Source organism: Trichococcus ilyis, from assembly GCF_900109135.1.
Lineage (GTDB): Bacteria > Bacillota > Bacilli > Lactobacillales > Aerococcaceae > Trichococcus > Trichococcus ilyis.
Genome location: NZ_FNYT01000001.1, coordinates 57,672 through 115,342, shown reverse-complemented (window position 1 = coordinate 115,342; position 57,671 = coordinate 57,672). Strand labels below are relative to the sequence as shown.

Below are 57,671 nucleotides of genomic sequence, written 5' to 3'. Positions count from 1 at the left end.
TCGAATTCGCGTTCGATCCGCTCCTGGATGACGTCCATATGCAGCATGCCGAGGAACCCAGTACGGAAACCGAAACCGAGCGCTTGCGAAGATTCCGCTTCGAACTGCAAGGATGCATCGTTCAATTGCAGTTTTTCCAAAGCCTCGCGCAAGTCGTTGAAGTCCGAGGCATCCACTGGATAGATGCCGCAGTAAACCATTGGATTCATTTTGCGGTAACCGGCCAGCGGTTCGCTGGCGGGGTTATTGGCCAAGGTGATGGTGTCCCCTACTTGCGTGTCCTGGATCGTTTTGATGCCGGCCGTCAAATAGCCGACATCGCCGACCATCAAATAGTCGCGTTTGATCGGTTTCGGTGAGAAGATCCCCACTTCGATGACCTCATACTCTTTGCCTGTCGCCATCAATTTGATCTTGTCCCCAGGGCGCACAACGCCGTTTTTGATCCGCACGTTCAAGACGACGCCGCGGTAAGGATCATAGACCGAGTCGAAGATCAATGCCTGCAGCGGTGCTTCCAGATCGCCTTCAGGAGCCGGGATTTTTTCTACGATCTGCTCCAGCAACTCAGGGATACCCAAGCCGATTTTCGCACTCGCAAGAACCGCTTCACTGGCATCGATACCGATGACATCCTCGACTTCTTCCCTGACGCGCTCAGGATCAGCTGCCGGAAGATCGATTTTGTTGATGACGGGCACGATTTCCAAGTTGTTGTCCAAAGCCAAATAGACATTGGCAAGGGTCTGCGCCTCGACTCCTTGAGCGGCATCCACAACCAGGATGGCACCTTCACAGGCAGCCAAGCTGCGGGAAACTTCATACGTAAAGTCGACGTGCCCTGGCGTGTCGATCAAGTGGAAAATGTATTCTTCGCCATCGTCAGCCTTGTAGGTCAATTCGACGGCATTCAGTTTTATGGTGATGCCCCGTTCTCTTTCGAGGTCCATGGAATCCAGCAGTTGTTCCTGCATATCGCGATCCGCTACGGTATCGGTCTTTTGGAGGATCCTGTCCGCCAATGTGGATTTCCCGTGGTCAATATGGGCAATGATGGAAAAATTCCGTATCTTTTTTTGTCGTTGCTTCATCTCTTCTAAGTTCATTTTCGTTGCTCGCTTTCTCTAACGTCCATTCGTTCACTTGAAAATTATACCAATCTAAAGCATTTATGACAAGATGCCTACTCAGATTGCCGGGTGTATCTCGCCTCTGGTGAGGCTGTAGCCGAAAAAAGGAATCCGTTGGTTAGCCAGCGGATTCCTTTTTTGCTGATGCTCAGAGAGCGTCAATGATGTTTTGCAATGATTGGATGGCCTCATCCGGCAACGGAACGTTCGGATGGGCGGCATTGAATTCATCCAAGAAATCTTTCCGCAGTTGGATCCGTTTTTTCACCAATTCAGTGTAATCTGTGTCATCCAGTTCGGGATTGAATCCCTCGACCGGCAGATAACTGAGATGCGGCACATTCCCGAACGGCACGAACTCCGCTGTCCCTTCGACGACACTCTCGATAACGCCTAAGGAGATTTCTTTCGGTATTTTTTTGCCCATGAAAAATCCGGTGTTGATGATGTAGCAGTCCACTGTTTCATGCGCCAACAGTTCCTTGAAGCCGGCGTAATCCTCGACCAGTGGATAGACCCGGAAAGGATTTGCGAATGGTTCGATGACCAGCTTATCGGTCGACTCGCCTTTCTTCAGCGTTTCCGCGGTCGTGCGTTTCGTGGCCAACGTCGTGCCGAACGTCGCAGCCAAGACCGCTTCATCCACTTTCACCAAAGGCGGCAAAGCATCGTCCTTCATGATCCAATATACTGCATTGATCGGCTCTTCGAATTTATCCACACGGTTCGGAGTGGCATACCGGGATTTCACGGTTCGCCCGTTTCCGTTGCGGATATCCTCGGTCACCAGCACGACCTTACCGTCTACATCTTTCGTGACCCCCACATTCTGGACTGTCACGAAATAATCCTGTTCGGGATGGTCGGCGGGATAATCCTGGGTTTTGTCGAAGTAGGAAGGCTCCAAGGCAATGGAGGAACCATCCGTCAAGTCGATCAGAAAAGCATCGTCATGCAATACTTTGATTTCGTATTTATCATCATGCTTCGAATGGGTCAAGGTCGATTTGCCCGATCCCGAAAGCCCAAAGAAGGAAGCGACATAAGAACCGCCATCGTGCAGGCGGAAATGCTTTTGGCCGCCGTGGCAGGCTACGTAACCATTCCGATGGCCGGTCCCCCATGCAAGCGTCAGTGTGCCTTTTTTGAATTCACCGAAATACTGCATCCCCAGGATGCAGGCTACATTCTTATCGGGCTCGAAGACAGCCACTCCAAGCGGATAATCCGGATGTCGCCAATCGGGATCCGTATAGATGTAGATATCGCCTTCATCATACAGCTTCGAATTAGCGTACATCTCTTTGTATTCCGGGCTGTCCCACTGGAAATTCAGCAGCCAGGAGTAGAGGTTGTTTTCGTTCCCTTCCGGAAAGGCGATATGCGCCTTGATGATGAAATCTTTATCAAGGCCTACATACCCTGTCGTTTTATAATAATGGCGCAGTCGGTTTTTGTAGATGACATCCATGATGATGCCTTCGAGAAGTTCATCCTCTTCCTTGTTCTCTCCGATGATCCGTTTGGCGCGGGCAGTGCGGCCGATGATCCTCCCGCCGTTTTCGACCAGTACCTTGGCATCGTTGGGCAACCCCAATTCTTTTGTATGGAGTACTGGCAGATCGGTCACGATCACCCCTTCAGCGTTCAATGCGAGTTCATAGGCTTCCGTCATGTCTGTGACTTCCTGCATGTTGTTGCCATAAAAAGCTGTTTCGACCGTTGTCCGGAATTTCGTAAGCAATGGATTGGACTTCTTTAATTCGGATCTTTTGAACGATTCTCTAGTAGCCATTTACGTCACCTCTTTTATTTGATACTACCATTATAATCTTATTCCCCAGAAATGTAACCCCTTACAACAGGGAATTAGCGAATATTTATTAGTTTTCTATAAAAAAAGTGCCGCTCAGCCTCATGTTTGTTACAAATAATCTAACAGAATAGTATATGGACAAAAAAAAGGAACCGGTGCTTAGTTAGATTTCCTGCACCGGTCCGTTCAACTGATTTATTTTTTGTTTTTGAAGGCATCCTTGACTTTATCAAAGAAATTGGCTTCATCCTCCACAAGCGTATCGCCGCCTGCCGTTGCGAAAGCGCGGATTGCTTCCCTTTGCTTCTCGTTCAGGTTTTTCGGTGTGACGACTGTCACTTTGACGTGCTGATCGCCATTCCCTGTTCCGCGCAAGCGAGGAGCCCCTTTTCCTTTCAAGCGGAAATTCGTACCCGTTTGCGTCCCGGCAGGAATCTTCAACTTGACCTTGCCGTGAACAGTCGGCACTTCGATTTCATCACCCAAAGCCGCCTGGGCAAAGCTGATCGGCAGTGTATAGTAAATTTCCGTTCCTTCGCGATCGAAAATATCGCTCGGCTCCACCTGGAAAACCACATAAAGATCGCCGTATGGGCCACCGTTGCTGCCGACTTCCCCTTGGCCGCTCAGTCGCATCTGTTGGCCATCGTCGACTCCTGGAGGGATCGTGACGGCAACAGAATGATCGGTTTCGACATGCCCTTGACCGCGGCAAGTCGTGCATTTATCCGTGATCTCCTTGCCGGTACCGCCGCAGACGTCACAGACAGCTTGCGTCATCACGCGGCCGAAGGGTGTATTCCTTTCGACCCCGACAGCTCCGGACCCATGACATTTTGAACAGGTTTTCGGCTGTGTGCCCGGTTTTGCGCCTGAGCCGCTGCAGGTTTTGCATTCTTCATCGCGTTTGTAGCGGATCGTTTCTTTTTTCCCGAAGATGGCCTCCTCGAAAGTAAGGTGGATACGGTATTGCAGATCCGCACCTTGACGGGGGGCGTTCGGGTTCCGGCTGCGGCCGCCGCCTCCGAAGAAGGAATCGAAGATATCTTCAAAACCGCCGGAGAAGCCGCCGAAGCCGCCCCCAAAGCCACCGCCGGCGCCGAAGTTGGGATCGGTGCTGGCATGGCCATACTGATCGTAAGCAGCCCGTTTGTTGCCATCGCTCAAGACTTCGTACGCTTCAGCAAGTTCCTTGAATTTTTCTTCAGCGCCAGCCTCTTTATTGATATCCGGGTGAAATTTTTTGGAAAGTTTCCGGTAAGCTTTTTTTATTTCATCATCAGTCGCGTCCTTGGACACACCCAAGACATCGTAATAATCTCTTTTCGCCATTGTTTCGCCTCCATTGCTTGGCCTCATCAGAACATTTCAGCTCTAAACAGTGAGAGAAGCCAATGCTGTTAAGCGTTGGCTTCCTCTCCTTAGAGTTGACTATTTGTCGTCCACTTCTTCAAAATCGGCATCAACGACACCATCATCATTTGCTACGCTGTGTGCGCCTTCTTGTTGTTGCGCTTGAGCTGCTTGCTCATACAGTTTGACGGTCAAGTTTTGGACAACTTCATTCAAAGCATCACGCTTCGTTTTCATTTGTTCCAAATCATTCGCTTCGACTGCTGCTTTCAACTCATCTCTTGCTTCTTCGGCTTTCTTCACATCGTCAGCATCGACTTTGCCGTCAAGCTCTTTCAATGTTTTGTCAGTCTGGAAGATCAATTGATCCACTTCATTGCGCAATTCAACTTCTTCTTTGCGCAATTTATCCGCTTCAGCATTTGCTTCAGCATCTTTCACCATTTTTTCGATTTCTTCGTCTGTCAAACCGGAAGAAGATTTGATCGTGATCGTTTGTTCTTTTTGAGTGCCCAGGTCTTTCGCACGGACGTTGACGATACCGTTTTTGTCGATGTCGAAAGTGACTTCGATTTGAGGAACACCGCGTGGTGCGGCTGGGATATCCGTCAATTGGAAACGACCCAGTGTTTTGTTGTCGGCTGCCATCGGACGCTCCCCTTGCAGGACGTGCACATCAACAGCTGGTTGGTTGTCTGCTGCAGTCGAGAAGACTTGTGATTTGCTTGTCGGGATAGTTGTATTGCGGTCGATCAATTTAGTGAACACGCCACCCATTGTTTCGATACCTAATGACAATGGTGTTACGTCCAACAATACGATGTCTTTTACGTCACCGGAGATGACGCCGCCTTGAATGGCAGCACCCATCGCCACTACTTCATCCGGATTAACGGATTTGTTTGGTTCTTTGCCGGCTTCTTTACGGACTGCTTCAATGACAGCAGGGATACGTGTTGAACCGCCGACCAGGATGATTTCATCGATTTCGGAAGTCGACAGACCAGCATCCTTCAACGCTTGGCGGACAGGGCCTTTCGTGCGTTCAACCAAATCGTAAGTGATTTCGTCGAATTTCGCGCGGGTCAGCGTCAATTCCAAGTGCAATGGACCAGCTTCGCCGGCTGTGATGAACGGCAGGCTGATTTGAGTCGAAGTTACACCGGAAAGATCTTTTTTGGCTTTCTCAGCAGCATCCTTCAGACGCTGTTTGGCCATTTTATCGTTGGAAAGGTCGATTCCGTTCTCTTTTTTGAATTCTGCTACCAAGTAGTCGATGATCTTGTTGTCAAAGTCATCTCCGCCCAACTTGTTGTCGCCGGCAGTACTCAATACGTCGAATACGCCGTCGCCCAATTCAAGGATGGAAACGTCGAATGTACCGCCGCCCAAGTCGAATACAAGGATTTTTTCGTCTTTTTCGGTTTTGTCCAAACCATATGCCAAAGCTGCAGCAGTCGGCTCGTTGACGATACGTTCCACTTCCAGACCGGCAATTTTACCGGCATCTTTGGTGGCTTGACGCTGTGCATCGTTGAAGTAAGCTGGAACGGTAATGACCGCTTTGTCGACTTTTTCGCCTAAATAATCTTCAGCATACCCTTTCAGATATTGCAGGATCATCGCTGAAATTTCTTGCGGAGTGTAGCTTTTGCCTTCCACTTCGACTTTGTAGCCAGCGACGCCCATGTGACGTTTGATCGAGCTGATTGTGTTCGGATTGGTCACGGCTTGGCGTTTCGCAACTTCACCCACTTGGATTTCGCCGTTCTTGAAGGAGACGACTGATGGTGTTGTGCGGTTACCTTCCGGATTTGGGATGATTTTTGCTTCTCCGCCTTCTAATACTGCAACAGCTGAGTTTGTTGTTCCTAAGTCAATACCGATAATTTTGCTCATGATTGTATTCCCCTCTATTTGAAATTTTAATGTTTATCAGTGAAATTATTGTGCAACGATGACCATTGCGGGTCTCAAGACGCGTTCCTTCAATGCGTACCCTTTTTGAACAACCGCCACAACCGTGTCAGGCTCTTGGCCTTCACCAGCTGGCTGCAGTTGGATCGATTGATGGAAATTCGGATCGAAAGGCTGACCGATCGGGTCGATTGCAGTGACTCCCTCTTTGGCGAAAGCTTCCTTGAAGAGGTTCATGACCATCTCCAAACCTTTTTTCAGGTTCAGGGATTTTTCGTCTTCCACTTCAATCTCCAAAGCTCTTTCCAAGCTGTCCATTACCGGCAACAGCTCTTGCGCCAGTGACTGGGAACGGTATTTCGCCGCATCCTGTCTTTCTTTCGTATTGCGCTTCTGGATGTTGGCAAGTTCTGCCTGCAGACGCAACAAACGATCTTCCGTTTCCGCCAGAGTAGCTTTCAAGGCGTCGACTTCGCTTACTTCCGTCATTGTTTCCTCAGCAACCTCTTCGTTTGCTGATTCGACTTCCGGATCCCGCTTTTCAACTAATTCATCATTATTGTCCACTTCAAAATCTCCTTTGTCGTGCTTATTTGTTTAGATCATTCAAGTTATCAGAAAGTTCATAACGCATGAAATTCATGATGCTGATCATTTTTTGATAAGGCATGTTGGTCGGCCCCAGTAATGCGATCAGACCCTTCCCGTTGCCGGCGGTGTCATAAGTTGCCGTGATCAGGCTAAAGTTGTGCAACAGTTCGTTGTTCAATTCCGTGCCGATTTTCACGCCGACTCCGTCGTGCAGGCTGGAAAAAAGTGCGTGGATATCCGGAGACCCATTCAGCATGCTCAGGATGGCCTTCATCTTCTGTTTGTCCATCGTCGCATCCAAGTGGTTCAGCAGGTTCATGCTGCCTCCGACGTGGAAGCGGTCATGCTCCAACTTCGTGACGATGTCATTGAAGATGGCGGTGAAATCGATTTTTGCGTCGACGTACTTCCGGATGATCAGCGGGATGTCCGTTTGCAGCTTGATGAACACTTCCTGCAGCGTCCGTCCGACCAATTCCTGATTGAAGATGTTGACGATTTTTTCCATCTCAGCAGTAGAGAACCCCGGCGAAACCGGGAAAATCTGATTCTCGACGTAGCCTTTGTCTGTGACCAAGATGGCCATCACTTGGCTTTCGTTGAGCGCAACCAGCCGGAAACCGGTCAAACGGCTATCCTTCGTCTCGGGGCCGATCGCCAGAGCCGTATAATTCGTCAGATAGGATAGCATTTCTGCTGATTTTTCCACGACCTGCTGCACTTCCCGAAAAGGATTCCGGAAACCGTGCTTGATTGCCTGCTTGACATCTTCAGCCACTTCTTCGCTTTCTTTGCCTAAAATCTGATCGACATAGTAGCGATAACCTTGGATCGACGGTATCCTGCCCGATGAAGAATGCATTTTTTCCAGGAACCCCAGCTCTTCGATCCGCATCATTTCATTGCGGATCGTTGCGGAACTGAAGGCCAAAGAAGATTCCTTAAGGAGCGTCTTCGATCCGATCGGCTCCTCAAATTCGATGTAATGCCTGACGATTAAATCCAAAATTAGTAACTGTCTTTCCGTTAACAAGATTTTCACCTCACTTTAGCACTTGACCACAATGAGTGCTAACCATAAATAAATTTATCACGGGCAACAGGCTTTGTCAACGGATTACATTCATTTTTCAGAACAATGCAGGCAGGCGTCCGGCCACGGACAATATCACATCAGGAACGCGCGGAACACTTCATTTCCGAGGAAAATGCCCTTTTGAGTCAAACGCACCCTATCCCCATCAATCAGGAGCAGGCCTGCCGCAATCAGATCCGAAATCACTTCCTCGTACTGGTCCAACAGTGACGTCTGAAATTTATCGGCGAAGTGCTGTTGGCTGACGCCCGCCATTGTGCGCAAGCCCAGCATCATCTCTTCCTCCATCTTTTCATTCTTTGATAAAGTCTGCTGACGGATGATCGGCAACTGATCGTCGCGCAAGGGGGCCAGATAATGCTGGATCGGGCCATGATTGTGGTAACGGATTCCGTCAATGTAGCCGTGCGCCCCTGCCCCGAAGCCGAAATAAGCCTCATTTTTCCAATAGGTGAGATTATGCCTGGACTCATAGCCAGGCAGCGCAAAGTTTGAGATTTCGTATTGGTTCCTGCCGCTTTTTGCCATCGTCTCGATAGCCACGGCGTACATGTCGGCTTCAGTGTCTTCGGAAGGCAAGGGCAACTTCCCTTGGCGCATCAGGTTGTAGAACACGGTCTTGTTCTCGAGGATCAAGGCATAGATCGAATAATGCGGCAGATCCAGCTCCAAAGCCTTTTTCAGACTGTCTTCAAAATCGGCCATCGTTTGGTTCGGCAACCGAAAGATCAGGTCAATCGTCATATTTTCGAATCCGGCTTTGCGGGCATCGGCTACGGATGTGTAGACTTGCTCGGCAGTATGGATGCGGCCGATTTTTTTCAGGATGTCATTATTGAAAGATTGCACCCCCATGCTCAAACGGTTGACCCCATAATCATGCATGATCTTCAGTTTATCAAGCGAAACACTTTCCGGATTGGCTTCCATCGTGAATTCGGCGCCCTTCGGCAAGGAATAGATGCTGCGGATCCCGCTCAAGAGTTTGTCCAATTGGCGTTCGTTCAGCGTTGTCGGTGTGCCGCCACCGATATAGAAGGTGCTGATTTCTTCATTTGGATGGAGCTGCTTCGACAACCGCATTTCCTTTAGCAACGCCTTGACGTATTCATCGACCGGTTGGCCCTCTAGGAATACTTTATTGAAATCGCAATAGAAGCAGATATGTTCGCAGAAAGGGATGTGCAAATAAGCCGCAGTCATCTAGATGCTCACCTCATTCAATCGGTGATCCTGAAAGTAAGCGATCGTTTCCGCTTCATCTTTTTTCAGTTGGGCAATCAGCTGTTCGACACCCGAAAATTTGATTTCACTGCGGATAAAATGGTGCCACCTGACGATTACGTCCTCGCCGTAGATCATTTTGTTGAAGTCCAGAATGTAAACCTCCACCGTCTTGTCGCGATCGGCTTCGAACGTGATATTGTGCCCGATCGAGGCTGTGCCGCGATACCACGTTCCGTTCACTTTGATGCTCACGATGTAGACGCCGTTCCTTGGCAATCGTGTATGCTTTTCTGTCTGGATATTGGCGGTCGGAAAACCCAGCAGCCTGCCTCGCGCATCGCCGTGAATGACGGTGCCTTCAATCTGATAAACATAACCCAGATACGCATTCGCTTTTTCCATATTGCCTTCGGCTAAAGCTTCCCGGATGTGCGTGGAGCTGATTTTTTCGGCTGCATTCTTCAACTCCTCGACTTCTATGACTTCGAAGCGGTCCTTGGCATAATTCACCAATTGCTTCATGTCCGCTATTTCCCTTGGCCCATAGGTGTAATCGAAACCGGCCACGACAGCCGCAGCATGCAGGCCGCTGATGTACTGGTCGACAAAGTCCTGCGGCCTTAAGGAGGCGAAGGCAGATGTGAAAGCAATGACGAAGAAATAATCGACACCCAGACTCTCGAAAATTTCGGCTTTGCGTTTGACGGTAGACAAATATTGCATGGTGTCGGGGTTCATCTTTTGAAAAACGATGCTCGGGTGATGGTTGAAGCTCATGACCGCAAGTTTCAGCTGCTTTTGGTCGGCAACCTCCTTCGCTCTTTTGATCACTTCTTGATGCCCTCTATGGACGCCGTCAAAATATCCCAGCGCCAAAACTACCTGTTCGTCAGGTATTTGATTTTTATCATAGGGATGATGGATATGGATGATTTCCATTGCCTCAGCAACTCCTTGTTGATTAAGATAGAAACATTTTTTTTGGTTTGATCGAACCGGGTTTGGTCGGATGCGGTTCGTACATCGCTACAACTCTGTGCTGGTAGGTGAAGAGGAAAGGGGCGTCCATTTCTTTGAAGGGGCCCTCTTTCGGCAGAACCGCACCATTTTTGACCTTATCCCAGAGTTCATCATCAAGCGCAATCTGCTGATACGTTGCGAATACTGACTCGATTGGCTTCAGGTGGCCATCGATTTCGCCATTCGCCATTGCTTCGGCGACTTGCTGCAGGGTCAGGCAGTCCTCTTTGGTGAAGGATCCGCTCATCGTGCGCGTCAGGCTTGACATGTACGCTGGGTAGCCCAATGCCGCGCCCAGATCCACGGCCAAAGTCCTGACGTATGTCCCTTTTCCGCAGGTGACCCGAAAACGCCAGGACATCGTTTGGTCCCCCGCGTGATAGACGGGCTCAGAAATCCGTTCAAATCGCATGACCTGAATGGTTCTTTGCGGCCTTTCGACGGACAACCCTTTGCGGGCATATTCATAAAGTCTTTTCCCGTTCACCTTGACTGCGGAATACATCGGCGGAACTTGGATGCTTTCGCCTATCATGGCTTTCATAGCTGCATCGATCGTATCCGAGGACAACGCTTGATCGACCGCCGCCTTCGCAATCGTTTCGCCTTGGCTGTCCTCGGTCGTTGTCGCGACTCCGATCGTGATTTCACCTTCGTACGCCTTATCCGTATCCGTCAAAAACTCGACGACTTTCGTGGCCTTGCCGATGCAGATCGGCAACACGCCATCGACTTCCGGATCCAAAGTGCCGGTATGCCCCACTTTTTTTGTTTTCAGTATTTTTCTCAGTTTGAATACACAGTCATGACTCGTCATGCCGCGTTCTTTCCATAAAGGTAATATTCCATCCATATGTCTGTAACCTACTTTCTTTTGCAACTAATCCATTATAGCATAATCTATTTTAAACAAAAAAACATCCCGAAAGGAAGGATATGCTCACAAATCAAAAAGATAAGCGCGTTACTTTTCAGCTCAAATCTGCTATTCTTAGAGAAAACACGACTGTACTTAAGGAGAATCAATATGCCAAACTTCAAAATTGTGACCGATTCCACGACGGAATTGTCCGCAGGAGAAATTGACAAATACGGAATCACAGTGATCCCGCTTTCATCCATGATCGATAACGTACTGTATTACGACGGCATCACCATAACCAAACCCGAGTTTCTCGACAAAATGATGAACAGCAAGGAATTGCCGAAATCATCCCAGCCGGCCATGGGGACTTTTTTGGATAAATATAATGAATTGACAGCTGACGGCAGCGAAGTTTTGTCGATCCATGTGACGGAAACATTGAGCGGAACCGTGAATTCCGCTCACCAGGCAACTAAACTTGCTCACGGCAAGGTGACCGTCATCGATTCGAAGTTTTGCGCCCGGGCAGCCGCTTTCCAGGTACTGGAGGCCGCAAAATGCGCCGCTGAAGGATTAGCAGTGGCAGAAGCATTGCCCCGCATCGCTGCAGTCAGGGAGCGCACCCTTCTCTATATCTGCATCGTCAACCTGGAGAACATGGTCAAGGGAGGCCGGATCGGGAAAACGATGGGACGGATCACTACGCTGCTGAACATCAAAGCGAACCTGAAGATGAGTGACGGCGCCTTGACCACGGACATCAAAGGCCGTGGCACAAAGGCAATCGTAAAACGCTACGAAGAAATCATTGAAGAACTGAAACAAAATTACCGCGACGTTGAAGCGATCGGCATCACCCATGACGGTTTGTCGGACTATTCGAATCAAATCATCGACATGCTGAAAAGGGCATTCCCGGATGCCCAGGTGCATACATCCTATGCAAGCGCCAGCGTCATGACCCATGCCGGCCCGGATGCCGTATCTTTCCAATTCCTGGTGAAGAACAAATAAGAAAATGCCGCTATCTTCCGAATGGATAATAGCGGCATTTTTTTGTTCCCCTCAAAGAAAAAAACAGGATGCTAGCCCGCTCAAGAGCGTGCCCAAAACATAGACCAGCTTGAATCGGGGATGTTTCGTTTTATGGCGGAAATGGTGCATGCCGGACAGCCCACCCAGCCCGCCGCCGAACAATCCGAGCAGAAGCAAGTTGCGCTCGGGTATGCGCCAAGCGTTTTGGCGGGCTTTCTTTTTATCGATGCCCATCAAGATGAAAAGCAGGACATTAACCAAAACGAAGTAAATGAGCAGGGCATTTCTCATTGCTCGCCGTACCCTTGACTTTGTTTGATGATCTCCACGATGACCGCAACTGCTTTTTCCATTGATTGGACAGATACAAACTCATAGCGGCCGTGGAAGTTTTCGCCTCCAGCGAAAATATTTGGAGTAGGCAAACCCATAAACGATAATTTGGAGCCGTCGGTTCCGCCGCGGATCGGCTCGATGATCGGAGTGATCCCCAATGCCTTCATCGCTGCTTCCGCCAGATCGACCGGACGCATGTCTTCTTTCAGCACTTCGCCCATATTGTAGTACTGGTCGTGCATTTCGACAGTGATGCGTTTTTCATCCAGCTCGCTGTTCATGCGTTCCGCAAGCGAAAGCAAGGCCGTTTTCCTGTGTTCAAACAAAGTCTTATCATGATCCCTGATGATGTAGGTCATTTGGCTTTCTTCCACGTTGCCCTCGATGCCCATCAGATGGTAAAAGCCTTCGCGTTTTTCGGTCTTTTCTGGCACTTCATTTTGCGGCAATGCATTATCGTAAGCAATGGCCAATTTGATCGCATTCACCATTGTGCCCTTGGCAGTTCCTGGGTGCACATTTTTGCCATGGATCTTGACGACAGCCTGCGCAGCATTGAAGCTTTCGTATTCAAGTTCGCCCAAAGGGCCGCCATCCATCGTGTAGGCAAAGTCGCACCCGAATCCTTCAACATCAAAGAGATCCGCCCCTCGGCCGATTTCTTCGTCCGGTCCGAACGCCACTTTGATGTCTCCGTGTTCCAGGCCTTCCATTGCTTTGATTGCCTCCAAAGCCGTGATGATTTCAGCGATGCCGGCTTTGTCGTCCGCACCCAGCAATGTTTTTCCGTCGGTAGTGATCAGAGTCTGGCCGACATAGTTCTTCAAAGCCGGGAAGTCCTTGGGCGAAAGGATCACTTGTGCTTCGGCATCCAGAATCAGATCGTTGCCGGCATAATGGTCCCAAATCAGCGGATTGACGTTTGCGGCCTCGAAATCAGCTGTGTCCATGTGGGCGATGAACCCGATTGCCGGGAACGTTTTTTGGGAATTGCGCGGCAGGAGCGCTGTCACGAACCCATTGGCGGCATTGTAACGGATGTCCGAAAGTCCGATGGCTTCCAGTTCCGGAATCAAAATATTTTTGGCGAAATCCACCTGGTTTTGGGTGGAAGGCACTGCCGGACTTTTCTCGTCCGATCTTGTCTCGAATTTAACGTATTTCAAAAAACGGTCCACTAATTTTTCTTGCATGCATTGACTTCCTCTCACAATTGACTGTCGAAAATGAATGGATCTGTGTTGATTTCGGAGGCAATGACTTCCAGATCCCAATCATTTTCTTTTTTCCATTCGGTGAATAACTCCAATAGCTTCTGTTTGCAGATCTGTTCGATGTGATGGCCGGGATCGATGACGGTCAGTCCGTCAGCCTGCATATCATGGGCAGTGTGGTAGTAGACGTCGCCGGTGATGTAGACATCCGCTCCCTTTTTGATCGCCTTGCGGTAGTATTTGCCGGCATCCCCGCCGCAGATTGCGACGCGGCTGATCGTTTGGTCCAAATCGGCTGCGATGAAGCGCATGCCCTCGATCTGAAAAACATCCTTGACGTACTGGATAAAGGAACGCAACGACATCGGCAGAGCCAAATTGCCGACTCTTCCCAGACCGTATTCACGCTGGAAATTATTGATGGTATAGATTTCATAGATTGGTTCTTCGTATGGATGCGACTCGTACAGCGCCTCCAACACGTCAGCCAAGTATTTGTCTTCGACGATCATCTCGATTTTCTTCTCTTGGACTTCCTCTGGTTCATTGATATGGCCGATCGCCGGTTTTGCGCCTTCCATCGGCGTGAAGCGGCCGACTCCTTGCGCCTCATAAGAACAATGGCTGTATTCATCGGAAATGTTGCCCGCTCCCGCATCGGTCATGGCCAAGCGGACGCGGTTGCATTCCGCATTCGGCACGCAGACGGAAATTTTTTTCACGGGCACGCGCTTCGTGACGTCCATGATCTCCACATCCAACAGTCCAAGCGCTTCGGAGAGCCAGTCGTTCATCCCGTTGCTCGCATTGTCCAGATTCGTATGGGCTGCGTAGACGCTGATGTCGTGCTTCAGCAGGTCGATGTACATTTTTGTTTGTTTATCTGTTGCATCCAGATTTTTCAATGGCCGATAAATCGGAGGATGGTGGGAAAAGATAAAATCGACTTGCTTTTCGATGGCTTCCTGAACGACTTCAGGACGGACATCGAGCGTCACCAGAATGCGGCGGATTGGGCGGCTCAAGTCCCCCAGATGCAACCCGACCGGATCCCCTTCTTCCGCCAACCAAGTAGGAACATGCGATTCGAACAACTCGATGAATTCATAACCAGTAATGCTTTTCATGCCAGCACCTCTTTAATTTCATTGATTTTATTGATCACTTGCTGTTCTTTTTCGTTCAGCTTATTGCTTGCTTTTTGCATGCTGTCCAATATGTATTGGCATTTGTCGATTTCGGATAACCATTTTTTGCGGAAGGCCTCGTTTTTCTTCTGGAGCAAGAAACGGCCGAAGCTGTATTCCAAATCTGAGTAGCTTTCTGCGGTTTCTGCCTTTTCGGCTACGATGATTTCGTAGATCTTTCCGTTTTCTTCCAATATCGTTTCGTCGATTATTTTGTATTGGTGGGCGATCAGCCATTCGCGCAGTTTCTTTTCCCCGTTGTTGGGCTGAAGGATCAAGCGTTCCACCCCCGCCAATTTGTCTTTCAGTCTGCCTTTTTCCAGAATTCTGGAAATCAGATCGCCGCCCATCCCGCAGATGGTGACGACGTTGATATGATCAGCCGGATCGATCACATCCATGCCATCGCCAAGTCTGGCGCTGACGCGATCGCCGACATCCGATGTCCGGATTTGTTCCGCTGCCGATTCGAAGGGGCCTTTCACAACTTCTCCCGCCAAAGCATAAGCGACGACGCCGCGCAACGCCAAAACACAAGGCAAATATGCGTGATCCGAGCCGATATCCGCCAGTCTCGCATTTTCCGGAACAAAACCTGCGACTGTCTCTAATCTTATTGATAATTGTTGATTGTTCAACCTCATCCCTCCCTTTCCATTTTTGCTCATGACTCTATTTTAGCATAATTCCATTTCATATATCCCACTAATCCTTCCATCATCCGGAAAATGGCATAAGAAAAACCCGAGTGCAATACCTCGGGTCGGGGTGCTTCTTACTCAAGAAAATCTTTCAACTGTTTCGAGCGGCTTGGGTGACGCAGTTTGCGCAAAGCTTTCGCTTCGATCTGACGGATCCGCTCACGGGTGACTCCGAATACTTTTCCGACTTGTTCCAAAGTCCGCACATTCCCGTCATCAAGGCCGAAACGCAGGCGCAGAACGTTTTCCTCGCGGTCTGTCAAGGTATCCAACACTTCTTCGAGCTGTTCCTTCAGCAGTGTTTGGGCAGTGTGCTCAGCCGGGCTCAATACTTCCTGATCTTCGATGAAATCGCCCAAATGGGAATCATCTTCTTCCCCGATCGGCGTCTCCAGGGAAACAGGCTCTTGGGCGATTTTGAGGATCTCTCTGACTTTTTCTGTCGGCAGATCCATTTCAGCGCCGATCTCTTCCGGTGTCGGTTCGCGGCCAAGGTCCTGAAGCAGTTGCCGTTGGATGCGGACCAATTTGTTGATTGTTTCGACCATGTGTACCGGAATCCGGATCGTTCTGGCCTGATCCGCGATGGCGCGGGTGATGGCTTGGCGGATCCACCAAGTAGCATAAGTGGAGAATTTGAATCCTTTCGTGTGGTCGAATTTTTCGACGGCTTTCATCAGACCCATATTGCCTTCCTGGATCAGATCCAGGAACTGCATGCCGCGGCCGACATAGCGTTTTGCGATGGAAACGACCAAGCGCAAGTTCGCCTCAGCCAATTGTTGCTTCGCTTCCTGATCGCCTTCCTTGATGCGCAGAGCCAAATTGACCTCTTCATCCGCATTCAATAGCGGCACACGGCCGATTTCCTTCAGATACATGCGGACCGGATCGTTGATTTTGACTCCGGCAGGCACGGCCATCAAGTCTTCTTCTTCCTCATCCTTGGCGGCTGCGGCCGTTTTTTCGGGCTTTGCCGTTTCTTTGGCAAGCTGACGGGCTGTGGGACCTCCGTCCGCGTCCACGACGCTGACTCCGCCATCTTCCATTTTTTGTATCAGTTTATCCATTTCATCCGCGTCCAATTGGAAGGGTGTAGCTATCTTATCGGCCAATTCGTCATAGAAGACGGATCCCAATAATTTATTTTCGGCGATCAACTTTTTGGTTACCTGTTCTAACGTTAAACCTTGATCATTTTTTTCGATTGCCATAAAATGATTCCTCCATTCGATGCGGGCTATTTCGGTGTTGCTTTCAGTTCTTTTGAGAGCGAAACAATTTCCGACATGATCGACTTCAGACGCTCATTGTCGTTTTTTTTGCGCGCTTCCTTCATTTCTGCCTGTTTTTTGGTCAATTGTTCCTGTAAAGACGACTTATCTCGGATGATATGGACGAGATCGCGGATTTCTTGGTACGTGACTTCCGAGTCCAATTGGAACCACTCGATCTGTGTAATCAAGTTTTGAAGGGCCGGATTGTTGATGCGGTCCAAAAATTGATCGATGTTCCCTACCGCCCCATTCTGCCTGAAGAACGCTTCGTACAAAATGTAGATGGTCTGATAATCATCATGGATGAAGTTGAAATCAGCATCAATTTCCTGCAGATACGACCATACCTCTTCGAAATGAAACAGGCGGTAAAGCAATTGCTTTTCGCTTTGCTCAGCCTGCGTCGCCTTGCGATTGTTTGTTTTTGGATAGGCTGCTTGAGCCAAGGCGCTTTGCGCTTCCGACCGCCGGACAGGTGCACGGTCCGGCTGTTGCTGCAGCACGTCCTGTTGATATCCCTTCAATTGCTTCTGCAGGATGTCGATCGGAATACCGAATTCCTCCGCAATATCCTTCATGTAAAGTTCTCTTTCGATTAGGGAGTCAAGGGAAGCCAATGCCTTCAGCATGGTTTCGATATAGGTGATCCGATTTTTTTCGGAATCCAGGTTCAGATTCATTTTTAGGTAACGCGAATAGAATTGGATCACTGTTTCCCGGTTGTTCTTCAGGGCCTTGGCAAATGCTTCCGGCCCTTTCTGTTGGATGTACTCGTCGGGATCCATCCCTGCTTCCAACGGAAAAACCGAAATGTCGAAATGCTTGTTGCGTTCAAGTATTTCGATGGCGCGCTTGGTTGCCTCGACACCGGCTCGGTCGCCATCATAAGCAATGACGATTTTGTCCGCTGTCTTGGTCAAGATCCGGTTTTGCTCATCCGTCAGGCTTGTCCCCATCGAGGCGACGCCATTTTTGACACCAGCTTGCCACGCGGAGATGACGTCCATGTAACCTTCGAAAAGCACCACTTCCGAATGCCTGCGGATTTCACTGCGGGCCTTATCGAAATTGAAAAGGAAATCCCGCTTGTTGAACAGCAACGTTTCCGGGCTGTTCAGGTATTTAGCCTCATGGTACCCGGTCTCATCGTCTTGGGAAGCATGCATAATCCGACCTGAAAAAGCGGCTGTCTGGCCTTTGGCGTTCCGCAACGGAAAAATGATTCGGCCAGAGAAACGATCGAAGAGTTCATTCTGCCCTTGTCTGTCCGTGAATATGCCGCTTTCCTGAAGAAGTCCTTCATCGAATTTCTTCGCTTTGAGCATCTGGAAGAGCGCCGTCCGGTTGGAAGGGGAAAACCCGATCTGATATTCCTGCATGGTTTGCTGAGTGAAGCCGCGATTTGTCATATAATCCAATGCAGCTTGACCGGTGACAGTATTCATCAGGATCTGATGGTAAAAAGCTGCAGCTTCCTCGTGGATTTGGACCAATTTTTCTTTTTTTGACTGCATCGGATTGTCCTGAGTGTGGTGATCATAGGTGAAATCCAACGGGATGTTGCTCAACTCGGCTGTCTTGATGACGGCCTCAACAAATGAAATACCCTCGACATCCATCAAAAAAGTAAAAACATTCCCGCCTCTTCCGCAGCTGAAACAGTGGAAAATCTGTTTCTCTTCGGCAACAGAAAAAGATGGGGTCTTCTCGTCATGGAACGGGCAAAAGCCGAAATGATTCTTGCCTCTTTTTTTGAGTTGTACATATTGGCTGACTACATCAATGATATTAGTTTCGTTTCTGATTTGCGCTAATTTTTCTTCTGAAATACGTTCTGCCAAATGTCTCCCACCTTGAGAAATGTCTTCATTCTATACAAATGAGCATAAAGATGCAAACTAGATTCTAACACATCTTCGCCACACATGCAAATATTTATTCGATCGTCAAATTCTGCGATTCGCCTTGCGCGTCCGGCACTTTCACAAAGGAGAGCAGAATCCCGCCGATGCTGAACAGAACGATCAAGGCGAAAACGCCGTCCAAGGAATTCCCTGTCATTTGCGCGATGATTCCGACGAGCAGCGGTCCGATAACGGCGGCAAATTTCCCGAAAATATTGTAGAACCCAAAGAATTCGTTCGCCTGATCTTTCGGAATCAGCTGGCCGAACAAAGAGCGGCTCAATGCTTGCACGCCTCCTTGGGCTGTGCCGACCAGCAACGCCAATATGATGAAAGCGGACAAGGAATCCAACTGCAATGCATAGATGCAGATAAAAACATAGGTCAGGATCCCTGTGAATATCATATTTTTGTTTCCGTACCGCTTTGAAGCGCGGCCATAGAGGATTGAGAACGGGAAAGCAACGAATTGGACGATCAGCATGACAAGGATCAGTTCATTCGAGGAGAGACCGATATCCGACCCCACCGCGGTCGCCATTTTGAAGATGGTTCCCACCCCATCGATATAGAAGAAATAGGCCGAAAGAAACAGGAAAGCTTGCCGGTGTTCCCGGACATGCTTCAGCGTCTGCCCTAAACGGATGAAGCTCTTGCGGATTACGCGTGGTTCCTTTTCGATGTAATAGTTCTGCTTGACGTTTTTCCAATAAGGGATGGTGAAGGCAAACCACCAAAGCGCAGTCAGGATAAAGCCGCCCTTCACGATGCCGCCAGTGCCGAGGGGCAAAACGCCGGTCAATTGGAAGAAAATGAAGAGCAGAAAAGGAATTGAACTGCCGATATAGCCCCAACCGAATCCCGCCGCTGAAACGCGGTCCATGCGCTCATCAGTCGTCACATCCATCAAGGAGCCGTCATAAAAGATGTTCGCTCCCGAGAAACCGACGACAGAAAGCATATATAGTCCCAACAAAAGCAGCCAGCTCCCCGAAGGCACAAATACGAAGCCGATCGTGGCAAAGATGCCGGCCAAGGTAAAGGCCGTGAACAGCGGGTTGCGGAAACCTTTGTAATCGGCGACCGCTCCCAGCACAGGCGCCAGAAGCGACACGACCAGCGTAGCCGCTGCGTTCGCATATCCCCAATAGGCGGTCGAGTCAGCATCCGACATGCCGCCGCCTTCCGCGACCGCTTTGAAATACAGCGGAAATACTGCGGTTGTGATCATGATGGAATAGGCCGAGTTCGCCCAGTCCTGCATGATCCAACTTTTTTCTTCAGTCGTGTAACGGCTGATTTTATTAGTCCTCATATTATCCCTCCCGTGTCCGATCCCTGCGATGACAAGCGACTTGTCCATCCTATCATAACCAACGAACGCAGAATGGGCAACATCCGATAGCAGGATGTTGCCCATAGAAATTTCTTTAATTATGCGGGGTTTGTTGATGCTCCGCCAGTATTCCCTCGATCAACGTCCAGGCTTTTTCGACGCCCTCGCCCGTTTCTTTCGAGAACATGATCAAGGACTCGTCACTCGGAAGATTCAGAGCTTTCTTGATGCGGTAAAAATGTTGATTCCATTTCCCCCGCGGTATTTTGTCGCATTTGGTCGCGATGACCGAGTATGGAAGATTGTAGTACTCGATAAAATCCTTCATCTGGATGTCATCTTCGGTAGGTTCATGCCTGAAATCAACCACCAGAAAGACATGCCGCAACGTGTCCCGTTGGGTAAAATAGGTCTCCAGCATTTGCCCCCATTTTGCCCGTTCCGTTTTGGAAACTTTGGCGTAACCATAGCCCGGAACGTCCACAAAATAAAACGAATTGTTGATCAGATAAAAGTTCAAAGTCTGGGTCTTTCCCGGTTTGCTTGATGTCCGCGCCAGGGCTTTGCGATTGATCAGTTTGTTGATGAACGACGACTTGCCCACATTGGACCTTCCCGCCAATGCGATCTCGGCAAATCCGGTGGCTGGGTACTGTTTGGGATCGACCGCGCTCATTACGATTTCCGCATCTTGTACATGCATTGATTTTCACTCCTTTTCAAAGCCGCCTGCAATTGAAACGACAGTTAAAACTATTCTTGTGTTCGCTCTTCATTCCTGAAGCGAAAAAGTCCGGAAATCAGATTGGAAATTGTCTGATTCGCCGGACTTCAAACGCAAGCTCATGTTCAGTTGATCAGTTTGCCGTCTTCATCGAACAGCAACGGCGCACCAATGCCATTCACTGTGTTGTCCGTAATGACGCACTTCACGATCTCATCTCTGCTTGGGATATCGAACATGATGTCCAGCATGATGTTCTCGATGATGGAGCGCAATCCGCGGGCGCCTGTGTTTCTTTCCAGTGCTTTTTTGGCGATGGAGCGCAGTGCATCATCTTCGAATACCAATTCGACGCCATCCAACTCAAGCAATTTTTTGTATTGTTTTACCAAGGCATTTTTCGGTTGTGTCAGAATATGAACCAAATCATCTTCCGTCAATTTTTCCAAGGCAGCCATTATCGGCAGACGACCGATGAATTCCGGGATCAATCCGAACTTCAAAAGGTCTTCCGGAATGATCTGCTGCATGATGCTCTTGTCCTCCAAGTGTTTGGCTTGCGGAGAGCCGAAGCCGATGACTTTCTCGCCAAGACGCTCTTTCACGATCGTCTCGATGCCGTCAAAGGCACCCCCGACAATGAACAGAATGTTCGTCGTGTCGATTTGGATGAACTCTTGCTGCGGGTGTTTTCTGCCGCCCTGCGGTGGGACGTTCGCAACAGTGCCTTCCAAAATTTTCAGCAGCGCCTGTTGGACACCTTCCCCGCTCACATCTCTTGTGATCGATACATTTTCGCCTTTGCGGGCGATCTTGTCGATTTCGTCGATGTAGATGATTCCCCGTTCAGCCCGCTCGACATCAAACTCGGCAGCCTGAAGCAGCTTCAACAGGATATTTTCGACATCCTCTCCGACATAGCCGGCCTCCGTCAAACTTGTCGCATCAGCAATCGCAAATGGGACATCCAGGATGCGCGCCAATGTTTGGCCAAGGAACGTTTTGCCCGAACCGGTCGGGCCTATCAAACAAATGTTGCTTTTTTGTAACTCTACATTATCTTCTTCTGACATCATGCTCATTTGGCCGATGCGTTTGTAGTGATTATAGACCGCTACAGAGAGCGTCCGTTTGGCTTTTTCTTGGCCGATCACATACTCGCCCAAAATCTTTTGGATTTCCTGCGGTTTTGGTACCTCGGTGAATACCGCTTCGCTTGGTGCATAGATTTCCTCTTCGATGATCTCTTTGCAGAGATCTACACACTCATTACAAATATATACATCCGGCCCCGCAATGATCTTTTTCACTTGGTCCTGAGATTTTCCGCAGAATGAACAATGTATTGTCCCGATACTTTCATCATGGAACACAATCATTCTCCTCTCTATATACTTACTTTCCGATCCAGCACAACACGCCAGGATCCGCCGGCTGCTGCGGCGTCTATACCCTGACCGTTTCAGAACGGTTTACATCTTAACACAGAAAGGAAAAGTTGAAAAAGAATATGATTCGTTTACCTATTGGGGTTATATTCCGAATATATCCCTGAGTATAAACAGAGGGGACACTGACTATGGAAGACAATGTCCCGATCTCTGTATTCTGTTTCAACTTTTCTTATGCTTCGACCGCTGAATCAGTGATGATGCTCATCGCTTTCTTCATTTGGATGTCGTTAGTCAGCATTTCAGCGCTGACCAATCCGCGGACACGGTCTGCGTCCATGTTGTATTGTTTCGCCAACTCTTCGATTTCTGCAGCGATTTCTTCTTCAGAAACGACGATGTTTTCGTCTTTGATGATTTGCTCCAACACAAGTGATGTCTTTGTGCGGACATCAGCATCTGCTTCCATTTGGACATGCAGATCGTGTTCAGTAGTACCAGTGATTTGGTAGTACAATTCAGGCGAGATGCCTTGACGTTGCATGTCGTTCAGGAACAGATCCATTTGGCGGTGCACTTCATCATGGACCATCACGTGCGGCAATTCTACGATTTCAGCGTTGTCGACTGCTTGTCTCAAAGCCAGGTCCTGCACAGCTTCGTCTGCTGCAGCGTTTTTGCTGTCTTCCAATTCCTTGCGGATTTTAGCTTTCAATTCGTCCAATGACTCGACTTCTTCATCGACATCTTTAGCGAACTCATCATCCAAAGCAGGCAATTGTTTGGTTTTGACTTCATGTACGACTACTTTGAAAGTAGCTTCTTTGCCTTTAAGGTTTTCTGCGTGATACTCTTCAGGGAATGTCACGACAACGTCTTTTTCTTCTCCCGCTTTAACGCCGACCAATTGCTCTTCGAAGCCTGGGATGAATTGTTTCGAACCCAATTCCAAAGAATGATTTTGATCTTTGCCGCCTTCGAATGCTTCGCCATCGACAAAACCTTCATAGTCGATTACGACTGTATCGCCAAGTTCAGCGCCTTCTTCTTTAAGGACCAATTCAGCTTGGCGCGCTTGTTTTTCCTTCAGGTTGTTTTCTACATCCTCATCGGTAACGACGCGGTCTTGTTTTTCGACTGTAAGGTTTTTGTATTCGCCCAGTATCACTTCAGGTTTCACTGTTACTTCAGCAGTGATGACCCAAGGTTGGCCTTTTTCCATGCTCTTGATGTCGATTTTCGGTTGAGAAACAGGATCCAATCCAGCTTCTTCAACAGCTTTTGAGTATGCTTCAGGCAATGCGCCATTCAGAGCATCTTCGAATAAAGACTCTTCACCGTAAATATTGTTGAAGACGTGACGAGGAACTTTCCCTTTGCGGAATCCAGGGACAGTAACGTTCTTTTTCACTTTGTTGAATACTTTGTCCATTTCTTTTTTGATGATTTCTTCTGAAATTTCAAATGTTAAGACACCGTCGTTCGTGCCTGTTTTTTCCCAGTTTGCAGTCATTTACTTTCCTCCAAAAATCTTGATTTTATTGCAATTAATTTGATATTGCACACTCTCCAATACTACACTAGAAAAACGGCATTGTAAACAAAAAGTGCTTAATTATTCCATTAGCGCGCAAAAATCGTGCCCGCTCCCAATGCTCCAAGCTTCCAGTTTAACGGTTTCTTAGATTTCTTTCACTGTCGGTTTTTGGTATAATCATTCAATGGGGGTGATCGCCATTGGCCGTAAATTATCCGAACGGCAAAAAGTTCCTTGCCGAGTCGCATATGCCAAAAACAACAAAAAAGAAAGATCTCATATACAGCAACCGTGGCATGACGCTTGAAGAAGAAATCAACAGCAGCAACGAGCATTACCTTTCTTCAGGGAGAGCCGTCATCCACAAAAAACCGACGCCCATCCAGGTCGTCAAGGTGGATTACCCGAAACGAAGTGCGGCAGTCATCAGAGAAGCCTATTATCGCCAATCCTCCACAACCGACTACAACGGCGTTTATAAAGGACATTACCTGGACTTCGAGGCCAAAGAAACCAAGAATAAGACGTCCATCCCACTGAGCAACTTCCATGAACACCAGATCCTCCACATGAAAAGATGTATCCTGCAGCACGGAATCACGTTTGTTCTGATCCGATTTTCTTTCTTCAACCGTGTTTTTCTGCTGAACAGTTCCTATTTGATTGACTTTTGGGAGGATACAATGAATAATGGCCGTAAATCGATCCCTTTGGCTTTCATTGAAGAAAAAGGCATCGACGTAGCATACGGATTCAATCCGCGACTGGATTATCTGGATGCAGTGGATAAGCTGCTCGAACACACAAACAAATAATTAAGAGGTGAACCAGATGCCGAATGAAGGCAATAAGACACGATCACGCGCAAACAACAGACAAAAGAACGGCAAACCGAAAGGCCCACGCAAGCCCCTTGCGAAAGCGAAGTCGGGCGGGAAAAAGGCAGGAACACCGCTTTGGAAGAAAATTTTCTTCGGTGTCCTGGCTTTAGGGGGCATCGGGCTCTTATCCGGAGCAGGACTCTTCTTCTATTATGTCTCCTCCGCTCCCGAACTGACCGAGGAAAAATTGGTCGGAACAGTGGCATCCACCATTTTGGATGCAGACGGAAATGAAATCAAAGAAATCGGCGGCAACGATCAGAACCGAACTTTGGTGACCGCCGAAGAAATACCGCAAGTCCTGAAAGATGCGATCGTATCGATTGAAGACCAACGCTTCTACGATCACAATGGCGTTGATCCGATCCGGATCATCGGCGCCCTGTTCGCGAACCTCCAGCAAGGGGGAATTTCCCAGGGCGGCAGCACCATCACCCAGCAATTGATAAAATTATCCTATTTTTCGACCAGTTCCGAAGACCAGACTTTGAAGCGGAAAGCGCAGGAAGCCTGGATGTCCATGCAGCTTGAGCGGGAATACACGAAAGACGAGATTTTGGCTTTCTACATCAATAAAGTCTACATGTCCAATAACGTCTACGGCATGGGTACCGCCGCAGAATACTTCTTCGGCAAACCCATCACCGATGTGACGCTCGCGGAAGCCGCCACTTTGGCAGGCATGCCGCAAGCCCCGTCCCAGTATGATCCGATCTACAACCCAGCGGCAACGCAGATCAGACGCGACCTTGTTCTGGATATGATGGTCGAAAATGAAAAGATCACTGCCGAAGAAAGCGCGGAGGCAAAAACGCTCCAAGTAGAAGGCAGCATCATTGATCACTCCGGCGACGTCAACACCTCACTGGTGGTCGATCCGTATATCCAACTTGTCATCGATGAAGTCTCTGAAAAAACCGGCTTGGATGTCTATGAAGGCGGCCTGACGATCACGACCAACATCGATATGGATGCCCAGCAGCGTTTGTACGATATCGTCAACACTTATGACTATATAGACTTCCCGGATGATCTGTTGCAGACAGGCGTTTCCATGGTCGATGTCAACACCGGCGCCATCCAGGCGGTCATCGGCGGGCGCAACCAGAATGTCCAATTGGGTTACAACCGTGCGTCGGAACTCCAAAGAAGCATCGGTTCTACGATGAAGCCGATGTCCGTCTACGGACCGGCCATCGAATACTTGGATTATTCGACCGGCACATTGGTCGTGGATGAAGCGTACAGTTATTCCGATGGGAGCGAAATCAACAATTACGACAACAAATACAAAGGCGACCAGACCATCCGTGAGGCTTTGGTCGATTCACGGAATATCCCGGCCCTGAAGACCTTCCAGGAAGTCGGCGCAGAAAACGCATTTTCATTCCTGCAAAAATTGGGCATCACGATAACGAACGATGGCCAGGAATATTTGGTGGAATCCAATGCCATCGGCGGCGAAGCAACCCCGATCCAGCTGTCTGCAGCCTATGCTGCCTTCGCAAACGGCGGCACCTATTACGCACCTTATACGGTCCAATCCGTAACCACAGCGGAAGGCCAGGAGTACACATTCGAGCCGAACGGTACGGAAGCGATGAAAGATTCTACAGCCTATATGATCACCGATATGCTGAAGGATGTCATCACCGAAGGGACGGCAACGAATGCTCAAATCCCCGGTTTGCCGCAAGCCGGAAAAACCGGAACAACCAACTATACGGATGATGAACTGGCTGCTGTCGGCGGTACAAACGTGCCTTATGCAGCCCCGGACGCATGGTTTGCCGGCTATTCGACCAGCTACTCGATTTCGGTTTGGGTCGGCTATGACAATTCCAAGGAATACGGCAACTTTTTGGACTATCAGACTCAAAGCCTGACCCGCGAAATCTATCGCGAGTTGATGTCCTACGTGTCCGAAAATACGGACTATTCGGACTGGACGATGCCTTCATCGGTCAGCAAAGTCTCAATCGAGAAGTACACCGATCCGATCATGAAGCCCGGCTCGAACACGCCGAGCAGCCTTATCGCAACGGAACTTTTCGTCAAGGGCACGGAACCTACATCAACGTCCAAGAAATACGGCGTGACTTTGTTGGCACCTTCCGGATTGAAGGCAAGCTATGATGCGGAAAAGGAAGAATTGACCGTCGAATGGGATAAATATGCAGCCAACGGCACCGATTCCAATGCGCAAACGCAGTACACCGTTACTGCAGGATCAGCTTCCGAGACGACAACCGATACTAAGGCCGTGCTCGACAAGCCCGGCAAAGGCACGATCACGATTTCGTTGGTGGCCAAGATCGGTTCAAACACGTCGCCTGCAGCTACCATCCAGTTGACCATCGCTGATCCGTCAAAAGATTCTTCCGAATCCGATTCAGCAGATGCTGCCAAGAAAGACTCCTCTTCAGCCTCTTCCAGCTCTTCGGCGGATAGCGATCAAGCATCCTCCGAGGTACCGGATGATGCCGAAGAAACTCAAAACCCATAAAAAAAACAGCCAGCTCCCTTTATTTTTAAGAGCTGGCTGTTTTTTTATGGGCTACCGGAGACATCATCTGCAGTCCTCCGCTTCACTTCAAGCCTAAACGCTTTTGGCCTTCTTGGCACATCCCGAGCAGCGGGCAAACATCACATTTCGGATTTCTGGCGGTGCAATGATACCGGCCGAAGAAAATCATCTGATGATGCGCATCAGACCAACGTTCCCGAGGAATTTTCTTCATCAGCAGCTCCTCCACTTCCAGTACCGATGCTTTTTGGGGTGCGATACGCAGACGTTTGGCGATCCGCTCCACATGGGTATCCACTGCGATTGCCGGGATATGGAATCCGACACTCATGACAACATTCGCCGTTTTGCGTCCGACACCGGGCAACTTGGTCAGTTCTTTCAGGGTGCTGGGTACTTCTCCGCCAAACTCTTCCAGCAGCATTTTACAGCATTTTTGGATGTTGGCGGCTTTGTTCCTGTACAGTCCGATTGTTCTTATCTCTTCCATGATGTCTTCGAGCGGCGCGGCAAGGAAAGCTTCAGGTGTCGGAAAACGGCTGAAGAGGGCTGGCGTCACTTTATTGACGGAAACATCCGTAGCCTGGGCACTGAGCAGTGTCGCAATCAGAAGCTGGAAAACGTTTTGATGCAGAAGTTCGCATTGCGCATGCGGAAACAAAGCCGCCATCGCATCCAACGCTTCAACAGTTTTTTTCTTCGATAACATAGTTCACCCCGCTTATGCGTCCGGATCGGTGTCCAGCCAATTGTACAGCGGCACTTCCATCGCCGGCTCCGTTTCGGGACTGCCCTCAAACTTGTCCAGCTTGCTTGGGGGACGCGTCGTTTGTTGCTGGATCAGATCCTTCACGGACTTGATGTTTTTCTTTTCCCAAGCCAACAGAATGCGGTCGATGTACTTCAAGCTGTAGACGCGATTCAATACCGCTTCCTTCAAAGCTGATTCAATCAGTTCAAGCGGGTAATGGTCCATATCGATCCAACTGGCGATTGTCTGCATCTCGATGGGCGACAAGTTCCTGCCGAATTCCTGCTCGAACATGGACATGATGTTCTTTTCCTGTTTCTGGACGGGCTGTTTTTTCTCGGAACGTTCCATCAACTGGAAGAGCCGTTGATAGAGCGGATCCAACGAATAGGAATCCTCCACCTTGCCGGAGAGGTCGTTTTTCGTCTCCATCAAGAGCATCTGTTTTTGCAGCAGATTATGCAGCAAGGAAAAGACATCCTTTTCGGCGATGCCCATATTTTCAGCTATCAACGCCAGATTCGGAAAAGGTACATTTTTATCGATATAGGCTTTCAGCTGCAGCACGAAGATGAACTCGGTATCCGCAAGCCCGATTTTTTTGTAGTTCTGCAGCAAGAGATTAGGTACCAGCGTCTGCCCTGATTCGATCCATCTCGTCAATTCATTGTAAGACATGCTCTTATTGAAACTCCTTTAGAATAAGAAAGTGGAACAAATAGTTGCTATTTGCCCCACTCCCGTTCTGTTTTGATTTAAATATATCCGGAATCGCGAGCCCCCGGATTAAGGGTAGATTCTGTTCAAAAGACGCGGGAACGGAATCGATTCGCGGATGTGTTCGGTTCCGGAAATCCAGGTCACCATCCGTTCAAGTCCCAACCCGAAACCGGAATGGGGAACTGAACCGTATTTGCGCAGATCCAAGTACCAGGAATAATCATCCGTGCTCAAGCCGAATTTCTCGATTTGTTCGCTCAGACGTTGGTAGTCCACTTCGCGTTCGCTGCCGCCGATGATTTCACCGTATCCTTCCGGTGCGATCATATCCGCGCACAGGACAACCTCCGGACGATCCGGATGTTCTTTCATGTAAAAAGGCTTGATCGCCTTCGGATAATTAAGGATGAAGACAGGCCGGTCCGATTGGTTGGCGATAAAAGTTTCATGCGGCGAACCGAAATCATCGCCCCAGACGATATCGTCAAAACCGTTTGCGTTCAATAAGGTGACGGCGTCATCATAGCTGATGCGATCATATGGCAATTGCGTATATTTTTTCAGCAATTCTTTGTCGCGATCGAGCGTGTCCAAGTAGATGTCACAATTGTCCAACACTGATTGGACCAGATAAGCGACGTATTTCTCCTGGACTTCCAGACTTTGATCCTGGTGCATGAAGGCCATCTCCGGTTCCATCATCCAGAATTCGATCAGATGGCGACGAGTCTTCGATTTTTCGGCACGGAATGTCGGCCCGAATGAAAATACTTTCCCGAAGGCCATCGCTGCCGCTTCCATGTACAATTGGCCGCTCTGGGACAAGTAAGCTTCCTCATCGAAATACTTGGTGTGGAACAGTTCGGTCGTCCCTTCCGGAGCACTGCCGGTCAAGATCGGCGGATCCACCTTGATGAACCCTTCTTGGTTGAAGAATTCATATGTAGCGCGGATGATTTCGTTCCTGATCTTCATGATGGCATGTTGTCTGGATGAACGAAGCCACAGATGACGATGATCCATCAGGAAATCTGTGCCATGCTCCTTAGGTGTAATCGGGTACTCGTGGCTTTCTCCCAACACTTCGATGCCGGTTACGAGCAGTTCGTACCCTAGCTTCGAACGGGTGTCTTCCTGGATGATCCCTTTGACGATCAAAGAAGTTTCTTGCGTCAACGATTTTGCGATGTCAAACAATTCTTCGCCGACATCATTTTTGAGAACGATCCCCTGGAAATAATGCGTTCCGTCACGCAGTTGCAGAAAAGCGATTTTCCCGCTGCTTCTTTTGTTGGTTACCCAAGCACCGATGGAAATTTCTTGTCCGACAAATTCTTTCGCTTGGTCCATTGTGATAAGTGTCAATCTAGTCTACTCCTTTTCCCTAAAAAACCGGATCATTTTTTATGGGTTTCGATAAATTTTTTGATGCGATCTACGGCTTCCGCCAGTAGTTCTTCCCTGACAGTATAACTTATTCTGGCATAATCAGGGTACCCAAAACCATCGCCGGAAACCAAAGCGACATTGGCTTCTTCGATCAGGGCCAGCGTGAAGTCTTTCACTTCCTCAAATCCGCACATTTCGGCGGCTTCCTTCACATTAGGGAAAAGGTAGAAAGCTCCTTGCGGTTTTGTGACCTTGAAACCGGGAATGCTCGCAACAAGCGGATAGAAGAAGTTCAGGCGCGCTTCGAATGCCGCACGCATTTCCTCAACGAAATCCTGCGGCCCCGTCAAAGCAGCCAGCGCGCCGTATTGGCTTGGTCCTGCCGGATTGCTTGTGGAATGGCTGGACAATTCGATCATTTTATTGATGATTTCCGCATTCCCGATCGCATATCCGATTCTCCAGCCTGTCATTGCGTAGGTTTTGGAGATGCCGTTGATGATGACAGTTTGGTTCTTGATTTCTTCGGACAGGGAAGCGATTGAGATGGCTTGATTGCCGTTGTAAGTCAGTCGGTAGTAAATTTCATCGGCAATGATCAAAATATCATGTTCAACTGCCCACTCGCCGATCGCTTTCAGTTCCTCCGGAGAATAAATCATCCCTGTTGGGTTCGAAGGCGAATTCAGCAGCAAAGCGACCGTTTTTTCGTTGCGGTGTTTCTCCAGATCATCAACGGTCAGTTTGAAGCCTTTTTCAGGGGCTGTTTCTACCAAAACGTTTACGCCGCCGGCCAGTTTGATTTGCTCTGTGTAGCTTACCCAGTAAGGGGCAGGGACGATGACTTCATCTCCGGGATTCAGAATGACTTGGAATAGCGCAAACAAAGCATTTTTGGCACCTTCAGTCACGATGACCTGATTGACAGCGAAAGTGACTCCGTCATATTTCTGATGATAATCCACAATCGCTTGACGCAATGGCAGGATACCGGCAGTCGGTGTGTAGTGGTTCGCTTTATTTGATTGGATTGCCTCTACCGCAGCGTTCAGAATTGAAACGTGGGTATCGAAGTCCGGTTCCCCTACGGTCAAGTTCAGGACGTCCTTCCCTTGTGCCTTCATGACGTTGACTTTTGCTGACGTGGCCAATGTCGGGGATTCGCTAATTTTTTTCATTCTTTCAGAAATTCTTACCATCTCAATCACTCCAATTTATATGTTTTCTATATCTTTGAGCCATTTACCAGAAATAGCGGATATCAAATAGTAACCGATCGTATCGTTTGTATTTTTGTAGGTGACTTCCCAAACGGGCTCTTCATTTTCCATCCCCAGCCTTGCCTCTAAAATCCGTTCCGGACTTTTATCCGCCTGAGTGATTGACTTCGCTTCACTTTCGGTGATGACTTCCGCAGTGTTCAAGATTGTGGTTTCACCGCCGTCTTTTTTGATGATGACATACAATTCTTCATTGTTGTCATCGATGCCAGCTATTGTGAAATACGTCTCCGATCCGTTGAACCAATAAAAATCCTGGACTTTTTGGATATTCGCATTTTCTTCCGCGATGGCGGTAGCTTCCTTCTGCGCCTGCATGATGGGCTGCTGGCTCCGGTAAAATATCGTGTAGGAACCGACGATCATCAGGAAAAGGATCACAATCGCCCCTACAATGATATTCTTCTTCACATCTTTCACTTCCCCTTATCTTTCTTTGAAAGTTAATCGCAATCTCACCTAATTATTAATGATACCTTAAACTTCAGGCTGATGGAATATCCTCCCGCATTATTTTTTCAGAAAAACTTGAATTTCATCTTTTATTTCAGTCAGATCGGCTACTTTGATCGCCACGCCTGCCGGAAGCATCTGCTGCATCCGTTTGGAGTAATTGCTCGTTGTCAGTCTGTCATCCAGGCAAATCACGACGCCCTTCGCATCTTTCGAACGAACCAGCCTGCCGACACCTTGTTTCAGACGGACCATCGCCCGCGGGAGAAACTCTTCATAGAAGGCCTTCTTGCCCCGATCGAGATGATACGCTTGGAACGCGGCATTTTCAGGACGGTGAGGCGGATCGAACGGCAGCCTGGTGATCACCAGGATTTCTACGGCCTGATCCGAAAAATCGATACCCTCCCAATAAGAAGCTGAGCCCAGCAAAATGGCCGTCTCCGCTGACATGAAACGATTGTGCATCCTTCTCCGGCTTCCGGAAAACCCTTGCGCCAGGATTTCCGTCCCCGGGAATCCGGCAGCTACAGCAACCTTCAGCTGGTTATGGACCTCCTCCAGCAAACGGTTGGAGGTGAACAGGATTAAGGTTTTCCTCTGGAGGGGCAGAGCTGTTTCCAGCAGCGTCGAAACGATCTGTTTAGCCGCTTGCTTGTCCTCCAGCCTCGTGATGTTCGTGATGCCGCGCGGAAGAAAAATCCGCAACCGCTCTTTCAGGTCATAGGGCGAAGCAAAGATCGCTTCCTGCAATTCAGTTTCGCCGATTTTGCTTTTGAAATGGTCCAGGCAATCATCCACCCGGAGTGTCGAACTCAAATAAATGGCTCTGGCGAAGCGCTCATTTATTTTGGAATGGATTTCTTCGGAAAAATCGATCCGGTTCAGCTCGATTGCCAGCGTAAGCAGATCATGCTCCCAGGCGTATTGCAGGACATGGTAGCTGCCTTCGCGAGCCTCCAGAAAGTGTTGCAGCTCTTCTTGGACCGCAGCCAGATCATGCAGGAGCGCCTTTGCACGTGGGCCCACGACCGCATCAGCACTCAGATTGGCTTTTTCCATGCACCGCAGACCGGCAAGCCTTGTCTCCTGGAGATACTGGTGCATTTTCCTGAAGATTTTCTTCAGCCCGTTTTCCACCAGAAAATGCTCATCCAAATACACTTCGCCCTTTTCGCCAATTTCCCGGATCAGGGCTTGCACAAGAAGCTCTTCTGATTCCGCGCATGCCTGATGCGACCGATCAATCGCGAATTCAAAGTTGAATAAATCGTAGTCCAGGGATTCCGCAGCCGGATCCTTCTCCGCAGCCTCGCGGAAATCCTTCAGGAAATAACCGAACCGCCTCAGCCTCCGTTTCAGGATGGACAAGGCGAACTTTCTTTTGTGGGCATCCTGATAGATGCGAGGGAATTGGTGCGCTTCATCCAGAATCAGCGTCATAGCGCTGCTTTGGCCAAAAACAGCCGGATCATCGATGTGGTGACTCAAAAAGGAGTGGTTCGTGACGATAAGGCTGGATTTTTCGGCTTTCTGATTGTTGAAGGCGTAGAAATCGTCATCGGCCCACCTGCCTGTTAAAGGTGGCTCCTGGCTTTCATACGTCAATTTCTCCCGCAAGAAATCAAAATTTTGTGCTTGGCTCAGTTCACTGACATCGCCGGTTTCCGTTTCGGTCAGCCAGACAAAGATGCTCATCATGATCAGTGATTCTTTTTTCGTGAGGCTTTCGAGCACCAACCCGGCCAGCTTTTCCAGTTGGATGATGTTCGTCTTCCCTTTCAAAGAGCTGACCTGCAATTCGAACGGCACCATTTTTCGCAAGCGGGTCAGCTCGTTTTCCATTATCTGTTCCTGCAGCAGGAGCGTGGATGTGCTGACCATAATTTTGCTTTCCGGCGTCGCCCGAAATGCGGCAGGCAACAGATAAGCCAAGGTCTTCCCGATGCCCGGCGCAGCCTCGATCGCCAAGTTGCGGGAAGTGCCGGCATGCTGAAAGTCAAAAATGGTTTGCATCATCTCGACCTGCTCCGAACGGATTTCCAATCCGCATTCTTCCAGCAAGTGTTTTGCGACCTCCGGAAAATCGGAAATTTCTTTTTCCCGGTAAGCAGTCTGTTCCGATCGGATTTCCTTTTCCTTCAGCGCCAATCCGTTTTTGACGTAGAGTTTATCCGGGAGCGGCAAGCGCAGCTCTTTGGCGGCTTCGTAGCTTTCATAGAAAAAGGAAGCGTTGTCCACTTGACAATGCTCCGACAAAAAAGTGAGTTTCTCCAAAGTGACAAGCGGCAGTCTGTCCGCTTTCTGCCTCAGGTGCAGGAAGAGCTCTGCCGTCGCATGGGCATCGCTTGCTGCGTCATGGGCACTGTCATGTGTCAGATCGAAGTGGTTCGACAAGTCGCTCAACCGATAACTGGATAGGGTCGGGAAGAGGACTTTTGTCAACTCGACCGTATCCAACGCGCGCAGCGAGAGTGCCGGCATCCCGACTTCCTGAAAGGAACTGTTCAGGAAGTGATAGTCGAAATGCACATTATGCGCCACGAAGACGCAGCCTTCCAGCATATTGTAGATGAAATCGCACACGTCTTCAAAATAGGGTGCATCTTTGACGTCCTTGTTTTTGATTCCTGTCAGTTTTTCGATCAGCTCCGGTATTTTCCTCCCGGGATTGATGGTTATGTTGAACTCCTGAACTATTTTGCCTTCCTGAAGCAAGCTGCATCCGAATTGGATGATCCGATCGCCTCTTTTGAAACTGGATCCCGTTGTCTCAAGGTCGACAATGGCATATGTTTTCTTCATACAAATAATCTCCTAAATAAACAGAAGCTTCTCCTGTTCCGGTATTTCTATTTCTCCAAGACTTCCCCTGAAAACAGCTGAATCACAAACAGGAGCACTATGGGCCAATCTCTGTATCATTTACAGCTGACCCCATTATATCCTATGCAGACGCTGTTGTTACCGAAAAACCGGTAAATTCGGGAATAAATTTGAACGCCAGGACGGTCCATCGGGCCGACAGCCAAGCAAATGGGCCCGCGCTTTAGCAGCACGGGCCCATTTTTCGGATCCACTAAACGATGTCTGGATAAATATCTTTGACATCTTTTTCTGGATCGATTACGATATACAGCTTGTTTTCGGATGAAACGAATGAAGATTGATGTTCATTGTCGAATCCGTCCGTATCCAAAGCTTTGTAAGGGAAGTAGATGCGGTCCACTTCGACGATGACGTCGGATTTAGGATGGTCCTCGTCTTGATAAAGGATATCCATTTTTTCGATGTCCTGGTGGCTCGCCACGCGATCGAACATGCCTTGCTCGAGGCCGCCCAGATTGATGTCGCTTGTGTTGACATGATCCGCCTCTTGGTGGATTTCGATACGCAAAGACTCGCAAGGGTGGATTTCTTGGAAATCACTGTTGCCGATCCGACCGTAGCTCGTCGTGACCTGTTTGATCCACAGATCTCCGATATATTCACGCTTGATCGTCCATGTTTCGCCATTTCTAAAAATAAATCTCAAACCTGTCATTACTTTTTTCATCGAAATCACTCCTGAAATATTTACTTTTTGAATATGAAACTATTTTAGCATATTTTTAATCAGGTGGGTACCAATACACATCCGCCGACCGGAAGGAAAATCCGCTAGGCCGTCAGGCTTTCCCCATGAATTCTTCGGCAGCCACGATGGCCCGCGTATGCTTAGCTGTGGCGATTTCTTGCCCGCCCGAATGTGCGCTGCATTCGAAGAAATACTTGTTCCCTCTGTGTTCCGTCACTCGGACGGTGACGGATATGTCCGCACCGACGCGCGAAGCTTTTTTGTGGTGGATATCGCAATGGATCCCGACGGTCGTGTCCCCTTCGGAAAGATGGGCTTTGACAACGCCCATGCAAGCATTTTCGATCATGGCCAGCAACGCCGGCGTCCCCAAGACAGGCAAAGTGCCGGAGCCAATTTCGGACGCCAAATCTTTTGGGGCAACTACGTAATGGGCTTCGAATGTCTCATCCAAATAAATCATCCTTCTTTTCTTTATGAAATCCTTGATTGCAATGGCGCTGTTCTCCAGTTTGTTTGCCAGGACCAAGGTTTTCAATTCTTCGAATATCTCGCCCACGAACGGGCCGCCGCGTTTGATGCCCAACAACGATAATAATTCCTTTCCGTCCAACGCCAAGTCTTTCAGCGTATGGATCGGCATGGATTCGTTCAGTTCGATCAGATTTTCGCTTTGGTTCGGCAGGCCGAAGCCTTCTATGATTTCTTCGATCTGCATAGCGATTTCGATTCCCGTTTCGAACAGGAGCGGATAGTCCCAGAATTGCTGCAGCCGTTTATTGAGTGCCTGCGCTCCGATGCGGATGTCCATGATTTCCTTGCGGGAACACTTCCATTGCCGCAAAAACGGATCGATGGCTTCGTCCTTCAAATCAAGGAAATGGACCAGCACAGTCCAAGCGATTGTCGTGCCTTTGAACTGCAAGGGAAACAACGCCAGATCGATCAGAGCATCTTCCCGATTCTGGAAACCCGGGCACATCTGGAACAGCCGTGTTTCCACAAAAAACTTGACGCCGCCCTTGCGGTTTCTGCCGATAAGCAGCTTATTCCACTCTTCCCGGACTCGCTCCACCGCAATTTTTGAAAGGAGCGGATGGTACTCGATGATCGCCTCTTTGGTTGCTTGTTCGATTTCAAAATCCAGCTGGCTCACGAATCTGGCTGCCCGCATCATCCGCAGAGCATCTTCCCTGAAGCGCTCTTCCGGATTGCCCACCGCGCGAATCAATTTGTTCGCCAAATCCGCTTGCCCGTTGAAGAAGTCTTTGATGTTGCCGTGCCGATCGATCGCAATCGCATTGATCGTGAAGTCGCGTCTTTTCAGGTCATCCTGGAGGCTGCGCACATACTGGACTTTTTCAGGCCGGCGGAATTTTTCATATTTTGACTCTGTCCTGAAAGTGGTTATTTCATATGTCTCATGCTCGAATAAGACCATCACCGTCCCATGTTGGATACCAACATCGAAAGTGATCGGGAAAATCCGCTGAATTTCTTCAGGCATAGCGCTCGAAGCGATATCGACATCCGAAATATCAAGATGCAACAGCGTATCGCGTACACTTCCCCCAACAAAGTAGGCTTCATATCCGGCCCGTTCGATGGCTTCGATGATCGGTATCGCTTTTTGAAATTCCGGTGCCTCGATGATCATAGGAAGTTTTCCAATCCATAGACCAGATGATCGATTGCCATTACTTTTCTGCAGGAAAGAGCCACTCCGCTCATGAATGAGTCGCGGTCATAGGAATCGTGGCGGATTGTCAGCCCTTCCCCCGGACTGCCGAATTGCACTTGCTGATGGGCGACAAGGCCTGGCAGTCGGACGCTGTGGATTTTCATGCCGTGGAAATCGGCCCCTCTTGCGCCTTCGATCAGTTCCTTCTCGTCAGGATGCCCTTGTTGGTGATCACCTCTTACTTCATAGATCAATTCGGCTGTTTTTATCGCAGTGCCGCTCGGTGCATCCAATTTGTTTTCGTGATGCAATTCCATGATTTCCACATCAGGGAAATATTTGGCCGCTTTTGCTGCAAATTCCATCATCAGGACTGCCCCGATGGCAAAATTTGGCGCAATCAACCCTCCCAGCCCCAAACGTTTGGATAAATCGGTCAATTCTTCCAGCTGTTCAGTGGTGAAGCCGGTAGTGCCGATGACGGGGCGCATACCGTTTTCCAGGGCGAAACGCGTGTTGTCGTAGGCTGCATCCGGTCTGGAGAAATCGATCCAAACATCGGCATCAACCTCCTTGACGAGTGTGGCTTTGTCACGGAATACTTTCACAGGATGTCCCGCATATTGCGGCAGTTCATCCAACCGTGTTTCTGTTGCGAAAGGATCATAGACAGCCGCCAAAGTGAAGCCTTCCTCCCGTAGGACCATATTGGTGCAGGCCGTCCCCATTTTGCCTTTAAATCCCGAAACTACAATTTTCATTCTGCACGTTCCCTTCTGTTTTACGGTGCCGGCATGGGCATGCCGCGCCAACACCATTTTTTAAATCGTATTTTTTTCTTCCAACTCTTTCAGTTCTTTGGTGAACTTCCTGAAGCTGGCCTCATCGTACTGGATCAGCGCAGTGTCGATCTGCTTTTTCAAGTAGTGGATGCGGTCCTTCACCGCCAACTTTTCCAATGATTTTTCGACGATCTGCTCCAACTCCTTATCGAAAATTTCGGATTCCTGGATATAAGGATTGTCTTCCAGAACCCCGAAAAATGACAGCACTTGGTAGGACTGGTCAAAAAATAATTCCAAATAAAAATCTTCTTTCCAATTCAGGCGCAAATCATGGAATGCCTGCTCCGGGTCCTCAAAGGTCTTTCCGTCTTTGTAATACATGAAGGCTTCTTTCGGATTTCCTACTACCGCAAATCCCATCCCTCGGTTCGTTGTATGGACGTCCTCGATCAAATGGATATTCTTCAACAAAATCTCATGGTTTAGCAAATAATTGAGTATCCAAAGGGATTCTCTGCGCTTCAATTGATAATTCTGAATAAACCAGGATATAAAATTTTTTTTCTCCTCCAAAGTAGGGTTCATCATTTTAAAGCCTCCTATCCGATGGGATGATGATTACTGATCGAAGTGATGAAGATCATCATGGAGTTGGATCAAATCCGGGTTGCCCGGAAAAAGCGCCAAGCCTTGGTGAATCACTTCACCCAGCTTATCCCAATCGCCTTCCTCTCGCAGGAAAGCTGTGTACTCCAGCAAAAACGACTCGTTGTCCGCAAAATGCGGGTAAGCCGAAGTGTAAGACGCGTGGGCCGAGTCATAGTCCTCCAGCGCATGATAGCTTGTCGCAAGCAACCAGTTGTATTGCGGATCCGTGTCCTCCTGCTCTGCCCGGTCTGCAATATAGGCGATCAGCTCTTCGTGTCTCCCTTGTTTGAGCAACAAGTTTCCCAAAGCCAAATGGATGCTCGACAGATCCGGTTCCAGCGTTGCTGCCTCGCGCAAATTGCGTTCCGCATCCTCTACTTTGTTCATTTTCAATTGCAGTCTGGCGGCCGCTGTATAGAATTCATGTTGGTATGGGTTGCACGCGATTGCCTGCTCCATCACAGCCAGGGCCTCTTCTAGCTCGTGCTCTGCCTCAAGCGCATTGGCCAAATATAAGTAGGCGCTAAGATACTCGCTGTCCGCTTCGAGCAATTTCTTGAAAATGGTGATGGCGCGCGCGTATTCCTTGAGTTGGAAATACGTGAAACCGAGTTGGAAATAACTGTCCGGGAAATGTTCGTCCGCAGGAATCTTTTCCAGATACTCCAGCGCCGTTTCGAACTCGCCGATCGCGTTATGACAGTCGCCCAGGAAAAAATTCAGCTGGGTGCCGGAGGCAATCTCGCCGTTTCCGTACAAAAGTTCCTCGTAAATCGGGATCGCCTTCTTGTATTCTCCGATGGAATGGTACAGTTGCGCCAATGCATAATCCAATATCGGTTCATCCGGCAGCAGTTCCATCGCTTCGAATATTTTTTTCTCGCTCACTTCGTACATTCCCTGAACCTGATAGGCATCCGCCATCGTCAGCAACGCCTGTGGGTACACATCGCTCTCTTTATCGATTGTTAGTAGGATATCCAAAGCTTGATCGTAATCGTCTTCGTCGATGGCGATTTCTGCCAAAGCGATATTCCATTCCTGAACATGCGGGGCTATAACGTTCAACGCCGAGAAAGCCTCCTTCGCTTCGCTCAAGAACCCCAAAGCGTGCATGGTTTCAGCCAATTCGGCTAAGTCGGCGCTGTTTTTTTGAAGGACGGACTGCTCCACTGATTGTTTGAACAGTTTGACAGCCGCCCCCAAATCATTCTGTTGTATGGCTTCTATCATTGCCTCTGCTTCTTTATTCATTCGTCTGTTGCTCCTTTAACATACACTCAGCTCGCTGGTGCTCTTCCATTCCATTTTATCATAAAGTTCAGCATCTGTATCTATTTGTATCTCGCCCTTTTGCCTCTAAGAAGTCACAGTGCAGACGTCTGCAGAGCGTCTACATCATTTCCCCCAAAAAAATAAAGTTGGAACCCCGCAAGGCTCCAACTTCATTTTTAAGAATTATTTAACCGCATCTTTCAATGCTTTACCTGGTTTGAATGCAGGAATTTTGCTTGCTTCGATTTGGATTTCTTCCCCTGTTTGAGGGTTGCGTCCTTTACGAGCTGCACGGTCACGAACTTCAAAGTTACCAAAACCGATAACTTGAACTTTCTCGCCGTCTTTCAATGCTTCTTGAATCACTTCAAATAATGCATCAACGCTTGCTGTAACATCCTTTTTGGTCAAGTTTGTTTTTCCAGCAACTCTTTCGATCAATTCAGCTTTGTTTGCCATGTTGTCCTTTCACCTCCTTTAAATAAAGAAGAATACATGCTTTCTTTGATAACACAACAAAACATGGAATAACTATTTTTGAGTGGTCCAAAAACAGTCCTGAAATACCGCAGTCGAATTGAAAAGATATTTCTAATAAAGAATAGCACACAAACCGTGCTACTGCAACGATTATAGTGGATTTAATGGCTTCGTAACGGTATTTATTGATTATTTTTTCTGTCTGGCAATCAAACGGAATGGCGTCCCTTCAAAATTGAACGAATCGCGGATTCTGTTTTCAAGGAAACGCTCATACGAGAAGTGCAGCAATTCCGGATCATTGACGAAAACCACAAATGTCGGCGGTTTTACGGCCACTTGCGTCATGTAGTAAATTTTCAGACGACGGCCCTTGTCTGTCGGCGTCGGATTGTGCGCAACAGCATCCATCAAAACGTCATTCAGTAAGGATGACGAGATGCGGCGGTTTTGGTTCTCACTGATTTCCTTGATTTTTGCAGGGATCTGGGACAGGCGCTGTTTCGTCATTGCGGAAACGTACAGGATCGGTGCATAAGAGAGATACTGGAATTCATTGCGGATTTTTTCCTCGAATTCCTTCATCGTATGATTATCCTTTTCCAATGTGTCCCATTTGTTCACCAGGATGATGATCCCTTTGCCGGCCTCATGCGCGTACCCGGCAACTTTTTTGTCCTGCTCTTGGATGCCTTCTTCGGCATTCAGCACGACCATGACGACATCCGAGCGTTCGATCGCACGGATGGCACGCATCACGCTGTACTTTTCAGTCGATTCGTAAACCTTGCCTTTTTTCCGGATTCCGGCTGTATCGATCATTCGGAATTTTGTGCCTTCCGCATCCACGAACATCGTATCGACCGCATCGCGGGTCGTGCCTGCGACATTTGATACGATCACCCGCTCTTCACCCAAAATGGCATTCACCAAAGAGGATTTCCCGACATTCGGACGTCCGATGAAGCTGAAATTGATGATCTGTTCCTCATCCGCAGCTGCGTCTTCGGAAGGGAAATTCGCCACAACCGAATCAAGCAGATCCCCAAGACCGAGGCCATGACTGCCGGATACAGGATAGGGATCGCCCAATCCCAGGCTGTAAAAATCAAAGATTTCGGCGCGCATTTCCGGATTATCCACTTTATTGACCGCCAAAATGACGGGCTTATCTGATTGGTAAAGGATGCGCGCAACATTTTCGTCGGCATCCGTCACACCTTCCCTGACGCTTGTCAAAAAGATGATCACATCGGCTTCCTCAATCGCCACTTGCGCCTGCAGCTTGATTTGGCTCATGAACGGCTCATCCGTTATGTCGATTCCGCCTGTATCGATGATATCGAATGTTTTGCCGAGCCATTCTCCTTTCGCATAGATTCGGTCGCGCGTGACACCTGCGACATCATCGACAATCGAAATTCTTTCTCCTGCCAGTCTGTTGAATATTGTTGATTTCCCTACGTTTGGTCTGCCCACTATGGCTACTACTGGATTTGGCATCTAACCTCCGCCTTTCTTTTCCTCTACAACAAAAATCTTTTTTGTTTATTCGCTCTCTGTGTATGGTCTTCTCAATGTTTTCGTCCATGTCATTTATAACATACATCCAGCGGGAATAACAACAAAAAAAGGGCATGGATGGAATTCCATGCCCTCACATGTTCATTTTCCTTGCTGATTAGGCTTCAGAGTCGTCTTTCAAACCAGAAAGCTTTTCACCTAATAAATCTGCTAATGTGAAGTTTGCGTCCGAATCATCGGCCACATATTCTTCGATTTTTTCCTCTGCTGCCGCTGGCGCTTCAGTCGCAGCTTTTTCCTCCAAAGCTTTGATGCTTAAAGATAAGCGTTGCTCATCTTCTTTGGCATCGAGAACTTTGACTTTGATTTCTTGGCCTTCCTGCAGCACTTCATGCGGGGTCGCAATGTGTTGGTGCGAAATTTGGGAAATGTGGACCAACCCTTCAACGCCCGGGAATACTTCCACGAAAGCACCGAAGCTTGTCAAACGTTTGACGACACCCGTCAAAACAGCACCAACCGGCGCTTTCTCAGCGATTGCATCCCAAGGTCCAGCTAAAGTATCCTTGATGCTTAAGGACACGCGGCCGTTTTCCTTGTCGATGGACAAAATTTTCACTTTGACTGTTTGGCCGATAGACAAAACGTCTCCCGGATTCTTCACATGTTCGTGGGCAATCTGTGAAATGTGGACCAAACCGTCCACGCCGCCCAAGTCGACGAAAGCGCCGAAGTTGGTCAGACGTGCAACTTTGCCTTCCACGATGTCACCTGCAACCAATTCATCCATCAATTTGCCTTTGTTGGCTTCCTTTTCGGATTCCACAACCGCTTTGTGCGATAAGATCAGGCGATTTTCGCTTGGTTCAAGTTCAACAATCTTGAAGGTCATCGTTTTGCCTTTGTAAGAGCTGAAATCTTCGACAAAATGATCTTCAACCATGGAAGCCGGAACGAACCCTCTCACGCCGACGTCAACGACCAATCCGCCCTTGACGACGTCTTTGACAGGCGCTTCGATGATTTCGTTGTTTTCGAATTTATCTTGGATTTCTTTCCATACGATTTTGGCATCGACACGACGCTTCGAAAGTAAAAAGCTTCCATTTTCTTTGTCTTTTATTTGTTTTATGACAACCAGATCCACTACGTCACCAACGTTTAGGATTTCAGTAACTTCGTCGAATGGTTTTGCAGATAGTTCGTTGTAAGGGATTACTCCTTCAACGCCGCCCCCAATGATTCCTACGATGGCTTGTCTGTCCTGGATGCTCAAAACCTCACCTTTGACAGTATCGCCCACCTCAATGGATAATGCTTCATCCAGCACATCTTGCATAGTCTGCTCGACGTTGTTGGACTCTTCTTCATTTAATTCTGGGTTTTCAATGTAATCTGACATGTAGCTATTCCTCCTAAAAGTCTGCGGCAACCGATTGGCTAGTTCCCTTAACTGCTCCGCCTTGCGACGAAGCGATTAATGCTTGACTCTATATTTTTGAAACCGTAATACTGCATATAATCATTCTAACATCTTTGCTCAAAATCGTCTAGTATTGTTAATTCAATGTTTGTAAGGGGTTTAGACGTTCTTTGATAATACTCAGGATCCTTTCCACAACTTCTTCGATATCCAGATGGGTAGAATCCAGGACGATGGCATCTTCCGCTTTTTTCAACGGCGAAATCGCCCTAGTGCTGTCCAAATGATCGCGGAGCTTCATATCCTCCGTCAACTCCTCCAAAGAAGTGGTCATGCCCTTGGCCAGGTTTTCTTTGTACCTCCGTTGCGCTCTTTCTTCCGCTGAGGCTGTCATGAAGATTTTGACCTCGGCATCCGGCAAGACTACGGTGCCGATATCCCGACCGTCCATTACGACGCCGCCGGAATGTGCGATTTTTTTCTGACGGGCAACCATCTCTTCACGCACCTTCGCGAATGAGGAAACCAAAGAGACTTTTTGGGTCACTACTTCCGATCGGATCGACTCAGTCACATCCTCATCGTTCAGAAACACGCGTTGACTTTCATTCCCGGCTGTCGAAAAGGTGATGCTGATTCCTTTCAATAACTTGCTCAGCGCCTCTTCGTTTTGGAGATCAGTCCCGTTGGATAGCGCCGCATAAGTCAACGTCCGGTACATCGCCCCTGTATCCAGATAGATGTATCCTAATGTTTCCGCAACTTTCTTCGCGATGGTGCTTTTCCCTGCCGATGCGGGACCATCAATGGCAATCTTCATTTTTTTCACAATAACCCTCCGACTTCATTCTATCCGATTTCATTTGAAAAAGCCGTCTTGTCAGACGGCTTTCGTTATTTGACGTTCAATACCATGCCGATTTGTGCTTCCGTGCTGCTCAACCCGTTAGCCTGCATCAATTCATCCAACGTCATCCCATGGTTCAAAGCGATCCGGTAAAGGTTGTCACCGGCTTTGATGGTGTAGGAATTATTGTATTCCCCGGTGGTTGTTTCCGGTTCTTCAACCGGCGCAACAGGCGTTTCGGCTACTGCTGGCGCATCGCTTGAACTTGGGGTTTCCGCAATCGATGATTCTGGTTCCGTGGCGCTCTCAGCGACTTCCGGGGATGCTTTAGTCTCTTCGGAAGACACTTCCTCACTGCTCTCGACAGAGGAACTGGCCACTCTTTTGTTGATCATCACTTGTTCGGCACTTTTTGGTGCAGGAGTATTTTGACTTTGTTTGTTGAAATAGATGGTTGCAAAAGGAATGATCAGAATAGCCAAAAAGAGAAACAGCAATACTTTTAATAGAGGTGCTACTTCTTTATTTTTTGTGTTTCTGGCCGATCGTGAGTACTGCCGGCTCTTCAGATTCTCATCTTCGCCGAACTTACGTGACCAAGGCTCTCCATTATTGCGATTGCGGTTCTTTTTATCCATTCGGGTTCCTCCTATAAGTGATTCACAATAATTGTAGCACATTTCCGCGAATTTGGGGTTAAATTTTATAAAAGAAAAAGGTCGGACAGGATTTTTTCCCACTCTTTCATCATTGCCTTTGGAACCGCCTTCCGGCCGCTCTCTGCCATTGCCGTCAAAGGGTCGCCGTTTCCGCAATTGTCGCAGCAGTGTGTCGGCTTGGCAAGGGTGTTTTTCCCGAAATAGGCGGAGATGTATTCACGTCGGCAAGTCTTGGTTTCGGCGAATCCCTTCATGCGTTTCAGCAGATCGCTTTTCAGCTCATGGCGGGCCCCGACGAATCGTTTCGCTTCCTCTTTTGTGAATTTCAGCCTGAGGATGTGCTCCAGCAACGTCTGTTCTGTAGGTGTCCCGTAATCGGGATTGATGGCTTTGTTTTTGATGGCACTTTCAATCGCATGATCATTCGGGAAGTCGTTCTGCAACATCTTCAGCTTGAAGTTGAAATCCGTTTCCGAATACAACAGGACTGCCATGCTTTGCCGGCCATCCCGCCCCGCTCGCCCGATTTCCTGTACGTATTCTTCAAGCGAATTCGGCAGATGATAATGGATCACATAGCGGATGTTCGGCTTATTGATCCCCATTCCGAATGCGCTTGTAGCGCAGACGACATCCAATTCATCCTGCAGGAACTGATGCTGGATGGTGATCCTGTCTTCATTCGTACGGTCTGCATGATATGCTTCTGCGCGCAAACTTGTTTTTTGGCGGATTATGAGAGCTACAGCATCAGCTTGCGCTTTACTTGAAAAGTAAATGATGCCCGGTGATGGGAATCTTTCCAAAAGCTCCAGCAAGTGTTCGCCTTTCTCTTCCGGCAGTAATGCGGTAACTTTGTAATAGATGTTGGCGCGGTCGACTCCGCCTTCAAAGACACTCAGATCATTCCCATCGATCTGAAGGGATCCGATGATGTCCTTCATCACAACAGGTGTCGCCGTGGCGGTCAATGCCAATGTCAATGGCTTGCCTAACGCTTTTCTGGCCGCACCCAGAAAAAGGTAGTCCGCGCGGAAATCCAACCCCCACTGCGAAATGCAGTGCGCTTCATCCACCACAAACAAAGCCAACGGGATTTGCTTGAGCTTGTTCATGACGGCTTGGTTCTGGAGCATCTCAGGTGAAAGAAACAAAAATTTGATCCGATCCAACTTGTTCAACAACTTTTGTCTTTCGTCGAACGACAACAGGCTGTTCAATGAGGCCGTCCGCTTTTCGCCCATAAATTTCAACTGTGCGACTTGATCTTCCATCAAAGAGAGCAGGGGCGAAACGATCACGACGATCCCTTGGGAAAGATAACCGCTCAACTGATATATCAAGGATTTCCCTGTCCCTGTAGGCAAAGTGGCTAGTGTATTTTTGCCCGCCAACAACGCCTGGATCGGTTCCAGTTGGCCGGCTTTGAAAGCAGTGTAGCCAAAGTATTTCTGAAGTGCCGCCACCAATTTTGCTTCATCCATTTTTGGCTTTCACCTCGCTTCTGATTTGGATCAAGCGCGACTCGAAAAAGTTGATAGCCGGGAATGCTCTCTGGATTTCCCGGTAATCGACCCGTTCCAGCCTTTCCTCCAGCTGGTGGAGATAACGCAATTTTTCCGCATCCAAAAATCTCTCCTCAGGAAAATGCGCATAAATGAGCGCGCTCTCGGCAAGATGATCCTGGATTGTGCTCTGTTTCAACCCCCGCATCGAAATGATCTCCTCGATGCCGTAACCCTGCAGGAAGTACCGCATCGTCGTTTCTGCGCTTGCAGAAGCCAAGCCGTTTTCGGCAAGCGTCAGTTGCATGACCCTCCCAAGTGCAGGAAAATTTTCCGGTTCCGCCTCCAGTGCAGCATACAATCTCAGCCAGTTTTGGTGCAGCAGTATCCGCACTTCCGCCTCATCCAGCGAGAAGAGCGCCGCCATTTGGCCGGTTGTTCTCCTTAGTTGTCGGTTTCCTTCAAATTGAAGCGCAAACAGCCCTGCCTCTCTTCCTGGCAACCGCGACAAGTACAGATACCATTCCTCGCCGTACCTTTTCGCGAAGGCCGACTTATCCTCAGGCTGCTGCGCCAATAAGCGTTTTATCCAATTTTGCTCTTTCGTTTCCCTTTCGATGGGATCGTATTGTTTATTTTTGTGCAGCATTTCCGATAGGACTTGGACAAGGAACAGCAGCCGGCGTCGCAAAATGCCTTGAACAAGCGCAAACTTCATTTGATATGGTAATGCAAAGTGCGCGTGCTCACCAAAAAAAACGGCCTTTTCCCCGCGTCCGGCTTCTGTAAGCAGATAGCCTTCACCAGCATCGCCGGCGATCAATCCCTGCGAGCGCAAGCGCTCCAACCCTTTCTTCAATACCTCCGGCTTCATGCCCGGCATCACACTGAAGTAGGCCTCAAGATTGTATTGCCGGCACTGCAGCATGGTCGACACGGTCCGCTTCCCGATCAGGACATAATAAAGAGTCGCTTCCTTGACGGGGCGTTCGGTTGAAATGCAATCCAAAAAAAGATACTCTGTATAGGTCAGATCTTTCATTTATTCACCACCAAATTTTTGTAAAGAAGGTACTTTCATCATGTATTATACCAAAGTAAATCAGGATAGCTGCATCGCTTGCGGACTTTGCCAAATTATTGCACCGGATCTTTTCGATTACACGTCCGATGGCTTGGCCTTAACTAAAATGGACAATAATGCAGGAACCCTGCCGGTACCTGCCGAACGTTTTGACACGTTTCTCGATGCCTACCGCAAATGCCCCACTGGTGCCATCCTGCGTTCCGATCGGCCATTCCCTCCTGCAGAGCAATGACGGAGGCACTGTTGCCCGCAAGCAATGGAACCGAAAAAGGCCGCACCCGAATCAATGATGATTCCGGTGCGGCCTTTTTCGTCAAGCCGACCCATTCTTTCCTGCCGCTTTCGATTATGCAAACGGGACTTTATTGTGTGCCAGCCATGGTTTCAATTTCGGCATCACCAAGAGGATAACCGCGCTGACGACAAGTCCTTTGATGATGTTGAAAGGCAATACGCCAGCCAAAACCAGTTCTTTGATCGGGCCCATTTCAAAGTTCAACAGGTACATGTACAACGGCGTGATGATGAACCAGTTGGCTACCGACAAGACAACCGTCAACACCAAAGTACCAGTCAGCAGTGCCAGCATGACAGCAGTCTTTGTTTTTGCTTTTTTCAACAGATAATAGACCGGCAATGTGTAAGAGAGCGTCGCCAGCAGACTCGCGAAGTCCCCGATCGGATATCCCATGTCTCCGCCTGTTTGAACGTAGTGCAACACGGAGCGGATGACAGCTGAGATGATTCCGCCGGCTGGCCCGTAAAGGAATAATGAAAGCAAAATCGGTAAATCGCTGAAGTCGATCTTCAGATACGAAAATGCCGGGATAACCGGGAAAGCGATGAACATCAGCACAAAGGCCAAGGCTCCGAACAGTGAAATGCCTACCAATCGTTTTGTTTTGTTTTGTTGCATGTTAATGAATCCTCCCTGTCGACTGTCTCAGAGATGGGTTCCTTCAAATCAAAAAAAGACCCTATTTTTATCATCCTCTAATGGACACGTAAAAATAGAGCCTTTGAAATTGCAATCCAAAGAAACCCCATCTTCTTCCATCCAGACTGTACTGTCGGTACTGGAATTACACCAGTTCAGCCCGCAACGAAACATTGCGAGGTCGTGGACTATCACCACCGGTCGGGAATTTCACCCTGCCCTGAAGACGAATCTTATTTATATTTGTTATATACAAACTATAAGCGATGCACGCCCGGATGTCAAGCAAATTATTACGGTTTCGAGATAATTGTTTCAGGAGTATTCCGCGGACGCTTTTCAGGCCGTCCGGAAAGGGAATCGAATCAAGAAAGTCGTCCCCACTCCCGGTTCACTGTGGACCTCGATTTCTCCATCGTGCGCTTCGACAACGGTCTTCACGATCGAAAGGCCAATGCCGGTTCCTTTTTGTTTCGAATAGGTCCGCGATTTGTCGTTTTTGTAGAAACGTTCGAATATGAACGGCAAGCTATCCGCCTGGATGCCGATTCCGTTATCGCTGATCTCAAAGACCACCTTATCCAACATATCATCCAAGCGGACGGTTATGTCGATGAACTTCTGGTGGCGCGTGCCGATCTCCGCGGAATAACGGACTGCATTATCAATCAGGTTGTAAAAAACCTGATTCATCTTTTCTTCGTCGAAAGGATAGGTTTGGATACCGTCGGTCAGTTCGTAGGAGAATTGGATGGCAGCCTCTTTGAAGCTGTTTTCGAATCTGCCCGACAAATGCGTAAAGAATGCCGCGAGATCGATCGGCTGCCTGTTCAGTTCAGCATAACCTGCCTGCATACGCGACAAATCCAGCAAGTTGTTCACCATCTTGTTCATTTCGGTCGTCTCATCCAAGATGATCTGGGCCATTTCGATTTTTTCGTCATTGCTCTCAGCGATATTGTCGATGATCGCTTCGCTGTATCCTTTGATCATCTGCAACGGGGTCCGCAGGTCATGGGACACATTCGTGATGAAATCCCCGCGGATGATATCCAATTGCCGTTCGTTCGTTACATCCTGCAACACAACCAGAACACCGGCTGTCTTTTGCAGCTCGGTTTGGACAACCGGAGTCACTTTCACATTATAATGCCGTTGTGCCCAGCTGAAGTCCGCTTCATTGCCGGCTATCGTTCGGAAGGCTTGCTGAACCATTTCCTTGAACTGGCGAGGAATCATCTGGCCTTCCGCATTTGTATCGACCCTCTTCCAGAAATCCAAAAATTCTTGGCCGGGTCCGTTCACCAACTTCAAGTGAAAGTTCTGGTCAAAATAAAGGATACCTGTCGGCAAGGAATCGAACAGATGGTTCAGCAATTCCCGTTCATCCCTGTTCATCAGTGTTGTGGCTTGCAGGGTCTTCCCGAGCTTGTTCATTGCGGTACCCAACCCGGAAATCTCATCGTAGGATTCGAAGGTAATCCTCTTGGAAAAATCATTGCGCGAATATTTGAAGGCTATATCCGTCATGACCTCAAGCGGCTCGGCCACATTCCTGATGAGATATTGGTAGTAGATGATCGTTCCCATAAGGTAGACGGTCAGCAACAACAAGGTGATGCTTTTTGCGTTCAGGCTATAAGCCTGAAATTCATCCAGATCGTAGTTGAGGATGAGCATTCCTGGTTTGCCTTGAAACTCAAAGCGGTGCACGAAAACCATCAGCAACAAGGAATTGTTATCCTCGTCATCGATGGTGATCCGGCTGAAGTCATCTTCTCCACCGGCGATTGCATCCAAAACCTGGTCATTCGCCATGATGTTCTCCAAAAGAAGTCCCGATTGCCTTTCCAATTCAGGGTTTTGCACAACAAATCGGCTCTCTTCCCCAATCTGGATATAATAGGACAGTTCCGGGGCCATCGTCTGATCCGCGGCCTCTCGCGTGAGATACGCTTCCGGATCCGAGACAACCTTTTCCTTGAATTCGACGATATTGTCCTGCAGAAGCTTGGTGTAGGTGTCTTCTATCGAGTTCACGCTGATTATGGCATGGCCGATGTACATCAAAGCCATGATGGCAACCGTCAAAAATGTCAACAGGATCCATGATTTGAGGAATATGCTCTTCCTTTTCATTGTCTATCGTCTGCCGCCTGGCCATCCGTCGGAGAGAATTTGTATCCCATCCCCCAAACGGTCACTATCATTTTTGAAACGGGTTTTGATTGCTTCAATAATTTTTCCCGCAATCGCTTGACATGGGTGTCCACCGTGCGCAGATCGCCAAAAAATTCATACTTCCATACTTCTTTCAGCAGAACTTCCCTGGTGAATATTTTTTCCGGGGATTTCGAAAGATAAAGAAGCAACTCAAATTCTTTTGGCGTCAAGTTGATGGCCACATCATCCACCAACACTTTTCTGGCATCCGGAAAGATTTTCAACATCGGGTATTCGATCGTGCTGGATTCGGTTTCTGAAGGTTTCGTCCGCTTCAGAATGGCCGCGACCCGCAGCATGACTTCCCTCGGGCTGAAAGGCTTCACAATATAGTCGTCTGCCCCCGATAGGAATCCCTCTACACGATTATTTTCTTCGCCCCTGGCAGTGATCATCATGATCGGTATTTCCTTCTCTTTGCGGACAATTTTAGCTACTTCAATGCCGGTCATGCCGGGAAGCATAATATCCAGCAGCACCAAATCATAATGGTTATTCAGGATCATTTCCACCGCGGTTGTGCCGTCTTCCGCCTCTGCCGTTTCATAGCCATCCTTTTCCAGGTAGAGTTTCAGCAATCTCCGGATGCGTTCTTCGTCATCCACAATCAATATTTTCCCGCCGGAATTTGTCATTGTGATCATCCTCTCTGATTCGATACAAATACTACCTTTTTGATGCCTTCTCGTTCGAAAGAGCCATGTTTTTCAATTTCTCGATCTCAAACGCTTTTAATTCCCGGTATTGCCCTGGCTTCAGATCACCCAGCGTGAGGAACCCGAATGCTTCCCTTTTCAGCTTTTCGACGGGGCAATTGATTTTCTCGAACATCTTCTTCACTTGATGGTTCCAGCCTTCATGGATGGTCAATTCGATGATGGCTGTATTTTTCTGAGAATTGGCAGAAATCAGCTTAGCCCTTGCCTTGGAAGTTTTTTTGCCATCGATCACGATGCCGTTCTCCAATTTATTGAGATCGGAACGGGTGGGGATGGAACCGACTTTGGCGACATATGTTTTATCGATATGGTACTTGGGGTGCGTCAACAGATTCGCAAACTCGCCGTCATTCGTCAGCAGCAGCAGTCCAGTCGTATCGTAGTCCAACCTGCCGATCGGATAGATCCGTTCCTTCACGTTGAAGAAGTCAGTGACGACCGTCCGATCCTTGTCATCCTTCACCGCGGAGAGGGTGTTTTTTGGTTTGTAGAACAAGTAGTAGACGGGCTGTTCCCGATAAATCGGCAAACCATTCACTTCCACTCTGTCGTTTTTTGAAACTTTGACGCCCAATTCCGTCACAATCTTTCCGTTTACGCTGACTGCTCCTGCAGCAATCAGTTCTTCGGCTTTCCGGCGTGACGCAACTCCGGCATGAGCAATAACTTTCTGTAATCTTTCCATTTATTCACCTATTATTCTTATTTGTTTTTGTGATTCATTCTTGTTCCGGCAGGATCAAATCGTCCTTGAAAAAAGCAAGTTGCCCGTCCGTTTCGTCATCCGATGGGAAATCAAAAAGATCGAAAGACTCATTATCCTGCATCTGGAACAATTCATCAACATTCGGCAGATCATCTATCGTGGTCAAGCCGAAATAATTCATGAAATAATCCGTTGTGCCGTAGATGATCGGTCTTCCCGGCGTTTCAGAACGGCCGATTTCCTTGATCAAGCCCCTCAGCAGCAGCCTTTGGACCAGGCCTGCGGACTGCACGCCGCGGATCTGATCAATTTCCATCCGCGTCAATGGCTGCTTATACGCGATGATCGCCAGCGTCTCCAAGGCAGCTTGAGACAGATGGGTCGCGAACGGCGAAACAGCATACATTTTGACGAGTTCGGCGTAATCCTTTTTGGTGGCCAGTTGGAATCTTTTGCGGGTTTCGATCAGCGTCAAACCGGACTGGCTATTTTCATTGTGGCTCGCCCGCATTTCGGCAAGCAAATTCTGCGCTTCCAATGTGGTGACTTCCAACAAGGAAGTGATTTCATCCATGCTCAGGCCATCATCCCCGGCAACAAACAGCAGGCTTTCCAGTGCCCCTTTTTTATTCATTTATTAAAACTCCCATATTGCGTATTAGGAAAATGTCCCCATATGTTCCTTCTTGAGAAAAGTTGATTTTCCTTTCCTTGACCAATTCCAGCATCGCCAAAAAAGTATTCACAATCTGCGATTTGGTCTGCACTTCAAAGAAATCCGTGAAGGGCAAGCGGCAGTCCGAATCAGCCGGCAGGTTCTCCAACTTTTCCAGGATCCAGGTCATTGTCTGATCGACCGTATACTGTTCCTGTTCCATTTTTGCCTGCAGCGGTTTTTTCTTCTGCAGTTTCTGGTACATCTTCTGAAGCGCCGCTATCAAATCCGCAGCAGAAACCTCACCTGGAGCAAGCGGGATGGCTTGTTGAAGGTCCTCCAAGTCCGTTGCCGGCTTGGTGAAATACAATCCGCGTTCTTGTTCCATCGTTTTCAACGCCTTGGCCGCTTCCTGGAACTGTTTATATTCCACAAGTTGCTGGATCAACTCTTCCCGTGGATCTTCGCCCTCTTCGTAGAACTCCTCTTCGAACGTCACTTCTGGTTTCGGCAGCAGCATGCGGCTTTTTATCTCCAGCAAGGTCGCCGCCATCAGCAAGTAATCGCCGGCAACATCCAATTTCATCTCTTGCATGGTCTCCAGATAACGCAGGTATTGGAAAGTGACTTCCGCAATCGGTATATCGAAAATATCAACTTTCAGCTCCTTGATCAGGTGCAAGAGGAGATCCAACGGACCCTCAAAATCCGGCAAAATGAGGGTGAGTTCATTTTGTTCGCTCACACTGATCCACTCGTTTCCTCATCGGCTCGGGCTTGCTGCTTTTGGTTCCATCTGGCGATGAAAGCCGCTGTCTCCAACGTCCCGTTGATTGCGCTCGCCGGATATTGCTGCTGCAGACCGTCCAGCAAGCGGTGGACGATGCCTTCCTTCCGAAAAGAAGGCGAGACAGCGATATGACGGACCAGCACCACGGCTTCGCTGATTTCTATGCCTATCAAAGCAACAATATTGTCTGTCTCTTCGTCTTTCCACAAGAATAGCTTCCTGTCGGCATTTTCGATGTAGCTTTCCATTTCCGCCTTCAGCCTCGCTACATTTTTTAGATCCGTCACATAAGAAAGCAGTCCCATAGCTATTTTTTCACATGATTGATTATAAGAAATGAACACTTCTATCTCCTTCTCACTTTGTATTTGCTTTGATATCCGCTCTAAGGACCAACATTCCGAACGGATATGCCTCTTCGCAACAACGTGATACGAGAGAGGTCCTTTCTTCCACAATCCTTTAGAGGGCAACCAATACATTCTTCAATAAAGCTTTGAATGTTTCTTTGACACGGGTAGTCGTTTCGACCACTTCTTCATGATTAAGGGTCGCTTGCATACCCGATGCTAAATTAGTTATACAGGAAACACCAAAAATGCGCAATCCCGCATGACGCGCTACGATAGCTTCCGGCACCGTGGACATCCCGACTGCATCCGCCCCCAGCACCCGGCACATCCGGATTTCCGCCGGTGTTTCATAGGTCGGCCCTGTCAACCCAAGATAAACGCCTTCCTTCAGATCAAGACCCATCTCGACAGCGACCTTTTTGATGGTTTCCTGATATTCGGCATCATAGGCTTGACTCATATCCGTGAAGCGCGGGCCTTGGGCCGGATCGTTCGGACCAATCAACGGATTCTGTCCCGTCAGATTGATATGATCATTGATCAGCATCAGATCCCCAGGTGTGAACGCATAATTGATGCCCCCGGCCGCATTTGTCAGCGCCAAGGAATGGACACCCAATTGTTTCATGACCCTGATCGGAAAAGTGACCGCTTCGAGTCCGTAACCTTCATAGAAATGAAAGCGTCCTTGCATGGCGATGACTTTTTTCCCGCTCAGATTCCCGTACACGAGTTGGCCTTTGTGGCCTTCGACTGTGGATACAGGGAAATAAGGGATTTCCTCATAGGGGATCGCGACGGCATCGGTAATTTCTTCGGCCAATTCGCCTAAACCTGAACCCAGAATCAACCCAAATTCGGGTTCCAATAAGCCTCTTTCTTCCAAAAATTCGGCGGCTATGCGCACGTTGTTTTGGTCATTTGTCATATCTAAGCACCTCGCTAGTTCAATTGTTCTAAAAAACTCTGGCCGATTTGAGTGGAAGCCACCTGAAAATTATCGGATACAGTTGCGCCGATATCAGCAAATTTGCCTTGCTTCAGTTCACCCCGCTCCTGCATTTGTTTCGAGTAGGCCAATAAGGGTACATATTCGCGCGTATGATCTGTCCCCGGGAAGGTCGGATCATTCCCGTGGTCCGCGGTAAGCAGCAGCAGATCGTCCTCCTGGAGGCCTGCCAATATTTCAGGAATCCGCGCGTCAAAAGCTTCGATAGCCTCAGCGTAGCCTTCCACATCTCTGCGATGGCCATACAAAGCATCAAAATCGACCAAATTCAGGAAGCTTAAGCCATGAAAATCTCTTCCCATGACAGCCAACAACTGGTCGACGCCGTCCATGTTATTTTTTGTGCGCACATACTCCGTGATGCCTTGGCCATTATAGATGTCATTGATCTTGCCGATCGCAATGACATCGTATCCGCCTTGCTTCAAGTAATCCAGTGTCGTTTGCCCGAACGGATTCAGGGCGTAATCGTGCCGATTGCTCGTGCGGGTAAAATGGCCAGGTGTGCCGATATACGGTCTGGCAATGATCCTTCCAATCATATAGGGATCGTCCAGCGTAATCTCCCGGACATACTCGCAGATTGCGTACAATTCTTCGAGCGGAATGATTTCTTCGTGGGCAGCAATCTGCAGCACCGGATCAGCCGACGTATAGACGATCAGATCCCCCGTCCGCATTTGGTGCTCACCGAACTCGTCAATGATTTCAGTTCCGCTGGCCGGCTTGTTCCCGACAATTTTCCGACCTGTGTGGTTTTCGATTTTCTCGATCAGTTCCGGAGGGAAACCTTCCGGAAAAACACGGAACGGCGACTGGATATTCAGCCCCATGATTTCCCAATGCCCCGTCATCGTATCTTTGCCGACCGACTGTTCCTCAAGCTTCGTATAGTACCCAATGGACGCGCTGTCCGGCTTCACGCCGCTGAGTTCACGGATATTGCCTAGACCCAGTTTTTCCAGATTCGGAACCTTCAAGCCCGCAACCTCAGCGATATGCCCAAGCGTATCCGCCCCGGCATCGCCATACTTCTCGGCATCAGCCGCCTCGCCAATGCCGACGGAATCCAAAACGATCAAATGGATGCGGTTATATTTCATGATTGTTTTCCTCCCTTATCCTCGGCTTCAGGATGGGCCCTGCCCGGTCCGGATCAAGCACGAGGATGATATTTTTGATAGATTTCTGCCATTCTTTCGGTCGTGATGTGCGTATAAATCTGGGTTGTGGAAATATCGGCATGTCCCAGCAGTTCTTGCACAATCCGCAGATCCGCTCCATTTTCCAGAATATGGGTTGCAAACGAATGGCGCAGCATGTGCGGAGACACATTTTTTTTGATGCCGGCGTTCCGCACAGTCTGCTTCAGATTTTTCCAGATTCCTTGGCGGGTGAACCCATTCCCATGGAAATTCAGGAACAGATAAGGAGTCTCTTTCCTCCCTTTCGCCAAAGCGGGGCGGCTGTCCGAAAGGTATTCCGAAATCCAAAAGGCCGCCTCTTCCCCTAGCGGCACGATCCTTTCCTTGTCGCCTTTGCCTATCGTCTGGATGAACCCGATATCCAAATGGATTTCGCTCATGGTTATCTGTATAAGTTCGCTGACCCGAAGGCCAGTTGCATACAGCAGTTCCAGAATGGCGCGGTCGCGTAAGCCAAGCACCGTTTTGACATCAGGGGCGGCAAGCAACCTTTCGATTTCATCCATCGAGAGCACTTTCGGCAACTTTTGCTGTTTCTTCGGCATTTGGATCGTGATCATCGGATCGTTGTCCATCAACCCTTCCTCCTTTAAGTATTGATGGAATCTCCGCAGGCTGGTGAGCATCCTTCCGATTGAAGCTGTCGCTAATTTTTCCTCATTCAAAAACTGTAGATACAACAGAATATCCGGTTTGGTGACTTCCCCGAACGCCCGAATCGCCTGTTTTTCCAAAAATTGTCTGTATTTTCTGAGGTCCCTCTGATAACTGATGATTGTATTGTCGGACAAGCCCCGCTCGATCCGCAAATACCGCCCATAGGCATTGATTTCTTCTTCCATGTCCCCCGACCCATTCCGTCCTGTATTAGCCTATTTATTCCTTAATTTTTGTTGGCAGTCCCGGCAGATGCCGTGAAAAGTCAACCGATGGTCTTTCACCACGAATTGGTAGCGGGCTTCGACATCTTTTTCGACTTCCCCCAACAGATCTTCGTGAATCTCTTCGATATTGCCGCATTCGATGCACAAAAGGTGATGGTGGAAATGTTCGTTGCTTGTCCTTCTCAAATCATAGCGCGATAATCCATCCTCAAAGACCACTTTGTACGTGATGTTCAGTTCCGTCAAGATTTCCAAGGTACGGTATACTGTCGCCAGGCCGATATCAGGATGCTTAAGGCGCAACAACAGGAAAATCTCCTCCGCACTCAGATGCTCCTTTTCCTTTTCCAGCAGCACGCTGACAGTCGCTTCCCGTTGTGGAGTGAGCTTGAATCCTGCCTCCTGCAATTTTTTTTTGATGGTGTTTAATGACAATTCCGTCACTGCTGTCGGCTCCTTTTAGGATCAGCTGAATCGCCTAATCCTTGTTGATTAATTTAGTGTGCCCATCTTGCTGGACGACCAGTCTGGCTTTCAGCAAGTGGCCTAAGGCTCTTTTGAATTGCGCTTTGCTGATGCCAAAATATTCTTTGATTGCTTGCGGGTCGCTTTTGTCTCCGTAAGGCAGACTCTTCGTCGGGCTCTGCTCCAACAACACCAAAATCATCGCCGCATCCTCACTGATGGCTTCATGCGCACGCGGTTTCAAAGACAGGTTCAGCATGCCATGTGGACTGATGCCGATAACTCGGCCGCTGACGACTTCGCCCAGACGCGGTTCGATTTCCCGCTCAGAGGGGTGAATGAAGCCGATATAATAATCGTCGGTCAAGATGAAGGTTCCTACCATCTTCAGACGGAAGACGGTTCCGGTAATATCTTTGTTCTTCCATTCCTCTCCTGGTTTGCGGGATATGGAACGGAAAACCGGTTCATCGGCAAGGATACCCCAAAGCCGGTCTTTGCTGTCCTGTTCCAGAGCGATCAATAGGCGATCGCCTTTTTTGGGCCAGAGTGATTTGATGTCCGGCAGGTTATCCA

53 protein-coding genes and 1 riboswitch (2 of these 54 cut by a window edge) are annotated in these 57,671 nt (G+C 48.6%); of the genes, 4 read left to right on the top strand and 49 right to left on the bottom strand.

What is annotated here, in order from left to right:
* The 9 genes from lepA to truB all read right to left on the bottom strand — a co-directional run.
* Positions 1-1,106 carry the 5' portion of a translation elongation factor 4 gene (lepA, locus tag BMX58_RS00520; protein WP_068620594.1) on the bottom strand. 718 nt of this gene lie to the left of the window's left edge, so only the first 1,106 of its 1,824 coding nucleotides appear in the window; it begins with the start codon at positions 1,104-1,106; its stop codon lies off the left edge, out of view.
* 172 nt (positions 1,107-1,278) lie between these two features.
* Entirely contained in the window at positions 1,279-2,925 is a 1,647-nt protein-coding gene (locus BMX58_RS00515) for a phosphoenolpyruvate carboxykinase (ATP) (protein ID WP_068620595.1), read from the bottom strand.
* Positions 2,926-3,141: 216 nt separating this feature from the next.
* Positions 3,142-4,278 carry a molecular chaperone DnaJ gene (gene dnaJ, locus BMX58_RS00510; RefSeq protein ID WP_068620596.1) on the bottom strand — a complete coding sequence of 379 codons (1,137 nt, stop codon included), beginning with the start codon at positions 4,276-4,278 and terminating at the stop codon, positions 3,142-3,144.
* A 99-nt stretch (positions 4,279-4,377) separates the two neighbouring features.
* Positions 4,378-6,198, bottom strand: coding sequence for a molecular chaperone DnaK (gene dnaK, locus BMX58_RS00505; protein WP_068620598.1), 1,821 nt, complete (start codon positions 6,196-6,198; stop codon positions 4,378-4,380).
* A gap of 45 nt (positions 6,199-6,243) precedes the next feature.
* Positions 6,244-6,783: a nucleotide exchange factor GrpE gene (gene grpE / locus BMX58_RS00500; protein WP_068620600.1), complete on the bottom strand. Its 540-nt coding sequence runs from the start codon at positions 6,781-6,783 to the stop codon at positions 6,244-6,246.
* 22 nt (positions 6,784-6,805) lie between these two features.
* Positions 6,806-7,840, bottom strand: coding sequence for a heat-inducible transcriptional repressor HrcA (gene hrcA / locus BMX58_RS00495; RefSeq protein ID WP_068620602.1), 1,035 nt, complete (start codon positions 7,838-7,840; stop codon positions 6,806-6,808).
* A 135-nt stretch (positions 7,841-7,975) separates the two neighbouring features.
* Positions 7,976-9,106: a radical SAM family heme chaperone HemW gene (hemW, locus tag BMX58_RS00490; protein ID WP_068620604.1), complete on the bottom strand. Its 1,131-nt coding sequence runs from the start codon at positions 9,104-9,106 to the stop codon at positions 7,976-7,978.
* Positions 9,107-10,069: a riboflavin biosynthesis protein RibF gene (gene ribF / locus BMX58_RS00485; protein WP_068620606.1), complete on the bottom strand. Its 963-nt coding sequence runs from the start codon at positions 10,067-10,069 to the stop codon at positions 9,107-9,109.
* 22 nt (positions 10,070-10,091) lie between these two features.
* Positions 10,092-11,003, bottom strand: coding sequence for a tRNA pseudouridine(55) synthase TruB (gene truB, locus BMX58_RS00480; RefSeq protein WP_068620607.1), 912 nt, complete (start codon positions 11,001-11,003; stop codon positions 10,092-10,094).
* 174 nt (positions 11,004-11,177) lie between these two features.
* Here truB and BMX58_RS00475 point away from each other — a divergent pair, with 174 nt between their 5' ends.
* On the top strand, positions 11,178-12,029 hold the full coding sequence (locus BMX58_RS00475) for a DegV family protein (protein ID WP_068620609.1): 852 nt from the start codon (positions 11,178-11,180) through the stop codon (positions 12,027-12,029).
* Between the two features lie 51 nt (positions 12,030-12,080).
* On the opposite strand, the gene BMX58_RS00470 is transcribed toward BMX58_RS00475, so the two are convergent.
* From BMX58_RS00470 to tig, 10 genes are all read right to left on the bottom strand, one after another.
* Positions 12,081-12,341 (bottom strand): DUF1294 domain-containing protein, encoded by a 261-nt coding sequence (locus tag BMX58_RS00470; protein WP_068620611.1) that lies wholly within the window; start codon positions 12,339-12,341, stop codon positions 12,081-12,083.
* Positions 12,338-13,579, bottom strand: coding sequence for a peptidase T (pepT, locus tag BMX58_RS00465; RefSeq protein ID WP_068620613.1), 1,242 nt, complete (start codon positions 13,577-13,579; stop codon positions 12,338-12,340). Before pepT ends, BMX58_RS00470 begins: the two co-directional genes overlap by 4 nt.
* Before the next feature lie 14 nt (positions 13,580-13,593).
* The gene (locus BMX58_RS00460; protein WP_068620615.1) at positions 13,594-14,727 is read right to left on the bottom strand and encodes a Nif3-like dinuclear metal center hexameric protein; all 1,134 of its coding nucleotides are present in this window, start codon (positions 14,725-14,727) and stop codon (positions 13,594-13,596) included.
* Complete coding sequence (locus BMX58_RS00455) at positions 14,724-15,425, bottom strand: tRNA (adenine(22)-N(1))-methyltransferase (protein ID WP_068620617.1); 702 nt, start codon at positions 15,423-15,425, stop codon at positions 14,724-14,726. Before BMX58_RS00455 ends, BMX58_RS00460 begins: the two co-directional genes overlap by 4 nt.
* A 137-nt stretch (positions 15,426-15,562) precedes the next feature.
* The gene (rpoD, locus tag BMX58_RS00450; RefSeq protein ID WP_068620619.1) at positions 15,563-16,702 is read right to left on the bottom strand and encodes an RNA polymerase sigma factor RpoD; all 1,140 of its coding nucleotides are present in this window, start codon (positions 16,700-16,702) and stop codon (positions 15,563-15,565) included.
* A gap of 26 nt (positions 16,703-16,728) precedes the next feature.
* Positions 16,729-18,606 (bottom strand): DNA primase, encoded by a 1,878-nt coding sequence (gene dnaG, locus BMX58_RS00445; protein ID WP_068620621.1) that lies wholly within the window; start codon positions 18,604-18,606, stop codon positions 16,729-16,731.
* 94 nt (positions 18,607-18,700) lie between these two features.
* Positions 18,701-19,984 (bottom strand): MFS transporter, encoded by a 1,284-nt coding sequence (locus BMX58_RS00440; RefSeq protein WP_068620778.1) that lies wholly within the window; start codon positions 19,982-19,984, stop codon positions 18,701-18,703.
* Positions 19,985-20,099: 115 nt separating this feature from the next.
* On the bottom strand, positions 20,100-20,708 hold the full coding sequence (yihA, locus tag BMX58_RS00435; RefSeq protein ID WP_068620623.1) for a ribosome biogenesis GTP-binding protein YihA/YsxC: 609 nt from the start codon (positions 20,706-20,708) through the stop codon (positions 20,100-20,102).
* Between the two features lie 146 nt (positions 20,709-20,854).
* A complete protein-coding gene (gene clpX / locus BMX58_RS00430; RefSeq protein ID WP_068620625.1) occupies positions 20,855-22,108 on the bottom strand; it encodes an ATP-dependent Clp protease ATP-binding subunit ClpX in 1,254 nt (417 codons plus the stop codon).
* A 244-nt stretch (positions 22,109-22,352) separates the two neighbouring features.
* On the bottom strand, positions 22,353-23,633 hold the full coding sequence (gene tig / locus BMX58_RS00425; RefSeq protein WP_068620627.1) for a trigger factor: 1,281 nt from the start codon (positions 23,631-23,633) through the stop codon (positions 22,353-22,355).
* Positions 23,634-23,857: 224 nt separating this feature from the next.
* Between tig and recU the strand changes: the two genes are divergently transcribed.
* On the top strand, positions 23,858-24,472 hold the full coding sequence (gene recU, locus BMX58_RS00420) for a Holliday junction resolvase RecU (RefSeq protein ID WP_068620629.1): 615 nt from the start codon (positions 23,858-23,860) through the stop codon (positions 24,470-24,472).
* A 16-nt stretch (positions 24,473-24,488) separates the two neighbouring features.
* Complete coding sequence (locus BMX58_RS00415; protein ID WP_068620631.1) at positions 24,489-27,044, top strand: PBP1A family penicillin-binding protein; 2,556 nt, start codon at positions 24,489-24,491, stop codon at positions 27,042-27,044.
* 82 nt (positions 27,045-27,126) lie between these two features.
* Here the strand turns inward: BMX58_RS00415 and nth are convergent, their stop codons facing one another.
* From nth to BMX58_RS00325, 18 genes are all read right to left on the bottom strand, one after another.
* Positions 27,127-27,774 (bottom strand): endonuclease III, encoded by a 648-nt coding sequence (nth, locus tag BMX58_RS00410; protein ID WP_068620633.1) that lies wholly within the window; start codon positions 27,772-27,774, stop codon positions 27,127-27,129.
* Between the two features lie 12 nt (positions 27,775-27,786).
* On the bottom strand, positions 27,787-28,494 hold the full coding sequence (locus BMX58_RS00405) for a DnaD domain-containing protein (protein ID WP_068620635.1): 708 nt from the start codon (positions 28,492-28,494) through the stop codon (positions 27,787-27,789).
* Between the two features lie 108 nt (positions 28,495-28,602).
* Positions 28,603-29,886, bottom strand: a complete 1,284-nt coding sequence (gene asnS, locus BMX58_RS00400) for an asparagine--tRNA ligase (protein WP_068620637.1) — start codon at positions 29,884-29,886, stop codon at positions 28,603-28,605.
* A gap of 47 nt (positions 29,887-29,933) precedes the next feature.
* Complete coding sequence (locus tag BMX58_RS00395) at positions 29,934-31,124, bottom strand: pyridoxal phosphate-dependent aminotransferase (RefSeq protein ID WP_068620639.1); 1,191 nt, start codon at positions 31,122-31,124, stop codon at positions 29,934-29,936.
* A gap of 15 nt (positions 31,125-31,139) precedes the next feature.
* Entirely contained in the window at positions 31,140-31,616 is a 477-nt protein-coding gene (locus tag BMX58_RS00390; protein WP_068620780.1) for a cell wall elongation regulator TseB-like domain-containing protein, read from the bottom strand.
* A 99-nt stretch (positions 31,617-31,715) separates the two neighbouring features.
* Positions 31,716-34,463 carry a helicase C-terminal domain-containing protein gene (locus BMX58_RS00385; RefSeq protein WP_068620641.1) on the bottom strand — a complete coding sequence of 916 codons (2,748 nt, stop codon included), beginning with the start codon at positions 34,461-34,463 and terminating at the stop codon, positions 31,716-31,718.
* Between the two features lie 274 nt (positions 34,464-34,737).
* On the bottom strand, positions 34,738-35,214 hold the full coding sequence (locus tag BMX58_RS00380; protein WP_068620643.1) for a hypothetical protein: 477 nt from the start codon (positions 35,212-35,214) through the stop codon (positions 34,738-34,740).
* 112 nt (positions 35,215-35,326) lie between these two features.
* Positions 35,327-36,892: a CCA tRNA nucleotidyltransferase gene (locus BMX58_RS00375; protein ID WP_068620645.1), complete on the bottom strand. Its 1,566-nt coding sequence runs from the start codon at positions 36,890-36,892 to the stop codon at positions 35,327-35,329.
* Complete coding sequence (gene dapB / locus BMX58_RS00370; protein WP_068620647.1) at positions 36,889-37,677, bottom strand: 4-hydroxy-tetrahydrodipicolinate reductase; 789 nt, start codon at positions 37,675-37,677, stop codon at positions 36,889-36,891. The genes BMX58_RS00375 and dapB overlap by 4 nt, the downstream gene beginning before the upstream one ends.
* A gap of 60 nt (positions 37,678-37,737) precedes the next feature.
* Positions 37,738-38,286, bottom strand: coding sequence for a YpiB family protein (locus BMX58_RS00365; RefSeq protein ID WP_068620782.1), 549 nt, complete (start codon positions 38,284-38,286; stop codon positions 37,738-37,740).
* Between the two features lie 33 nt (positions 38,287-38,319).
* Entirely contained in the window at positions 38,320-39,603 is a 1,284-nt protein-coding gene (locus BMX58_RS00360) for a tetratricopeptide repeat protein (protein WP_068620649.1), read from the bottom strand.
* Between the two features lie 204 nt (positions 39,604-39,807).
* Positions 39,808-40,083 carry an HU family DNA-binding protein gene (locus tag BMX58_RS00355; RefSeq protein WP_068560639.1) on the bottom strand — a complete coding sequence of 92 codons (276 nt, stop codon included), beginning with the start codon at positions 40,081-40,083 and terminating at the stop codon, positions 39,808-39,810.
* 210 nt (positions 40,084-40,293) lie between these two features.
* Entirely contained in the window at positions 40,294-41,607 is a 1,314-nt protein-coding gene (gene der, locus BMX58_RS00350) for a ribosome biogenesis GTPase Der (protein WP_068620650.1), read from the bottom strand.
* A gap of 178 nt (positions 41,608-41,785) precedes the next feature.
* Complete coding sequence (gene rpsA, locus BMX58_RS00345) at positions 41,786-43,030, bottom strand: 30S ribosomal protein S1 (protein ID WP_068620652.1); 1,245 nt, start codon at positions 43,028-43,030, stop codon at positions 41,786-41,788.
* A 157-nt stretch (positions 43,031-43,187) separates the two neighbouring features.
* A complete protein-coding gene (gene cmk, locus BMX58_RS00340) occupies positions 43,188-43,883 on the bottom strand; it encodes a (d)CMP kinase (protein WP_068620654.1) in 696 nt (231 codons plus the stop codon).
* Positions 43,884-43,945: 62 nt separating this feature from the next.
* Positions 43,946-44,536, bottom strand: a complete 591-nt coding sequence (locus BMX58_RS00335; protein WP_068620656.1) for a LysM peptidoglycan-binding domain-containing protein — start codon at positions 44,534-44,536, stop codon at positions 43,946-43,948.
* A gap of 65 nt (positions 44,537-44,601) precedes the next feature.
* Positions 44,602-46,041 (bottom strand): RecQ family ATP-dependent DNA helicase, encoded by a 1,440-nt coding sequence (locus BMX58_RS00330; RefSeq protein WP_068620657.1) that lies wholly within the window; start codon positions 46,039-46,041, stop codon positions 44,602-44,604.
* On the bottom strand, positions 46,034-47,104 hold the full coding sequence (locus tag BMX58_RS00325) for a YpbB family protein (protein WP_068620658.1): 1,071 nt from the start codon (positions 47,102-47,104) through the stop codon (positions 46,034-46,036). The genes BMX58_RS00330 and BMX58_RS00325 overlap by 8 nt, the downstream gene beginning before the upstream one ends.
* A gap of 40 nt (positions 47,105-47,144) precedes the next feature.
* Between BMX58_RS00325 and BMX58_RS00320 the strand changes: the two genes are divergently transcribed.
* Complete coding sequence (locus BMX58_RS00320; RefSeq protein WP_068620659.1) at positions 47,145-47,381, top strand: ferredoxin; 237 nt, start codon at positions 47,145-47,147, stop codon at positions 47,379-47,381.
* A 114-nt stretch (positions 47,382-47,495) separates the two neighbouring features.
* On the opposite strand, the gene BMX58_RS00315 is transcribed toward BMX58_RS00320, so the two are convergent.
* The 12 genes from BMX58_RS00315 to BMX58_RS00260 all read right to left on the bottom strand — a co-directional run.
* Complete coding sequence (locus tag BMX58_RS00315; RefSeq protein ID WP_068620660.1) at positions 47,496-48,065, bottom strand: ECF transporter S component; 570 nt, start codon at positions 48,063-48,065, stop codon at positions 47,496-47,498.
* Positions 48,066-48,190: 125 nt separating this feature from the next.
* Positions 48,191-48,318, bottom strand: a riboswitch (FMN riboswitch).
* Positions 48,319-48,425: 107 nt separating this feature from the next.
* Entirely contained in the window at positions 48,426-50,225 is a 1,800-nt protein-coding gene (locus tag BMX58_RS00310) for a sensor histidine kinase (RefSeq protein WP_068620661.1), read from the bottom strand.
* Positions 50,222-50,944: a response regulator transcription factor gene (locus BMX58_RS00305; protein WP_068620662.1), complete on the bottom strand. Its 723-nt coding sequence runs from the start codon at positions 50,942-50,944 to the stop codon at positions 50,222-50,224. The genes BMX58_RS00310 and BMX58_RS00305 overlap by 4 nt, the downstream gene beginning before the upstream one ends.
* A gap of 31 nt (positions 50,945-50,975) precedes the next feature.
* On the bottom strand, positions 50,976-51,713 hold the full coding sequence (locus tag BMX58_RS00300; RefSeq protein WP_068620664.1) for a pseudouridine synthase: 738 nt from the start codon (positions 51,711-51,713) through the stop codon (positions 50,976-50,978).
* A gap of 34 nt (positions 51,714-51,747) precedes the next feature.
* Positions 51,748-52,368: an SMC-Scp complex subunit ScpB gene (gene scpB / locus BMX58_RS00295; protein ID WP_068620666.1), complete on the bottom strand. Its 621-nt coding sequence runs from the start codon at positions 52,366-52,368 to the stop codon at positions 51,748-51,750.
* A complete protein-coding gene (locus BMX58_RS00290; RefSeq protein ID WP_068620668.1) occupies positions 52,361-53,134 on the bottom strand; it encodes a segregation/condensation protein A in 774 nt (257 codons plus the stop codon). The genes scpB and BMX58_RS00290 overlap by 8 nt, the downstream gene beginning before the upstream one ends.
* Positions 53,131-53,523, bottom strand: a complete 393-nt coding sequence (locus BMX58_RS00285) for a GNAT family N-acetyltransferase (protein WP_068620670.1) — start codon at positions 53,521-53,523, stop codon at positions 53,131-53,133. Before BMX58_RS00285 ends, BMX58_RS00290 begins: the two co-directional genes overlap by 4 nt.
* 118 nt (positions 53,524-53,641) lie before the next feature.
* Entirely contained in the window at positions 53,642-54,460 is an 819-nt protein-coding gene (locus tag BMX58_RS00280; protein ID WP_068620672.1) for a purine-nucleoside phosphorylase, read from the bottom strand.
* 14 nt (positions 54,461-54,474) lie between these two features.
* Positions 54,475-55,644 (bottom strand): phosphopentomutase, encoded by a 1,170-nt coding sequence (gene deoB, locus BMX58_RS00275; RefSeq protein ID WP_068620674.1) that lies wholly within the window; start codon positions 55,642-55,644, stop codon positions 54,475-54,477.
* Positions 55,645-55,697: 53 nt separating this feature from the next.
* Positions 55,698-56,588, bottom strand: a complete 891-nt coding sequence (gene xerD, locus BMX58_RS00270) for a site-specific tyrosine recombinase XerD (protein ID WP_068620676.1) — start codon at positions 56,586-56,588, stop codon at positions 55,698-55,700.
* Positions 56,589-56,618: 30 nt separating this feature from the next.
* Positions 56,619-57,074, bottom strand: a complete 456-nt coding sequence (fur, locus tag BMX58_RS00265) for a ferric iron uptake transcriptional regulator (RefSeq protein ID WP_068620678.1) — start codon at positions 57,072-57,074, stop codon at positions 56,619-56,621.
* A gap of 34 nt (positions 57,075-57,108) precedes the next feature.
* Positions 57,109-57,671 carry the 3' portion of a CvfB family protein gene (locus BMX58_RS00260; protein ID WP_068620680.1) on the bottom strand. Its footprint extends 304 nt past the window's final position, so 563 of the gene's 867 nt are visible here — the last part of the coding sequence; its start codon lies off the right edge, out of view — the gene reads right to left on this strand; it ends in the stop codon at positions 57,109-57,111.

Bases quoted from the DNA above. Each gene is read 5' to 3' on its own strand.
- BMX58_RS00320 (WP_068620659.1), top strand. From the start codon at position 47,145: ATGTATTATACCAAAGTAAATCAGGATAGCTGCATCGCTTGCGGACTT.
- yihA (WP_068620623.1), bottom strand. From the start codon at position 20,708: ATGCATGTACAAGATGCGGAAATCGTAATGAGCGCGGTCGATCCCAAA.
- dapB (WP_068620647.1), bottom strand. From the start codon at position 37,677: ATGAAAATTGTAGTTTCGGGATTTAAAGGCAAAATGGGGACGGCCTGC.
- deoB (WP_068620674.1), bottom strand. From the start codon at position 55,644: ATGAAATATAACCGCATCCATTTGATCGTTTTGGATTCCGTCGGCATT.
- BMX58_RS00460 (WP_068620615.1), bottom strand. From the start codon at position 14,727: ATGAAAAGCATTACTGGTTATGAATTCATCGAGTTGTTCGAATCGCAT.
- asnS (WP_068620637.1), bottom strand. From the start codon at position 29,886: ATGGACCAAGCGAAAGAATTTGTCGGACAAGAAATTTCCATCGGTGCT.
- BMX58_RS00375 (WP_068620645.1), bottom strand. From the start codon at position 36,892: ATGATCATCGAGGCACCGGAATTTCAAAAAGCGATACCGATCATCGAA.
- rpoD (WP_068620619.1), bottom strand. From the start codon at position 16,702: ATGGCAATCGAAAAAAATGATCAAGGTTTAACGTTAGAACAGGTAACC.
- dnaJ (WP_068620596.1), bottom strand. From the start codon at position 4,278: ATGGCGAAAAGAGATTATTACGATGTCTTGGGTGTGTCCAAGGACGCG.
- BMX58_RS00305 (WP_068620662.1), bottom strand. From the start codon at position 50,944: ATGACAAATTCCGGCGGGAAAATATTGATTGTGGATGACGAAGAACGC.
- BMX58_RS00380 (WP_068620643.1), bottom strand. From the start codon at position 35,214: ATGAAAAAAGTAATGACAGGTTTGAGATTTATTTTTAGAAATGGCGAA.
- BMX58_RS00405 (WP_068620635.1), bottom strand. From the start codon at position 28,494: ATGTCTTACAATGAATTGACGAGATGGATCGAATCAGGGCAGACGCTG.
- BMX58_RS00310 (WP_068620661.1), bottom strand. From the start codon at position 50,225: ATGAAAAGGAAGAGCATATTCCTCAAATCATGGATCCTGTTGACATTT.
- BMX58_RS00355 (WP_068560639.1), bottom strand. From the start codon at position 40,083: ATGGCAAACAAAGCTGAATTGATCGAAAGAGTTGCTGGAAAAACAAAC.
- BMX58_RS00385 (WP_068620641.1), bottom strand. From the start codon at position 34,463: ATGAAGAAAACATATGCCATTGTCGACCTTGAGACAACGGGATCCAGT.
- rpsA (WP_068620652.1), bottom strand. From the start codon at position 43,030: ATGTCAGATTACATTGAAAACCCAGAATTAAATGAAGAAGAGTCCAAC.
- BMX58_RS00440 (WP_068620778.1), bottom strand. From the start codon at position 19,984: ATGAGGACTAATAAAATCAGCCGTTACACGACTGAAGAAAAAAGTTGG.
- nth (WP_068620633.1), bottom strand. From the start codon at position 27,774: ATGTTATCGAAGAAAAAAACTGTTGAAGCGTTGGATGCGATGGCGGCT.
- ribF (WP_068620606.1), bottom strand. From the start codon at position 10,069: ATGGAAATCATCCATATCCATCATCCCTATGATAAAAATCAAATACCT.
- BMX58_RS00470 (WP_068620611.1), bottom strand. From the start codon at position 12,341: ATGAGAAATGCCCTGCTCATTTACTTCGTTTTGGTTAATGTCCTGCTT.
- BMX58_RS00360 (WP_068620649.1), bottom strand. From the start codon at position 39,603: ATGAATAAAGAAGCAGAGGCAATGATAGAAGCCATACAACAGAATGAT.
- xerD (WP_068620676.1), bottom strand. From the start codon at position 56,588: ATGGAAGAAGAAATCAATGCCTATGGGCGGTATTTGCGGATCGAGCGG.
- der (WP_068620650.1), bottom strand. From the start codon at position 41,607: ATGCCAAATCCAGTAGTAGCCATAGTGGGCAGACCAAACGTAGGGAAA.
- BMX58_RS00280 (WP_068620672.1), bottom strand. From the start codon at position 54,460: ATGACAAATGACCAAAACAACGTGCGCATAGCCGCCGAATTTTTGGAA.
- BMX58_RS00515 (WP_068620595.1), bottom strand. From the start codon at position 2,925: ATGGCTACTAGAGAATCGTTCAAAAGATCCGAATTAAAGAAGTCCAAT.
- BMX58_RS00300 (WP_068620664.1), bottom strand. From the start codon at position 51,713: ATGGAAAGATTACAGAAAGTTATTGCTCATGCCGGAGTTGCGTCACGC.
- hemW (WP_068620604.1), bottom strand. From the start codon at position 9,106: ATGACTGCGGCTTATTTGCACATCCCTTTCTGCGAACATATCTGCTTC.
- pepT (WP_068620613.1), bottom strand. From the start codon at position 13,579: ATGCAAGAAAAATTAGTGGACCGTTTTTTGAAATACGTTAAATTCGAG.
- clpX (WP_068620625.1), bottom strand. From the start codon at position 22,108: ATGATTGTGTTCCATGATGAAAGTATCGGGACAATACATTGTTCATTC.
- BMX58_RS00315 (WP_068620660.1), bottom strand. From the start codon at position 48,065: ATGCAACAAAACAAAACAAAACGATTGGTAGGCATTTCACTGTTCGGA.
- BMX58_RS00325 (WP_068620658.1), bottom strand. From the start codon at position 47,104: ATGAAAGATCTGACCTATACAGAGTATCTTTTTTTGGATTGCATTTCA.
- BMX58_RS00415 (WP_068620631.1), top strand. From the start codon at position 24,489: ATGCCGAATGAAGGCAATAAGACACGATCACGCGCAAACAACAGACAA.
- BMX58_RS00330 (WP_068620657.1), bottom strand. From the start codon at position 46,041: ATGGATGAAGCAAAATTGGTGGCGGCACTTCAGAAATACTTTGGCTAC.
- BMX58_RS00335 (WP_068620656.1), bottom strand. From the start codon at position 44,536: ATGGATAAAAAGAACCGCAATCGCAATAATGGAGAGCCTTGGTCACGT.
- dnaK (WP_068620598.1), bottom strand. From the start codon at position 6,198: ATGAGCAAAATTATCGGTATTGACTTAGGAACAACAAACTCAGCTGTT.
- BMX58_RS00395 (WP_068620639.1), bottom strand. From the start codon at position 31,124: ATGGTAAGAATTTCTGAAAGAATGAAAAAAATTAGCGAATCCCCGACA.
- tig (WP_068620627.1), bottom strand. From the start codon at position 23,633: ATGACTGCAAACTGGGAAAAAACAGGCACGAACGACGGTGTCTTAACA.
- BMX58_RS00365 (WP_068620782.1), bottom strand. From the start codon at position 38,286: ATGAACCCTACTTTGGAGGAGAAAAAAAATTTTATATCCTGGTTTATT.
- truB (WP_068620607.1), bottom strand. From the start codon at position 11,003: ATGGATGGAATATTACCTTTATGGAAAGAACGCGGCATGACGAGTCAT.
- scpB (WP_068620666.1), bottom strand. From the start codon at position 52,368: ATGAATAAAAAAGGGGCACTGGAAAGCCTGCTGTTTGTTGCCGGGGAT.
- BMX58_RS00475 (WP_068620609.1), top strand. From the start codon at position 11,178: ATGCCAAACTTCAAAATTGTGACCGATTCCACGACGGAATTGTCCGCA.